Origin of the sequence: Brevibacillus sp. FIR094 (assembly GCF_050477165.1) — a bacterium.
Taxonomy (GTDB): domain Bacteria; phylum Bacillota; class Bacilli; order Brevibacillales; family Brevibacillaceae; genus Brevibacillus.
Genome location: NZ_JBEAES010000034.1, coordinates 1 through 57387, shown reverse-complemented (window position 1 = coordinate 57387; position 57387 = coordinate 1). Strand labels below are relative to the sequence as shown.

Here is a 57387-nt window from a genome sequence, read left to right as displayed (position 1 = left end):
CAAGGCATAAATATAGGCCATCCGTTCGTTAGTCGAAATTACGATTTGGTCAGTAGGGGTGACAGGCTTACTGATTTTGGCTATTTGATAGTCGGTCAATAAGTTGCGCAAGTCAATAGTAGCGGCCTTGCGATCATCCAGAACAGCGCTCTGGCCACTGTCTCCCATGACGATCCACCGCGCTTCTTTGATTGCCTTATCCCACGAGCCAAATGCATTGAGTACGGCTTGAAGCGCTTTATCCGCTTTTTCAATCCCTTCGATCGTAGCGGGTCCTTTCTTATGTACTTCCATATCATTTTCCGGCAAGTAGGTGATGGTAAGAGGGGGGAGCTTCTTGTTGGCGATGAGATAGGCAGCCTCTTGCGCGGAAAACTCATCATTCATCCCGTATTTTCGCCAAATACGCTTTTCACTCTTTTGATTCGGATCCAGCTGGGCAAATGTTGCATACGACATCAGTTTTGGTCCGGTCACATTCAGTTCGCCAGGCAAACGCGTGCCGAAATCAATGAGACGGGGGATTTGTAAGGTGTGTGGCGTTTTACCTCGCCATAGAATAGCATTGATGGAAGCCGTATCCTTGCCTTTTTCCGCCAATTCTTCATGGATGGTTTTCGTATCACGATTGAGCTGGACCAGGTTCAATTGATGAAGGATATCAAGTAGCACTTGTGGCTGATCGATCTTTAGACCTTCTTTGGGACCATACCCGTAATAAATCATCCTCTTTTCCTTGTTGCTGAACCACGATAATCCCGGTACATGATGCTCATTGGCATACGTTCCTGTAAGGAGTGTGCTGTCGATAGTTACCGACATGGTGGGAAAAGAACTCACTATTTGCGGGTAATAGCGCCCGTTTGCAAGCAAATAACCTAGAGCAGGAGCGCGGCCTTGCCGGATCGCTTCTTGTAGTGGTTTGTCCATTAACGAATCAATGAGAATGAACAGGACAGGCTTTTGCGATTCATTTCTCTCAGCTGCGGGTTGAGCCCTAAGGCTATGCTGACGGATTTGGGAAGCTGAGTCTGGCTTGCAGCTGATGACAGTCAGACTCAGCGCCAACAGGAGAAGGATGGCGTATGTGAATCGCGACTTCATGTTTCCATTCCTTTTTTGTGAATTTGGTTTTTCCTATTTTTTGTTTTCGTGGAAAAACTATTCACCGAGCCTGGCTCATTTAACCTTCCGGCAACAGATGAGAGATCTCTACAACCACCCCTTTTTCCAAAAACAAACGAGGGATGCGATTACTGAGAGTGGCAACGACTTCATAGTTGATCGTCCCGAGCATTTCTGCAATTTCATCGACAGTAATCTCGCGGTTTCCTTGCTTGCCGTAAATCACGACCTCATCGCCTTGCTTTCCACTGCCTTCTCCCAAGCTCACCATCATCTGATCCATCGTCACTCGCCCTGCGATCGGCAACCGTCTGCCTTGATACAGAACAAATCCTCGGTTAGAGAGTGCGCGCGAATAACCGTCGGCATAACCGATTGGAATCGTCCCGATGACCTCTCCTCGCTTTGCTATGTATGTCGCACCATAACTAATGGTATACGGTGGCGTTAGCATTGCCTTTACATTGGAGAAGCACGATTTCAAGCTGAGAGCCGGAACGAGCTTGACACGATTGAGTTGTCGGATATAAGCGGATGGATACAGCCCATACATGCCGATTCCGAGGCGGATCATATCGGAGCTGTATTCGGGAAAAGCAATGGTAGCGGCGGTGTTGCACATGTGTACGGTAGGAAGTTTGAAGCCTTTTTCCTTCAGATAACGAAGATATTGAACAAACAACTCGTGTTGGGCTTTGGTCAAGGTGTGATCGGGTTCATCTGCAGTGGAAAAATGAGTGAAGATTCCAGTCCATGCAAGGGAAGAGCTCGACGTTAAGGCCTTCACGACTGAGAGCAACCCAGATTTTGTCCGTACGCCCAAACGTCCCATACCTGTATCTATGTTGATATGGATGTTCAGACGATTGGAGAAAGCTGTTGATTTGACAATTTTATCGGCTTTTTTGATCCAATCAGTCTGGAAGGCAGACAGCTCAATATTCCAGGCGACGGCCTCTTTGACACGTGAAAGAGGAGTGAATCCCAGCACGAGTATAGGGGCTACAATTCCCGCCTTTCGTAAGACGATACCTTCTTCTAGAATGGCGACAGCGAGGGAAGTTGCCCCGTACTCGAGGGCATGGCGGGCTACTCCAACAGAACCATGTCCATAGGCATTCGCTTTTACAACCGCCATGATTTTCGTCTGTTTAGGAATATGCCGACGTATCGCCCGAATGTTTTTCTTGATGGCATCGAGATTTATCTCAATCCAGGTTTCGCGAAACAACTGTTTCATCACGAACACCTCCCTTTTTCTGGAAAACACTTCCCTCTTCCATGCGTATTCACCGCATCTTCTACTTAAGCGTGGCCAATCAGGGAGAGATAACAAAAAGGTTATTCTAGAGAGCATTCTGAAAGTAATCAATGCATTATATATTTGCTGTACTAACTTAGAAAGCCTCATTGAAGCTAAGTTATACGATCAAATTTTCAAACCAGCCAATTTCAATTAAAACAGATGAGAGAGACCAAGAATCCGCTTCGTGTCAAAACATGAAAAAGATCGCCACACTCCTGGCCAGGCTGGCGTAGGTGGTGCGGAGATCTTTATTTATTCTTTATCAGACTAGTTTTCCAGAGATTTATAAAACCTTCTAACTATTTGCGATTACAATCAAACCGTTTACAGCCTCCCTTCGTTTCCTTTGATAGTACCGTTAAAAAACATGTGTGAAATGGAGGAAGAATCATGAAGAAGACCGTGTTCCTCGCAGTTCTACTACTCTTTGCCTTTACGGCTGCCGGAATGTCAGCCTATGCACAAATGGATGGTAAGCTGGCGTCCCAGGCGACACCAAATTCCAGCCAAAGTGATCAGGTCATCCGGGTGTATGGACCAGGTGGACCACTTGGACCGATCAAGGAAGCTGCTGAACAATTTTCAGCTGAGACAGGAATGAAGGTGGAAGTAACAGCTGGACCAGAGGGCAATTGGATCGGCCAAGCAAAGCAAGATGCAGATATTATTTTCGGTGGCTCCGAGTATATGCTACAGGACTTCATCTTTAATCACCCCGAAATGATCGATACGAAATCACGTACGGAGCTTTACCCGCGTGCTGCCGGAATATTGGTGAGGAAAGGAAATCCTAAGAAGATTGAAAGCCTGAAGGATTTAACGAAAAAGGGAGTAAAAATAATCGATGTGCATGGGGCTGGTCAGCTTGGCCTGTGGGAAGACCTGGCAGGCAGAAAAGGGCTGATCGAAGGCATTTCCCAAAATAGTAACCTGTCTGTAAAGTCGAGTGCTGAAGCCATTGAACGATGGAAATCGAATGCTAGCCTGGACGCCTGGATTACCTATGAATCGTGGTATTACCGGCTCCAGGATGTGACTGACCTGGTTGAACTGCCCGAAAATGAAAAGCTCTATCGTGGAACGCCGATCGCACTGACGAAAATCACTGATCAGAAAAAAGAGGCACAGCAATTTATTGATTATTTAAGAACGGAAGAATCTCACCAAATCTTTCAAAAATGGGGCTGGAAGTAAGGACGAGTCATCAATCTAAAAAACTGGGAGGAAACATACATGAAAAAAGCCGTTTTTACCCTTGCGATACTTTTGATTATTTTTGCTTTGGCTGCCTGTGGAAAATCGGAACAAACTAAATCGGAACAAGCCCCGGCTGACAGCCTCCAGCTTTTGAAGAGTGAGAAAGCTGGAGAGTACCTGGCGGATCCCCAGGGTAGGGCCCTGTATTACTTTAAAAAGGACGAAGCAGGAAAAAGCAATTGTAGCGGAGACTGCCTGGCAAACTGGCCGGCATTTACCCAGGAGGATTTCGCCGTCCCGGAAGGTTTTGACAAAAAGGATTTCGATACGATCACAAGAGAAGACAACGGGAAGAAGCAGGTTACGTACAAAGGCTTCCCACTCTATTATTTTGCAAAAGACCAGCAAGAAGGGGATGTAAACGGACAAGGAGTAAAAGAAGTATGGTTTGTCGTAAACAGCGAAACAGCATTTAAATAAGCTGCCCAGGGAACGATCAGTTGCGGTCGTTCTCTTCTTTACTTTGAAAATAGTGTTATGGCAATATATTTTTATCCAAAAGCAGGGAGTGCCACATGAAAGAAAATTACGATGCGGAATTAATGCGATTGGTAAACGAAAAAAATGGTCACGCATTAGAGGAGCTCTATGATCGATATATAAAACTTGTTTACGGCTTTGTTATGAAGTTTTGCAATGGGAATGAGGATAAGACGAAAGAGATTATTCAATTGGTCTTTTTGAGGCTATGGACAACAAACAGTCATTACGATCCTGCTCAAGGCAGCTTTGTAAATTGGCTCCTCACGATTACCCGTAATATATGCATTGACTACCTCCGCAAAGAGAAGAGGCATACGCAACACCATCAAGAGGAACATGAAGAGATCGCCGACCCTGCAAATGCAGTCGAGCAACGAGTCAATACGAATGATATTTCGATGGCGAAAAACAAATTGCCGACGGCGCAAAGAAAATTAATCGATTTGCTTTATTGGAAAGGGTATTCTCTTTCAGAGATCGCCAAGCTGGAACAAGAGCCGCTCGGCACGATTAAAAGCAGGCTTCACCAGGCTCTTAAAGGATTGAGAAAGCATCTGGAACTGGAGGATTTAAAATGAGAAGGGTTTGTGATCATTTAATTCCATATATAGCAAATGAGCTCAAGGAGAGCGACCACATGGCCTTTGCTGAACATGTAAAGAATTGTACGGAGTGTAAGAAAGAATATCAGGAATTATCCCAGGCTTGGTATGCTTTGCCGTTTGATTATACCGAAATCGAGGTGCCTGAATCGCTAAAAGGCGAGGTGCTGGGGTTTGTTTTTGATCACAAAAGGAAAAGCGGTACAAAAACATTCATGGCTAAGATGAGCAAGCTCGCTATGATGTTCAAAAGCCAGTTCAGTCCAGTTTCAACCAGTATCGTGGCCGTCTTGTTGCTCGCGTTTATTGGTCTTGGAATAGCGAATGTACAGGAAAAAAATCGCCATGCCGAAAATATACCCATTGAAATTTTAACGGCGATGCCCTTAAAAGCAGCCAATCAAAGCCACCCGGGAACAAACGGCATCGCCTATATTGTCCAGCAGGGATCAGAGAAAAATTTGGTGGTGCAGGTTCACGAATTGCCCGGCGTCGAAGGTTCACAGGTTTACCAGGTTTGGCTGCTGAAAAACAGCACAAGGGAAAATGGTGGCATATTCAAGCCGGACGAAAACGGATCCGGAATATTGACCTACCAGCTCGCCGAAGGGCAGACTTTTGATCAAATCGGCATCACTGTCGAACCGGACGCCAACAGCAGACAACCAAGAGGAAAAAAAATAGCCGGGTCATAGATGGTTACTTGCGGAAAAACAGCCCTGTCGAATGGGGGAGGTGTGTTACTGGGAGACGATGACATTATCTTTCTTTTCATTCAATTTTCCATAGGTTTTATAAGCAAGAAAAGCGCTAGGTAATGTCACTCCTGATTGCAAGGTAACGTCACCCATATTAAAAATCTCATAATCCATGATCTGTCTTAACAAATTGGACGAAGCTCGCAGCGGCGTTCATGACAATGAAAATCTAAGCGGTACCCTAACGATAAGTGCCAACGAGGTTCTTTGCGCCTATCGGCTTCCAGTTGGCTTTCACCAATCCTATTATCTTTCATAGAAGCAGCAAGGGAGGTTATCGCAATAGAGGAGGAGAAAATATGGAAACATAAAAAGAGCAGACTGCCGAATACTCGGAGTCTGCCCTTTTTGTTGGGTGGGTGCTGATACGAACTTATTTTTTATTCGTTTGCTTACGCGTTTACTGGTTTACCTTCATCCAGCAATTGACGCAGAACCGTTTGCAGGATACCACCATTGCGGTAGTAGTCTACGTCTACCATGGAATCGAGGCGCACGATTGCTTCGAATTCGAAGGTGCTGCCGTCTTTCTTAGTAGCTTCTACTTTTACGCGTTGGCCAGGTTGAACATCATCGGAGAGGCCCACAATGCTGAAGGACTCAGTACCGTCGATGCCGAGGGACTTCCAGCTTTGGTCACCAGCGAATTGCAGAGGCAGAACGCCCATACCAACCAGGTTAGCACGGTGGATACGCTCGAAGCTCTCAGCGATAACCGCTTTGATACCCAAGAGGAATGTACCTTTTGCTGCCCAGTCACGGGAAGAACCAGTACCGTACTCTTTACCTGCCAGTACAACGAGTGGAGTACCGTCTGCTTGATACTTCATGGAAGCATCGTAGATGGACATTACTTCGTCAGTTGGCAAGTATTTGGTTACGCCGCCTTCAGTTCCAGGAGCTACTTGGTTGCGGATACGGATGTTTGCAAATGTACCGCGCATCATTACATCGTGGCTACCACGACGAGCACCGTAGGAGTTGAAGTCTTTGCGCTCTACGCCGTTTGCTTGCAGATACAGACCTGCAGGGCTAGTTGGCGAGATGTTACCCGCTGGGGAGATATGGTCAGTGGTCACAGAATCACCGAACAGTGCGATGGTGTTCGCTGCTTTGATGTCTGCGATTTTCGCGATTTCTCCAGCCAGGTTTTGGAAGAATGGCGGCTCTTGGATGTACGTGGATTTTTCATCCCACTCGTACAGGTCGCCAGTTGGAACGTCGATTTTGTTCCAAGCTTCGTTTTGCGTGAAGACTTGGCCGTACTCAGCGCGGAACAGAGCAGGATTCATAGCTTTGTCCATTGCAGCTGCGATCTCTTGTGGAGAAGGCCAGATGTCTTTCAAGAATACAGGTTGACCGTCTTTGCCAGTACCGATAGGCTCTGTCGTCAGGTCGATATCTACAGTACCTGCCAGTGCATAGGCGATAACCAATGGAGGAGAAGCGAGGTAGTTCGCTTTTACCTGTGCATGGATACGGCCTTCGAAGTTACGGTTACCGGAGAGTACCGCTGCAACTGTCAGATCTTCGTCAGCGATTGCCTTGCTGGTTTCATCTGGCAATGGACCGGAGTTACCGATGCAAGTGGTGCAACCATAACCAACTACGTTGAATCCGATAGCATCCAAGGAGTCGATCAGACCAGCGTCAGTCAGGTATTGTGTAACTACGCGGGAACCTGGAGCCAGGGAGCTTTTTACGAAAGCAGGCTTTTTCAGGCCTTTTTCCACAGCTTTTTTCGCCAGGATACCAGCACCCAGCATTACACTTGGGTTAGATGTATTGGTACAGGAAGTGATCGCTGCGATAACAACTGCACCTGTTTTCAGCGTAGCTGTTTCACCGTTTGCATAAGCAACTGGTGCGCTAGCTGCGATTTTCTCTTCGGAGAGACCAAATCCGCCTTTGTCGATCGGCGTGCGCAAGCTGTTATTGAAGGATTCCTTCATAGCAGTCAGTTCTACGCGGTCTTGAGGACGTTTTGGACCAGCCAAGCTAGGTACGACAGTGGACAGATCCAGTTCCAATGTTTCGGAGAATACTGGGTCAACAGTCTCGTCAGTACGGAAGAGGCCTTGCGCTTTGGTGTAAGTTTCAACCAAGGAGATGAGGTCTTCTTCACGACCGGTTTGACGCATGTAGTTGATTGTCTCAGCATCTACTGGGAAGAAGCCCATTGTAGCGCCGTACTCAGGTGCCATGTTCGCTACGGTAGCGCGGTCAGCCAGCGAGATGTTGGACAGGCCTGGTCCGTAGAACTCCACGAATTTACCTACAACACCTTTTTTACGCAGCATTTGCGTAACAGTCAGAGCGAGGTCAGTTGCAGTTGCACCAGCATTCAGCGTGCCAGTCAGTTTGAAACCAACTACTTCTGGAGTTACGAAATACAGAGGTTGGCCGAGCATTCCTGCTTCTGCCTCGATACCACCAACACCCCATCCAAGAACACCAAGACCGTTGATCATAGTGGTGTGGGAGTCAGTACCTACGAGAGAGTCAGGGAAAGCAACCAATTCGCCATCTACTTCACGAGTAGCGATTACAGTTGCGAGGTACTCCAAGTTTACTTGGTGAACGATACCAGTAGCTGGAGGAACCGCACGGAAGTTGTCAAACGCAGTTTGTGCCCAACGCAGGAAGCGGTAGCGCTCTTGGTTGCGTTCGAATTCCAATTTCATGTTGTTGTCCAGAGCGGACGCGTTACCGAAATCGTCAACCATGACGGAGTGGTCAATAACGAGGTCAACTGGAACCAATGGGTTGATTCGTTTTGGATCTCCACCAGCGCGTTTCATCGCGATACGCATCGCTGCCAAGTCAACTACAGCCGGTACACCGGTGAAGTCTTGCAGAACGATACGAGCTGGCATAAGAGGTACTTCTTGGTTTTCGTCGCGGCCTTTTGTCCAGGTCGCCAGTGATTGTACGTGTTCTTTCGTGATAGCGCGGCCATCGAACTGACGTACAGCAGCCTCGAGCAGAACTTTAATGGAGAACGGCAGTTTGGAAACATCGCCCAATCCTTGTTCTTCCAACCCTTGCAGGCTATAGTAAGCAAAAGACTTGTCGCCTACTTGCAGGGATGACTTTACTTTGTAAGCATCTTTGTTAGCCAATGTATACAACCTCCCTATAATAACATGGAGTTTCATCTGATGAAACCTTGTTTCGTTTCTTCATTACGAACCTATTATATACGATTTGTTTCCCGGCTTCTACCCCAAATTCATCATTTATATACAAAAATCATAGGTAAAGAAAATTGGATCACGAACGTCTTCTTATTATAAAGAAGAAAATTGCACGCACTTCAATTATTATCTCGTTTATATTTCGTTTACATTCATGCAGTATCTTATGTCTTGCAAAGAGAAACGAGCGAGTAAAAGGGGAGAAATCAACATATGGAAACATCCAACCAACAATCGAAATGGGGAAATTGGCGTCCCTTTTTTCGATTAATCAAGGAAACAAAGCCCTCCAAACTGAAGATCGGCGTGGCGTTGTTCATGAGCATTGCTACGACACTGGTTACTTTAGTGATTCCGCTCTTTACAAAAGACTTGGTCGACGGCTTTTCTCTAGCTACGATCACGACAGGACAAATTGTGCTTTTGGTCGTCGCTTTTGTAGCGCAAGCCATTGCGGGAGGGCTGTCCATCTACTTATTAAACCATGTTGGCGAGAGTGTGGTAGCCTCGCTCCGTGAACGACTCTGGAAAAAGCTTCTCGTCTTGCCGATCTCTTATTATGACAACAACCGGACAGGTGAGACGATCAGTCGAATGACCAATGATACGGGCGTCGTGAAAAGCCTGATTAGTGATCAATTGTCCAGCTTTTTCACCGGATTAATCACGATTGTTGGTTCCGTCGTGACGTTGCTATACCTCGATTGGCAAATGACTTTAACCATGCTCATTGCTGTTCCGTTATGCATGGGGATTCTCATGCCGCTTGGCAGCCAAATGTACAAAATTTCAAAAGGGCTGCAAGATGAGACGGCTAGCTTTACGACGATTATGAATCAAGTGCTGCAAGAGATGCGGCTCGTCAAATCTTCCAATGCCGAAACCCACGAATTGGGGATGGGGACAAAGGCAATCGGAAACCTGTTCCGATTCGGGTTGAGAGAAGGAAAAGTCCAAGCCATCATTGGACCGTTAATGTCCTTTATCCTGATGGTGCTGCTCGTGGTTGTAATCGGCTATGGCGGCATGCGGGTGTCCTCGGGAGCATTGACAGCTGGTGAGCTGGTCGCGTTTATTTTGTATCTGGTGCAAATTGTCATACCTATGGGGCAATTCACACAGTTTTTCACCTCCTTGCAAAAAGCCATGGGGGCGACTGAAAGAATCATTACGACGCTGGAAGCTGAGGAAGAAGATCTTTTGACAGGACGGACGCTTGAAAACGCAGGCCAGCCCATTCATGTGAACCATGTGAGCTTCGCGTATGAGAACGGGGAAACGATTCTTGACGATGTCAGCTTTACGATTGGTGCCGGAAAAGTAAATGCGATTGTCGGGCCGAGCGGCAGCGGCAAAACGACGTTGTTTTCAATGGTTGAAAGGTATTACCAGCCACTGAGTGGAGAAATCAGGCTAGGCAATGATCCCATCACGGATTTTTCCTTGAAGTCGTGGAGAAGTCAAATCGGTTACGTGTCTCAGGAAAGCCCTTTGATCGCCGGAACCATCCGAGAAAATATTTGCTACGGGATTTCACGGACGATTAGCGAAGAGGAACTCAAGGAGGCGGCAAAGATGGCCTATGCCGATCAATTTATTGAGGAATTGCCGAATGGCTATGAGACAGAAGTAGGGGAGCGAGGCATGAAGTTATCGGGCGGACAGCGCCAACGAATCGGCATTGCTCGTGCACTGCTTCGGGACCCGCAAATCTTGATGCTGGATGAAGCGACCTCTAGCTTGGACAGCAATTCCGAGATGATCGTACAGAAGGCGCTGCAAAATTTGATGAAGGGACGTACCACGCTCGTGATAGCCCATCGCTTGTCGACTGTGGTAGAAGCAGATCAAATCATCTTTTTGGAAAAGGGAAAAATCACAGGTATGGGTACACATGAAGAGCTTTTTCAAACCCATGCGATGTACCGCGATTTGGCTAGTCAGCAATTGCTCGTAAAAGAGAGGGTGTAGAACGTGACCACAATTATGGTAGTCGACGACGATCCGCATATTCGCGAGCTCGTCAGCGTCTTCTTGCGCAATGAAGGCTTTGATATAGTGGAAGCCGCTGACGGTCAGGCGGCCCTGGACAAATTGGAGTCGGTTCAGGTACAACTGGTGATTCTTGACATCATGATGCCGAACATGGATGGCTGGGAGCTGTGTCGAAAGCTTCGCAAGCATTATGATTTTCCCTTGCTCATGCTGACTGCGAAGGGAGAGACATCGCAAAAAATCAAAGGCTTCGAGCTAGGGACAGATGATTATTTGGTGAAGCCATTTGATCCGCAGGAGCTGGTCGTCCGGGTAAAAGCGCTGCTCAAGCGCTACCGGATTGCCGCTTCGCATCAGGTTCAAGCAGGAAAACTGCTTCTTGATCGTAAAACGTTTGCAGTCGCCAGTGGCACGAAAACATGGAGCATTCCACTTAAGGAGTTTGAGCTGCTGTTCAAATTGGCCAGCTATCCCGGGCAGACCATCTCCCGCGAGCAGCTGATCGAACAAATATGGGGCTATGATTTTGAAGGCAATGAGCGTACGGTAGACGTGCACATCAATCGATTGCGGGAGCGTTTTCCGGAAGCGATGTACGGCTTTTTGATCCGGACAGTCCGGGGACTTGGTTATCGATTGGAGATCGTCGTATGAAAAAAATGCGACAAGAACATTCTCATGCTTTGCTGAAACTCGCAGGCGTGGTGGGCTTATGTCTTGTGTTTGCCTTGTGCGGGCTAGGTGCATATGGGATTACCACTCTCTTTTATGGCTATATGGGCTATCATCCCAATGATCTTGTAAAAGTGTTGGTCCATTCCGTTTTGAACTGCATTTTGTTCATCGGGGTAGGTATGATCATTTCTTTCTTCACTATGCCAAGGCATAAGGGCAGGTTTCAACCATTGATTGATGCACTCAGACGGATTGCCATGGGGGATTTTCGGGTCAATCTCGACATCAAGCTGGCGCACGAATGGGGGGAGCTAGTGGAAGGCATTAACCATGTGGCGGAACAGTTAAATGAAATGGAGAAGCTACGACAGGAGTTCATCTCCAATGTTTCCCACGAAATTCAATCGCCCTTGACGTCGATCAGCGGGTTTGCACGCGCCCTGCATAATGAAAGACTTCGCCCAGAAGAGCGTATTCGTTACTTGGAGATTATCGAGTCGGAAAGCAAGCGACTGTCCAAGATCAGTGACAACCTGCTTAAGCTGACTGCGTTAGAGGGCATCCAGCATGATTTAGAGCGGAAGCGGTATCGGTTGGACACGCAACTACGCGCAATCATTCTCGCAGGCGAGCCGCAATGGATGGCGAAAGAGATTGAAATGGACATAGACTTGGAAAAAGTCGAAATCGTCGCCGACGAAGATATGCTAAACCAAGTCTGGACCAACTTACTTGGCAACAGCATCAAATTCACGGAGGCAGGCGGGAAAATTAGCGTAAAACTGGAGAAGGTAAACGGAGAAGTGCTCGTGAAAATAATCGACTCGGGAATCGGAATATCCAAGGAAAATCAGGAGCGCATTTTCGAAAGGTTTTTCAAGGCGGACCCATCGCGGAACCGAGCTAATTCAGGCAGTGGCCTGGGACTGGCAATCGTGAAAAAAATAATTGATTTGCATCATGCCGCGATCGTCGTTGAGAGTGAAGTAGGGAAAGGTACCACGTTTACGATTACACTTGTTCAAACTGCATAAAAAAGCTGCCCCTTCGTCCGGATGACGGTCTGGGACAGCTTTTTTTCATTATGGGTAAACCAGTTACGCTCCAATATACTTGGCATGGAGCGAACGCGCTAGGCTGATGTCATCTGTGCCTTGCACGAGGACACGACCATCCGGGAAAATGACGAGCGTGTACGTATCGATACGGAAACGCAGCAAAAACTTGTTTTGCTCGATTTGTCCCAAAGGGGAGAGTCTATCAGCCAATGAGTTCAGATCAAGTGTGATTGCAGCGGCGGGCGAGATTTGTACGGTGTCTCGACCGCAAAGCGAAACGGCCTGTCCATCCTGGGTATCCGGCTGCAAAAACGAAAATTGCTTGTGCCCACATGTTGGACAGTCGTCTCGGCGGGCGTTGACCACCTTGATTTGCTGATGGCGGTTATGCCAAATCTCAAAGTGCTCCAAATTCGGATTGAGCTCATCCGTTGCATCCACTAACAGCTTGAATGCTTCTGTTGCCTGATAGGAGGCGACGATGTGAATGATTGGTCCGATGACGCCAGCCGTGTCACAGGTAGGCATCTCACCCGGGTTTGGCGCTTCAGGGAAAAGACAGCGCAAGCAAGGCGTGATCCCCGGACGAATCGCGGTAAATGTTCCGGTCGCACTCACAGCGCCACCGTACACCCACGGGATACTATGCTTAACGCAAACATCATTCACGAGATATCTCACCTGAAAATTATCCGTCGCATCTAGAACGAGATCGACATCTGCCAGCAATTCCTCCGCATTGTAAGCGGTGAGGTCTGCGACAATCGGTTCGATCGTGACAGCTGAATTAATCTTTGTCAGCTTGGCGTGAGCGGCGATTGCTTTTGGCAAATGCTCGGCTGCATCGGATTCGTCGTAGAGCATTTGACGTTGGAGGTTGCTCGGCTCGACGAAGTCGCGGTCAATGATGCGGACAAATCCTACTCCAGCACGAACCATATGATTGGAGAGAACAGTTCCGAGCGCTCCCATGCCGACGATCGCTACACGGCTTTGTCTGAGTTTGTCCTGTCCACTGCGTCCGATCGGATGAAACAATATCTGACGGGAATAGCGAGTATCCAAGGCGTTACTCCACCTTTCCTTCTGGCATCGCAAGCGGATTCCATGGTCCTTGCTGATGTCCCTTCCATTCGCTTCCATCTTCCCACATTTCTTTTTTCCAAATGGGAACGATCTCTTTGAGCCGCTCGATAGCATAGCGGCCTGCTTCAAACGATTCGTTGCGATGCGCTGTTGCAACGGCACAAACAACCGCAATCTCTTCCACAGCCAAATTACCGATACGATGGTGCATCGCCACTTGAGCTCCCGGCCAGCGTTCTTCGATCTCTGCTGCGACCTGCTTCATTTTTTCAACAGCCATAGGGGCATATGCTTCATAGGACAAATACACCGTGCGCTGACCATGGGTAAATTCCCGAACAGTTCCGACAAAAGTAAGGATTGCGCCTGCATGCGGGTTACTTACCAGACGAACCAGCTTGTCCGCAGAAATGGGCTCCTCAGTAATAGCGAAGCGCGGTTCTTCTTCTCCTCCGCTTACAGGAGGTAGGAGGGCAATCTCGTCGTCGGCTGAAATGACCTGATTTTTCGCCGCATATTCATGATTGATGGAGACAAAGCAACTGCCTAAAAGCGCAGAGAGCGCAGGATATTCTTTTTCCACTGCTTGCAGAAGATCGCTAACGGTCGCGCCTTCAGATAGGGTCAACTGTACTTCCCGGGCATTCGCACGTTCAGCGAGTCCGGCAAATAACAAGATCGTAATGGTCAAGACAATTCCTCATTTCCCTGGATGATACTACACTCTAGGCTAGACGATATCATAAACCGATCAAAGTTGCCAATGAATGGGGTGTTACAATCAACGGTTGATTCTAAGGGGCGAAGCCTTCCTGACTCAAATAAATCTGGTCCGGGGGAAAAACACGTAATAGCCGATCATTGACGGTCCGATAAGCGGACGGCTCATACCATTGTTCCAGTCCAAGCTGTTCATAGAGAGCAGGAATGCCGTTTCTTTTCGTTCGTTTACCGCCGCTGCCATCTCCCATATAAAAGTCGTCGACACAGACACGTGTGACTAAGGGGCGCAAAATCTCCGGGAATGACTCACTGCTAGGCAAAACAGGGGCAATGGTTGCTTGCGTAGGGATGCCTGCTTCCGCCAAACGCTGGAGTGTTTTTAGCCGCGCTTGAATGGGGGGAGCTTGTGGGGTAAAGTGTCTGCGAATTTCTTCTAAATCGGTCTCGACGGTCATGCTGACGCGGACGCGCTCGCCCAGCAGAAGCAACAAATCGGCATCCCGCCAAACCAAGGGACTTCTCGTCTGCACCAGCAAAAAATCGGGTGGATTCTCTACCATGACTTCGAGTAAAGACCTCGTTACCTTTTCCGTTTGTTCGATGGGCTGGTACGGGTCTGTACTCGAAGACATGAAGATGGTCACCTTTCCTTTTTTCTTTGCCCGCAAAAACTCCTTGCGCAATAAATCGGCAGCTTGCTGCTTAATGTCAACCCACGTGCCCCATTGCTCGCTGCGAAACAAAGAGACAGGCATTTGCCGAACATAGCAATAAGAGCAGGCGAAAGAACAGCCCGTATACGGATTGAGCGAGTGGGTGTAATCCGCAAGAAATCCGCTTCCTTTATTGAGGAGGGTTTTCGGCATTTTATAGGAAAGGATGCTTTTCATATTGGGCGTTCCTCACTTTGCATCATGAAAAATAATTCCGAGGCTGTAGCGCTTTCCGGAGGTAATCGTGCTGACACCGTGGCGCAGCGTGTTTTTATAATAGCCTCGCGTTCCCTGCACGGGACGGTAGGATGTCGGGAAAATCAGTCCAGCGCCTTGGTCCAAGGTTATCACATGTCCCCGGCTCTGTGCGCGCGGCCGTTGCTCCATCAGCAGAAATTCTCCACCAGTGTAGTCCTTCTCCTTCTGATTCAAGGCAAAAACGACTTGAAACGGGAAGAACACCTCGCCGTACATATCCTGATGTAAACAATTGTAGCCACCCGTTTCGTATTTCAAAATCAATGGAGTAGAGCGCAGCTGCCCCTGGTCGTGACATCGCGCCAAAAATTCAGGGAGGGTAGCAGGATAAATAGCTTCGCGCCCGAGCATTTCCAGCCACCGATTCGCAGTCTGCGCAAGCATCGGATAAAAGCCTTCGCGAAGCTCCTGCAAAAGCGAGGGAAGGGGAGCCTGATAATAACGATACTCCCCTTCACCGAAACGGTATCGAGCCATCTGGATCGTATTGCGAAAAAGGTCATCTTCTCCATACGTAGCGATTAATTCTTCGCACGCATCCGCGCTTATTAAGGAAGGAAAAGAAGCATACCCTTGTTCGTCCAACTCCTGTTGCAGGGAATGCCAGTCAAGTGAATCGATCCTTTCTGTCAGTGAACTAGCCATGCTTCACACCCCTATTCGTCTTTTTCTCCAGATCAAGCAGAGCTGTCTTCATGGGCAGTCCTCCACGATAGCCAGTCAGTGAACCGTTTTTACCGACAACGCGGTGGCAGGGGACTGTAATGAGAACCGGATTGGCACCGATTGCGGCACCGACTGCACGAACAGCAGCAGGCTTTTCAATGATGTTCGCAATGTCGGTATACGATGCCGTTTGACCGTACGGGATTTGGCGCAGTGCCTCCCAGACTGCGAGCTGAAAAGGCGTTCCAGATAGGTCGCAATCCATGGAAAAATGCTCGCGCGTTCCCTGCAAATATTCCATCAGTTCTGTGGCAAAAGGCTGTAACCATTGGTCGTCTTGCACCAGTGAACTTTGTGGGCGATGCTTTTTAACCCAAGCTTCCAATTCAGCAAAAGGCTGGTTGACCGAGCCGACATAACAAAGTCCGGCAGTTGTTGCAGCCAAATAAATGGTCCAATCATTATGCGCAAGCATTGTCCAACGTACCATTTGATCCTTCCTTGTTTCCATTTCCATACGCCTCCTTCGAGCTGTGTACGCACAGTATACCTCCAGCACCTATTCTTCGTACGTTTTTGGGAGTGGATGCGCAAGATAACGAAACGATGCCCTCTACATTCCCATTGCTTTTATCCAGCGGCGGGAGTAAGGTAGGAGAAGATAGAGGAGGAAAGATACTAGTATGACTGATCAATTAACACATTTTAATGAACAAAATCGAGCACGGATGGTGGACGTATCTGAGAAGGACGTCACAAAACGGGTGGCTGTAGCCGAGAGCCAAATCAGTATGAAACCCGAAACACTCGCCCGAATCCGCGAAGGTCGAATCGAAAAGGGCGATGTACTCGCAGTAGCGCAGGTAGCAGGTGTCATGGCTGCCAAAAAGACGTGGGAAATCATCCCAATGTGTCATCCGCTGCCATTGACTGGCATCGACATACAATTTGCTTTTGTAGATGAAACGACGCTTGCGATTACAGGAGCCGTGAAGACGACAGGGAAAACAGGCGTCGAGATGGAGGCGTTGACCGCTGTTAGCGTAGCGGCTTTGACGGTGTATGACATGTGCAAAGCCATGGATAAAGAAATGATAATCGGTCCGACCAGTCTGCAATCCAAAACAGGCGGAAAAAGCGGCGATTTCCATCGGGGTGAGAAGTAAGCCATGAGGCAAAAGTGGGAATCCTATCCGAGCAGCATTCGTTTATTGACGATTGCTGCCGTCATTTTTTCTACCGGAATGGCGTGTATTTGGCCGCTAGTTACGATCTATATTCACAACCATCTCGGAAAGCCGCTGACTGTAGCCGGCTTCTTGTTGCTTTTAAATCAAGGCGCATTCCTGATCGGGAGTATTGTCGGCGGGATGATGTTTGACCGCTGGGGTAAAATGCGCACCATTGTTGTCGGCTCCATCGGCGGAATACTTATTTCGGTTTGTTTAGGAGTTACACAAGATTTTACCGTATATGTCGTACTGTTATTATTGAATGGACTTTTTTATGGATCCCTTTCTCCCGTTATGAATGCGCTGGCAGTGGTTTTATGGCCAGAGGGCGGCCGTAAAGGAATCAATCTGATTTACGTTTCCCTCAATGTGGGTGTAGCTGCCGGTTCTGCTTTAGGCGGCTTCTTAGCAAGTGTTTCGTTTGCGTGGACGTTTTTCGGAAATGCGATCTCACAAGTAATTGTACTGACGATGTTCATGCTCATTTTGCCTCGTCAGTTAAAACTTGCAGAGCAAAAACGTCAATTGCAGACGACTACTCCCGAACAAGCAGAGGGAGAGCTTCTACGAGAACCACAGAAAGAGACCAAGGTCGTATGGGGAGCATTGCTGCTATTATGCGGGGGGCTATTAATTAGCTGGATTGTCTATGTACAATGGACAACGGTGCTGTCGGCCTACATGCAATCCCTTGGCATTTCACTACGTCAATACAGTCTGTTGTGGACGCTGAACGGCGGTTTGATCCTGTTTGGTCAGCCATTGATTGCGTGGGTCATTCGAAGCTTTGCCCGTACGTTAAAAGCACAAATGCTCTTGGGCGCTTATATCTTTGCCTTGTCGATGTTGATTCTGTCGCAATCAACGGTTTATGCAGGCTTTGTGGCAGGCATGTTCATCATGACGCTGGGAGAAATGCTCGTGTGGCCAGCGGTGCCGGCAGTAGCTGCACAGTTTACGCCAGAGGGACGAGAAGGCTTCATTCAAGGTCTGATAGCAGGGACTGGATCAGCAGGGCGGATGCTCGGACCACTGCTCGGCGCCTTCATTTTCCAATCGTTTCATGCGCAGGGATTATTGTTCGTAATGGCAGGCTTGTGTCTGTTGTCTGTCGCATTCTTTGCCTTCCACACATCTTTTCAAAAAAGAAGGCATCAGGTACCCGTACAGAATCAAGTATCTTGACACGGTTTACGTGCTCAAGTAGTATGATATAGACGAAAAAACAGTATATTCCGTGTGTTTGACTTATTCAGAGAGGTGGAGGGACTGGCCCTATGAAGCCCGGCAGCGGATCTGTTCCATGTGATGGACAGATGCTGTGCCAATTCCAGCAGGATTTTTTCCTGACAGATAAGGACGTGACCAAGCTGATCTCCCCCTTTTTCTGTATGGAAAAAGGGGGTTTTATTGTATTGGGCCCAAGAAAGGAATGGAAGAAAGATGCGCATTCAACCCTCCGACATGATTGATCGACTCCCTACCCAGTTTTTTGCGACCCTGGTGGCAAAAGTAAACAAGGTCATTGCGCAAGGCCATGACGTCATTAACCTGGGGCAGGGCAATCCTGATTTGCCGACACCGCCACACATTATTGAAGAATTACAGGCGCAAGCGGCACAACCACTCCATCACAAATATCCGCCTTTTCAGGGACGCGTGGAACTGAAGCAGGCAGTGAAACATTGGTATAAGCAAGAATTTGATGTGGACCTCGATCCGGAGGAAGAAGTAGCGATATTGTTCGGCAGCAAAACCGGACTCGTAGAGATTTGCCAAGTCCTGATGAACGCAGGCGATGTTGCACTGGTTCCAGACCCAGGTTATCCGGATTATTGGTCGGGGGTTGCAGTCGTAAATGGACGGATGGTCATGATGCCATTGAAGGCGGAAAATGACTTTTTGCCAGACTACAGCCAGCTCTCCCAAGCTGATTTGGATCGAGCGAAACTGATGTTTCTCAACTATCCGAACAATCCGACAGCAGTCAACGCACCACTCGAGTTTTATGAGGAAACCATTCGTTTTGCTCGAAAACATGAAATCGTCGTCTGCCACGACTTCGCCTACGGGGCGATCAGCTATGACGGGAAAAAGCCAGTCAGCTTCATGCAGGTTCCGGGTGCAAAAGAAGTGGGTGTAGAATTTTATACCTTGTCCAAAACGTACAACATGGCAGGCTGGCGTGTCGGTGCTATGGTAGGAAATCGCGAGCTGGTTCGTCTGATTAACCTCATTCAGGACCATTATTTCGTCAGTCTGTTCGGAGCGGTACAGATGGCGGCAGCCAAAGCGATGACGGAGTCACAGCAGTGCGTTCGCGATCTCGTCGCTGTCTACGAAAGCCGCCGCAATGCCTTGTACTCCAATCTGCATCGGATTGGCTGGCAGGCACCACCATCTCAAGGTTCGTTTTTTGCTTGGCTTCCTGTTCCAAGTGGCTTCACATCCGTGGAGTTCTCTGACCTGCTTTTGGAAAAAGCGCATGTCGTTGTAGCGCCAGGAAATGGCTTTGGTCCGACAGGTGAGGGCTATGTGCGAGCGGCTTTGCTATCAAATGAAGATCGTCTCGCGGAAGCGGTTCAGCGAATTGAGCGGTTGGGGTTATTTACGAAAACAAAATAAAGGCGAGGTAATTTGGCCACACTACCATAGAAATGGAGTGTGGCTTTTTTATTCTAGAATAAAAATCATTCTCATTATTGACAGATAATGATTTTCATTATACGATGACATTGTTAATGATAATTAGTCTCAGCGAGAGCGGGAGGGTACCATGCGCTATCAGATTAACGGTTACACGGATATGTATACGGTGATCGCCAACGAGCGGAAAATCGGCGGAGCCATTGAAGCAGGCCAGATTCGTCTGCGGACGGGAGAAGTTTACGCCAATGCTGTTCTCACTCGTTTGGAAATGTCAGGTGCGCATTTTTGCTCGATCGGATTTGTTACGGAAGAAGGCAAAAGACTGATTGTCCATGTGAATGATATCAGCATGATCGCTGATGCTCGTCACGTCAACGTTTGTGAGCTTACGAATGAATGCATGAGAGTAGAGAAATCCGCAGAGAGACTGAAGCGATTGAAGCGTCTCTGTGAACTGAATGAAGGTAGCTGTACGCCGACCTTCCAAGAAGAGGCATTGCTGTTGGCAAGTGATATTGGCATGGAAGAAGCGTCCACGCATGTAGACCTCTCTTTCCTCCCACACACAGAGAAACCGCGTGTGTTCCGCATCGCCTAGGAAAATATAGCCCATACATATGGACTCCTTTTCGTTTGAGACGAAGAGGGGTTTTTTGCATGCAGTGTGTCAAGACTAACGATTGAACAACCGCTCGACATAGTCAAAACCTATCCGCTCATAGCTAGCAAGGATTGGACTTACGCTGTGGACAGTGATAAAACAAGGATAAGCAAAATCAAGGGGGAACGGAACATGGAGTACTCATTTTCAAAATCTGTCGAAGCACTATCCTCCTCGGCTGTCCGGGAAATCTTGAAGCTGACCCAAGGCAATCAAGTGCTCTCGCTCGCAGGTGGACTGCCAGCAGAGGATTCTTTTCCAATAGCAGAGATGCGTGAAGCATTCAATCGCGCATTCGAACAAGGAGCAAAAGCTCTGCAGTACGGATTAACTGATGGATACTTGCCGCTTCGTGAGTGGATTGCATCCCGCATGAAGCAAAAGCATATGAACGTCGGTGTAGATAATATGATCATCACAACGGGCTCTCAGCAAGCAGTAGACTTGTTGTGTCGTGTATATTTAGACGAAGGCGATGTTGTTCTTGTTGAAAACCCTACTTATTTGGCGGCCGTTCAGTTATTTCAATTCCGGGGAATCAAAGCGATCCCTGTAGACGGTGATGCTGATGGGATGGATTTGGACGATCTGGCGAAAAAAATTGCCCAGTATCGCCCGAAAATGGTGTACGTTATTCCTACCTTTGCGAACCCGACAGGAAAGGTATGGAGTCTCGAGCGCCGTCTCGGCTTGCTTCGTCAATGTAAGGCGCAAAACATTCTCATCTTGGAAGACGATCCATATGGAGAGATCCAATTCGATGGGGAGGCACCGTACCGCTCGATCTTCTCACTGGATGAGCATCCGACCGATTCCTGTGTAGTGTACACCAGTACTTTTTCCAAAATTGTCGCGCCAGGTTTGCGTACCGGATGGGCCATTGGAGATACACGTGTGATTCAAATGATGGTGAAGGCGAAGCAAGCAATTGATCTGCAATCGAGCACAATCGACCAGTACGCTCTGTATGAGCTTTTGTCCCGCTTTGATCTGGAGCGCCACATTGAGAAAATCCGCGAGTCCTACAAGGCACGCATGGAATGGATGCATGAGCTCTTGGTTGCGCAAAACTGGGAGGGTGTACAGTGGGAAAAACCAAGAGGCGGGATGTTCCTCTGGGTGAATCTTCCTGAGCACGTCGATGCTGAGAAGCTGCTGTCCCGTTCCGTAAAGGAAGGCGTGGCATTCGTACCAGGGAAGCCGTTTTATGCAGCAGAGCCGCAAGTTAATACGATGCGCTTGAACTATACACTCTTGAACCGAGAAGACACAGAGCTTGCGATTTCACGACTGGGCAAAGCATTCCACGCTTATAGTGAATCGCTGGTGACAAATGTTTAATAGAAGCAAAAAGACAACCATTGCCATTGAGCTGGTTGTCTTTTTTGATGCATGTTTACAGGGAAAGCTCTCTTTGCGCCCGATCCAGCCATTCATTCACAAGCTCTGTAAACAGAAGCGGCTGCTCAATCTGCAAGTTGTGCCCAGCACAATCGAGTGCGGCAAAAGAAGAGCGAGGATAGCCTTCGATGATATCTCAAATATCGCGATAGCCGACAGAATGATCTTGTTTGCCCACAACAAAAAGACTCGGGTGGGGAAAGGGGGCCGTATCCAATGGGAAGGACACACCATATGACTGTCTGATTTTACTGAGGAAAGAAGGGTCAGATAGCATGTAGCCGTCGACAATCTCTTTTTTATAGCGGTTCCACGTATATTCAGTAGCTACTACCGCCATCGGCTCAAACTCCGCTCGCTCCGTCTCACTCAACTTCTCCCAGAGAGAAGGCTCCTCTATTAAGACGGGTTTATCCGGCAGTGTGCGCTTTTCTTTATCAGGAATGACGTTCGGGCAGATGAACAGGGCGCCCTTCACTTGATCCCGGCGCTTCTCGATAACTGCTCGTGTAAGATATCCGCCGTATGATTCACCCGCAATGAAAAAGGGTTCACCTGGAATGAGCTGATCGATGAAAGCGAGGACAACCTCCACAATATCGTCCGTGGTGTGGATATGTTCGTAGTTTTCCGTTTGTCCCATTCCGGGCAGGTCTATGTAAAGTCGTCGGTATCCTGAGCGTTTCTCAAAAATTGGTTCCAGACAACCAGTCATGCAGCGGTGATCAAGTGAAAAACCGTGAATCATCACGACAGGAAAACCGCTTCCGATCTCCTCATAATAAAGGTTAACGCCATTGACTTCGCATCTCATAAAAAGCCCCCCAACGACATTTACGTCAGATTGTTTCGAAAGTTCGGAACGTACGTTCTTATTATAAGTGATTTGTTACATATTTCAAGGATGAAAAAACACACCCACAACGAAAAACGTCAATGGGTGTGCCAAAGGGCTTCCTATTCTTCTGTTTCTTCCAAGGTGCAAATTGCGCTTGGGCGCTTGATCCGCAATACAACGCACTCATATACACGGAACAGACTGTTCATTTGCTCGTCTCCGAGGAATGCGGAGTCGAAGTCTTCTGCAATCGCCAGGTCGAGATTGTGGCGGCCAGTCGCTACCAATACGCCGGAACGGCCTTTAATGGTAGGAGATTGGAAGACACCATCTGTAACGAGATTGCGAACATGCTCGATCTCAAGCACGTTGGTGCCTTTGTGCACGCGATGCAAGAGGGAGTAGAGCTCAGGAGAAACAACAAGTGCATACGGACCGCTGTGGCCCATTTTCAACAGCTTGTTGCGCGCTTCCACGATATCGGCAAACGCATTGCCAGATTCCATCCAATCACTCTTCAGATGAGTGAGGCGGCCTTTTACGTTCATCAGACCAGGGAGATCGAATTCAGCAGCACCGTTGAAGATCAGATCGTCTTCCATCAGTGCACCACCAGCAGCTGCGTTGGCAGCCGCGCTCATGTCCAAAGGCATGCCCAGTGTGCGTGCTTGGGCAACATCGCGCCAGTAGAGCATGAAATCCTTATAGAGGATTGGGATCGTCATGCTGACACGGCGGCTAGGCTGTGTCATTTCCAGGGATTCTCCGCGCAGGGAGAGACCGCCAAAACGCGATTCCTCATATACATCGTTGGTAATGGTTTGGATGCCTTCACCCAATGGTCCATAAATATCGATAAAACGACGTCCTACCAGCTGGCGGCGAGCCATGTCAACGACAGTTGCGTCCAGTTGGTTCCATTCTTCAGTCGTCAAGGGAGAGTCTGGGTATTTGCGAAGCTTGTCCATAGTGTAACCTCCATGTCATTTCAGGATTTCCGATTCGCTACATTCCTTTCAAGCTGCCAACTGTCAGTCCTTTTTTGCCAGAAACTGCAGGGGCGGAATGCTTGATCACGGAAGCAACACCGTGAGGAGCGGAAGCCGAAGCTTTCAAATGATCTACCTGATGAATGTCGTGCCCCTCATCGTGATCAGTGAGATCAGGATGAGCCGCATCAGAGAATCGTTGGCTCATGCTCGCCATGATCTCTTTGACTGTCAAATAGTCTGTATGCGTCTTTTCACGCATGCCATCCAGGAGCTGACGTGTTTCGTCATCCTTGAATTCATACAGAGAGAGCTCCAGATGCTCGCGGAAATTGTGCAGTCCAAAACGTTCCAGATTCACATCGGACAACATTTGCGAGAGGTCGCGATCACTTAGCTGATCCAGGCTTTTTCCTGAGGATAGTTTCTCCAGGTAGGGAACCAATTCCTGCAAGCGACCCATGCGCTGTTCTTCTTCTTCCAAAATATGATGGTAGTAGAGACGAGTATGCTCGTCCGTTGCCGCGTCGATAATCGGCTGGATAACACCCATGAAGCTGTTGATATAACCTTTGGTGCGATCAAAAATGGCGTGCAGCTGTGTAATTTCTTGCACCCTACGCCACCTCCTCATTCACAATCTATTTTTTCATTATAACGTTGGAAAAAACACCCGGGCAACACCTATGTACAATTTCCTATGATTACGAAGAATATGGTGCGGTGTAATTTGGAAAAGAGGGCGGGAGTGCTAGAGCGCCGTGGCTTTGCTTAGGGGCTTCGTTTCTAGTTTTGTTTTTTGACAAAAAAGTTATCATGGAGAGTATTGTCAAAGGCAATTGGGAATGATAATATTTATCAATAAGAGTGATATTCATTATCAATTAACATTCTGAGAAGAAAACATAAATCCTACATTACCTAAATTTAAGGAGGTAACAAGTTATGTCATCCATTTTAGTAATAGGCGGAGATCGCCTGGGTAATATTATCGAACTTCTGCAAGGGCAAGGCTTCAAGGACATTCACCACGTAACTGGACGGAAAAGCTCGCAAACCGGGGTGAAAATTCCGGCTGGCATCCACATGATTTTGGTGTTGACTGATTTCGTCAATCACAACTTGGCCAAAACAGTGAAAAACCAAGCCAAAGATCGCGAGCTGCCCATCGTTTTCTGCAAGCGTTCGTGTTCTGCGATTGCCAAAGCTTTTGATCTCACTGCGTAAATACATACTCTCCAGATCGGGCAGACTACCTTCGTGAGTCTGACAAACGGAGGAATGACGCATGGAACAGAATCGTTTGGGTGAACTGCCTATCGCACAGCTTACGGCCGCTCAGCTGCAACAATTAAAACAGGCAGAAGAACAAATCAACACAGAAGGTCCAAATATATATCTTATTGCATTAGAGAAGCAATCCCCGTCCTCCTAGACGGGGTTTTTTTGTTGAATCGTTTGCTTCTCACTTGAATACGTATTGCTCCAGTTGCACTTTGAGGGCGTCAATCCCGATGGCGAAGCCCAAGCATTGGCTGGATTGAATGATGAATGCATTGAGGCCAACGACTTCCCCATTCAAATTAATGAGTGGACCTCCGCTATTACCTGGGTTAATGGCAGCATCCGTCTGAAAAATTTCTTCGTACATTCGCTTCGCAACCTGTAAGCGGCGGTTTTTGGCACTGATGATTCCCGCTGTCACAGAATTTTCCAAACCAAGTGGGGAACCACCTGTCGCCATACAGACAAAATCAGGGGCAATTTTCATTTTAGTGAAAAGACAATAGATGCAGGCAAACCTCTCGATTTTTCTGACTAGAGGCAGTGTCTGTTGCTTCCGCGTCAACACGTTGGATAAGTGTGCATACGAGCAATCGCCGTTCTTTTTCATTAGCGTGCATCCAAATGAGATTCCAATTGGAAAGCGCATCTAGATCTAGCGGTTGTCCTTTTTTCTGTTCTTTTACAGCCATCTCCAATGCACTGATTTTCTCTCGTAAGGCAGGGAGAGTAAGGAATCCCTCTTCATAAGCTTGTTCCCAGCGCTGCCTCCGAATTTGCAGCTGTTCCTCGGTTTCTTTCGCGGGAGCGCGGGAATTCGTCTGTAACACAGTCTGATACACTTCCTTCAACGTAGCGATTGACTCTGGCGAATGCTGCATCAGCTCGTGTACAATGGCTTTTTCTAAGCGATCCTCACGTATGGCAGGAGCATCACACGTACCGGTAAGCTTGTTTTTACATAAATAGTAGCGGTGCGTGTAACGTTTTTCCCCTTTTCCCGTGATTGTGGTTGTTTTCCCGCGCATAGAGGAGCCGCAACGCGAGCAGTACAGTAATCCGGAAAAGAGGTAGCGGGAACTGAGAATACGGGGATGGCTTGTTCCGCGAGCACTCATCCGCTCCTGTACACGCGAGAAACATGGATTATCGATGATGGCTGGGTGAGTCGCCTCTTCGATAATCCATTCCTCCGGGTCATTCCGTTGTTGATCGGCGTCGGTGTAATTCCAACGCAACGCACCATGATAGACCGGATTTTTTAACAGTCGAAGTACGGCACTTGCACTCCATGAAGCGCCATTTTTCCCGCGCAATCCGGAATAATTCGCCCATTCAGCGATTTCGCGTGGGGATTCGCCTCGATCATAGCGCTCGAACATGCTGCGTACGTCAGCTGCTTCCTTTTGATTCACGACCAGCGTTCCTCGTACCAGATTGTATCCATACGGTGCAGGTCCTCCTGGTCGTTTTCGTTCTCTTGCCATCTGGCTCATCCCCAGCTTGACCCGTTCCGCCAGGTTTTCCCGTTCCCATTGTGCGAGGGCAGCTACTAAGGTAATAAACAGTCGCCCGATTGCCGTAGTCGTATCATATACCTCGGTGCAGCTTTTAAAGTGTACCGCATGTCGATCGAACTCCTGTAGGAGCTGATACAGATCAAGGACAGAGCGAGTAAGTCGATCGAGTCGATAGACGAGAACAACATCGATTTCACCCGTTCGGACATCCTGCAGGAGCTGACCAAGTGCGGGGCGATTCGTATCTTTGGCACTCACGCCTTCATCTGAGTAGACTGCATGGACTTCCCAACCTTGGGAGTGAACATACGAGAGCAGCTTTTCCCTTTGAGCGGGAATCGAAAATCCTTCACGTGCCTGATCCTCCGTACTGACACGAATGTAGACGGCCGTTCGCATCGCCCGCCCTCCCTTCACCTTGGGTTGCTAGAGTGTACAGCAAAAGGGAGGAGCTTATGCCTGACCGCAAATAAAAAACCCCGCTTATCCGTCTTGGACAAGTGGGGTTATGCTACATCCATTTTTGACCCCATTCGTGAATGGAATCAATGACAGGACGCAGATCTTTTCCTTTTTCGGTCAATTCGTATTCAATGCGAACCGGGATCTCTGGGTACACTTTGCGCTCCAAAATCTCTAGCTCCTCCAGCTCTTTCAGCCTTTCAGAGAGCATTTTATCGCTCATATGCGGAACCATTTCGCGGATATCTTTGAAACGTACAGTCCCACGTAGCAACACATGAATAATCAGGCCGGTCCAGCGCTTTCCGAGGACGTTTATTGCACATTCATATTTTGGACACATGTGTTCGCCAGAAAAATCTTGACTCATATCGGCGTCACCTCTATCTAGCAGCATTATTGTTGCCCTTTATTCTAACAGATAAGCTTGAAAAAAGTAAGTAACGAAAAGTTGGAATGACACTTTGTCAGTGGCTGAGAAGTCAAGCCCGTTTTCATGGACAAATGTTTCCCTATAAGGTGTCCACACATACACTAATCGCGAAATAAGAAGCGAAGAGGGTGTTACGATGCTTTCAAAACGGGTAATCGGCATTTTAACCTGGCGGGAGGGTGTACGCTTTGAGGAACCAGATTATTTGCGAAAGCTGGTTCAAACAGGGCAAAAGCTAGGCGCAGAAATCTACCTGTTTTCGCATCAGGACGTCAATGTTCCTGCCAGAAAGATCAAGGGCTTCATCCCAAAACCGAACGGGGGCTGGATAAGTAAATCTTTCCCTTGGCCAGAAGTTGTAATCGATCGGTACCGACGTAGGGTAAAGGAGTATATCCGGCTGCGGAATAGCGATCTGTTTTTCTTTGCAAACAGTCCGTTCAGTAAGAAATGGAGAGTGACGAATCTGCTCGCTTCCGATGAACGCGTCAAACGCTGGATTCCGGAGACGCATATTTACGAAAAAGGGATGGTCCGAAACATGCTCGCACGCCATGGACTCGTCTATGTCAAGCCAGGCAATGGCACAGGGGGAAGAAGCATCCTCAGAGTGAAGAGCAGCGGCAAGGACTATAGCCTCTCCGGACGTGACAAAAAGCATAACCATCATGTAACTCGGATTGATACGGTGGAGGGCGTGGAAAAATGGGTCAAAACGTGGGTGGAGGAGCAACGCATTCGCGATGGCAATTTCCTGGTGCAGCAAGGTTTGGATCTGGGACTGCTACGCAAGCATGTCGCCGATGTACGGCTATTGATTCAAAAGGACGAGCGTGGGGAATGGGTGGTGACAGGCTGCGCAGTACGTATGGGGGACAACGGCAGTGCTACTTCCAATTTGCATGGGGGAGGCAGAGCGATTCCCTTTGAATGGTTTATGTCCAGGCGATTTGGAGAGGAGCGGGGAGAACTGATCAAACAGGAATGTTATCAGCTTGCTCTCGATGTAGCAAACACGCTCGAGGATTATTTCGGTCGCATGATGGAATTCGGTCTGGATATTGGGGTGGATGTGGACGGACGTGCGTGGTTAATCGAAGTGAACCCCAAGCCGGGGAGAGAGGTTTTTCGCCAGATGGGTAACATGGAGCTATACAAAAAGGCGATCGCTCGTCCCGTTCAATTTGCGCTGTATTTGGCCCGGGGCTAGGCTCGTTTTTTGTCTCTTTGAATACAGATGGAGAACCGACGCTGATGACCCATTCTCCTACTTTTGTATGAGAAGAGTTGCCTAGTGGCAGCGGATATAGCTTGCAGTCTGCATCAATTTTGATGACGGCGTAATCCCGGACTCGATCGGCTATAATGCGTTTGGCTTCAAACACCCTACCGTTATATAGCTTCACGAAAATGTTTTTGGATTTGCCGATGACATGCTCGCTCGTCAAGATATACCCTTTCGGATGAAAAAGAAATCCGGAGCCAAAGCTTCGTTCCGTGGGTGGTGAATTATCCTCTTGATCAATGAGGCTGCGAATTAACGAATCCACGTCTTTGGAATGGGGAGCATCCTCGGTCACGATGGAGACTACTCCTTCTTGAACTCGCTCGACAATGGGAACGAAGAAATTGAATGGGTGCAGACTGCTGCTGCTCACAGGGTACTTTACCCGCGTATATTGGGACCATTTTTTACTTTTCACCGATCTCTCCCCCTACAGCAGATAGGTATGTATCATCTTATGGGGAGTGGAGAGGGAAGGGACGCCCAATTTCTAGTCACATGAAGGATATATCATTAATTTTGATTGATATAATAAAGAAATAGCATTGGTATAATTATTTAAATGCATTTATAATAACATGTAGTTAAAGAATATTTTGAACATAAAGGCTAAGTCCTAGCCGCTAGAGAGAGAAAAAGAACGGTAACGGAGGATGCGAAGAGATGGATGTTAAAACGATCATACTGGGTTTCTTGAGCTATGGGGAAATGAGTGGCTACGATATTAAGCAAGCGTTTACAAACAGCATTGGATTCTTTTATGACGCTAGCTTTGGTGCTATTTATCCAGCATTGCGCAAACTGGAGGAAGAAGGCTTCGTAACGAAGCAAGAAATCATTCAGTCTGGCAAGCCGAACAAGATTTTGTACCGTATTACAGAAGCCGGAAAACAATCTTTCCGTCAAGAAATCCAGACGCCTATCTTGCCGCCAGTATTGCGTTCAGATATGCTGGTTAAGATTTTCTTCGGCAAGAGCCGCACGATCGACGAACAAAAGGATTTGTTAGAGGGCTGTTTAGATACGCAACGTCAATTGCTCCAACAAAGTAAGGCCTCTTATAAAAAGCTGGAAGTGAATTTTGACGAATATCAACGTTTTTGCTGGGAGTATACCATTCATCATCTGGAGTCAACGATTTCCTTTATGGAACAAAAAATGACTTCCTTGTTGAAACAACCAGCTTATTCTGTTTAGCCACATAAAGCGAAGGGCTCATGTCTTGTGAACAATGAGCCCTTCGCTTATTTTTATTTATTTAAGGTTTTCTGGATTGAGGCATTCGAGCTCTGGTACAACGAAACGTCCGTCTTTGCGGATCAGGCGATCGTCAAACCAAATTTCTCCACCGCCCCACTCAGGGCGTTGAATCATAACCAAGTCCCAATGCACGGAGGATTTGTTTCCGTTAAACGCTTCGTCGTATGCCTGTCCTGGTGTAAAGTGGAAGCTTCCATCGATTTTTTCGTCGAAGAGGATGTCTTTCATCGGGTTTTGGATGTACGGATTCACACCAATCGCAAATTCCCCAACGAATCTGGCACCTTCATCAGTATCAAAGACTTCATTGATCTTCTCTGTATCGTTGGCAGTTGCTTCGACAATTTTGCCATCCTTAAAGGTCAGCTTGATATTGTCGTAAGTAAAGCCTTGGTAAGGAGATGGCGTGTTGTACGCAATCGTACCGTTGACGGAATCACGGACAGGAGCAGTGAATACTTCTCCATCAGGGATGTTGGCTTCACCTGCACATTTGATTGCCGGGATATCTTTGATGGAGAAGGTCAGGTCGGTGCCTGGCCCTACGATACGTACCTTGTCGGTTTTCTCCATCAGCTCGACCAGGCTGTCCATGGCTTTATCCATTTTGCCGTAATCAAGGGTACACACTTTGAAATAGAAATCTTCGAAAGCGGCGGTGCTCATATTAGCCAATTGAGCCATAGATGCATTTGGATAGCGAAGCACAACCCATCTGGTATGCGGTACGCGAATATCCAGTACAGGACGCGCTAACAGCTTGGAGTGCAGTTGCATTTTGTCTCCAGGCACATCAGAGAGCTCACTGATGTTGTCTCCGCCGCGGATGCCAATGTAGCAATCCATTTGCTTCATGAAAGCCACATCTGCTTCACGCATGATACCCAATTGTGTTTCGTTGGCACCCATCAAAAGTTCGCGCTGAACGGATTGGTCGATCAGTTGAACAAACGGATTTCCCCCAGCTTCGTATACCTTGGCAATTACGGCTTTTGTCAGATCGGTAACGTCGCCAATGGAGTAAATTAAAACGTTTTCACCAGGCTTGACAGTCACTGAATAATTGACGAGGACGTCAGCCAGTTTTTCAATTCGTGGATCTTTCATAGGAAGGGGATCCCTCACTTTCCATATCATTCTTATCCATTGTACACAACTCAAACAGAAAAAAGCTACCCACTGGCGAGGGTAGCTTACGGAGGAAACGCGCTTGAAGGATTCGGTATTTCATGTATATGCAAGGACCTGCTGAATATGGCTATATCTTCGGGGAAGAAAGATTAGTCGCAGCTGCACCCGATAATAACCAGCAGGATGAAAAGAATCAAAACCAGAGTGAAGCCGTCGAATTCTCCATTAAAGATGCCGCTCATCGAATAAACATCCTCCTCATATGTGTGTTAAGCCTCTTGTGCTTACATCTACAACATATGGGTGATCGCATAGGACCGAACCGGGCATCCGCCCATTTTTGAGAAAATTGTTTTGGGAATCTCTCGTTTTTCCTACTCTTGCCATTCTCGATGTTTATTATTCTGAAAAGCAGGAAAAGCTAGAGGATACCAAAAGACTTTGCAAGTATGAAAGGATGTTTATGTGATGCAAAGATCATTATCGAGCCTGCAGCATGATTTGGTCCAAATTACGATTAATGTTGGAGAAGACTTTAAATCCATTGTGTGGAAAGCGCAGTACGATATGGACTTCAATACAGAATGTCTGTTTTGTTTTTCCGAGCAAATTACTGGCTACCGTGTAGAAGATGAAGACGGAAAAGCAGGGAAAGTCGCTGTTTGTCCGCATTGTGAAAAAGTAAACGCCATCTACGCTTGAGATTGAAGTTTGATCGCAAAGGAAAGACGATGCTACTTGTTGGCATCGTCTTTTTCGTATGTTTAAGTTGTTGCAAGTTTTAAAAGGTACCGATGAATACATAAAGCTGGTGAGAAGAAAAAGCACAGGGCAGGTGGCTCTGGCTCGACGGTCCCCTTTTTGAAGTGGAGACGGACAGTGAATCCCCCATGCTGGCGTGTCAGAGTCAAAGAGAACTGTGCTTTTTCTTCTCCTGCACTATGTTGACTCTAAGTCTATATCTGACTCTATATCCACCAAGTACCACCTACTCTTTAGCAGGATTGAAAGGAGGATTCTCGAATAGTATGAGAGGCATACATAAGTAGATATAGGGGTGAACACCGTGCAAAAGAAATGCAGCCGCTGCGGGAACGAAATGGAGATCGAGCTGCGCAACGTCGTGTACCGGAAACGGGTTAAAATCATGAATGTACCTGTACACGTCTGCGTGGACGAAGACTGCGACCATTCCCAAGTGGTAGATGTGATTAAGGATGATTTAAAGTCACTCATGGAGGAACTGGGCCAACATCCGCAGCGCCAGGCAGTCGAATTCGAAGAGATGTCAGAGTTATCCAACTTATTGGTATTGATTGCTAATGAGAAGGTGAATTCGACCGTAAGAGAATTACTTGGTGAAAAAGTCAACGAGCTATTGGATCTGTTTTTGTTGGCGCAGTCCCTTGGCGATGAAAAATGGATGCTGGAGCTACGCGAACGTCTCACGAAAATTATGGTATAAGGATAAAGAGATGCCTGTAAGAAGGTATCTCTTTTTTCATTTCACCACTGCACCGCAAATGTAGACTTTGCTGCTTGGACTTATGTATACTGATAGGCACATAAGATAAGGAGAGATGAATCATGTCACAAAAACAGCTTCACTCCATTGAAGAGCTGGATGAGTTCGTAGCGAAAAATGGGAAAAAGCTATTGTTTAAGCATAGCACAATTTGCCCAATCAGTACGTCCGCTTATGAAGAGTTTCAGGCGTACTTGCTGGACAATCAAGTGGAATCTGCGGTCATTCTGGTTCGAGAGGATCGCCCTGTCTCCAACGCCGTAGCGGATCGTTTTTCCATCAAGCACGAATCCCCGCAAATCTTTTTGCTGGAAAACGGTGAAGTAAAATGGCACACGTCTCACTGGAAAATTACAAAGGACGCGATTGGCCAGGCGCTCAACGCGTAATCAAAAAGCCGGGACACCTTATAAGCGAGGTGAATCCGGCTTTTTGCATGGAGAAAAAGAGGGCTGGAGAGACTATTCCCAGAATAGCTCCAACTTGTCTCCACTTTTCAATTCTGTCTGGAAGTTGGCTTGTTCGCCGTTGACGAGCATGACGAATCCGGAGATGCTCTCACGGTCGGGCTTTTCCAAGGAAACATCGACAAAACGGAAGACGTCGCTAAACACAGGTGTAGACGCAGGTGAGGATTTTACCGTGATGTCGGAACCTTCACTCACGGGATCAGAGGCATTCGCCGCTTTTCCGTCTACGGTTATCGTTACCTGTGCGACAGGCAAAACAACCCGTTCACCGTTGAAGTGTACGATCATAGTCTCCTGTACCCATTCTTCCAAGGGGATGACATCTTGTATGGAAGGGGCAGGGACTTCATTCAGCCGATATACGAGGACATCACCTTGTCGGACGATATCTGTCAAAGCTGCTGGTCTTCCGTTCAGCTCGATCACCTCAATACGGGACGGGATCGAATAATCTTGTCCATTCACAGAAAATCGCAAGCCTGATTCCGCTGACGTTTTTAGTTCTGCGAGTTCCAGTACTTCATAGACGGTGCGTGGAAGGTGGATGTCCACTTCGGCACGATCAGAGATCAATGTATCGAGAGTAGCAACCGCTCCGTTAACATGTACGACTGGACCGAGCGAGTAGGGACGGTCATTGCAGATCAATTCAAGCGTGTCCAGCTCATCGAATAAATCTTTGGCAAACACGCGTGCATCATCGCCATTTGTACCTGCCACTACGGTGATTTGGTCCCCGTCATTGATTGGCGTGTCGAGACTGACGCTCTCTCCGTTGCGCTCAATCACCGGCGCCGTCCCATGACCACCCGGAATCATTTTCATCCGTCCGTTTACGGTGACTGTCATCGCCAATCCGGGGCGACCATACAGACGGCGGATATCCAATCCAGATGCAATGAGCGCATCACCCAAAGTCATTTTTCGCAAATCGAAAATGCGCACAGGAGCATCATTGACCGTAACAGTTACATAACGCAATGGATGACGGCGCGCAGCAACAGCGATACCGACTGGCGTTACGAACTCAGGTCCACTGAGCGCAGGATTGTCTCCGACGTACTGCTTGATCGCATCGCCGCCTCTGACAGCAACACGGGCGGCAGGAATATTCAAGACCTGAGCGACTTTTCCAGTAAGCCCAGGGGTGAGGCTGCCGCCGCCGATCAGCATGACCGCTTGCGGAGCTTTTCCATTGAGCTCCAATATTTTAAAAGCAATTTTATCGGCGAGTTGCTGGATGTCTGCTTCAATCGCACTCGTTACCTCGGCAGCGCTCATCGTATGCTCCATGCCGAGAATGTCGGTGAAGGTGACAGACTCCTCGGTGGATAAGAGACGCTTCACTTCTTCTGCCATCGGAAAATCCATGAGAAAGGCGTTCATGAGCGCATCCGTGATTTCATCGCCTGCAACAGGTACCATGCCGTAAGCGGTAATCGCCCCGTCCTCAGTCAGCGCTACGTCAGAAGTACCTGCCCCGATGTCCACCAATGCGATATTCAGGCGGCGCATGGTCACAGGAATCAGGACATTAATCGCCGCAATAGGCTCAAGTGTCAATGCCTGCATTTCCAAATCGCATCGTTTCAGAGCAGCAATCAACGAGTCGACAACCACGCGTGGAAGGAACGTTGCGATCACATCTGCGCTGGCTATGTCACCCCGCTGGTCAATTAGACTCCCAATCAACTCTCCATCCAGATGGTAATTGACGACGCTGTAACCGACGCAGTAATAGCGGGTAACGTCTTGATCTTTTAGCTCTTGAGCTAATGCGGCTTGGGCTTCCTGTACAGCGGAAAACTCCAAAGCGACAACATCTTCACGCGAGATGAAGGCATGTCTAGCTAACGGCATGTCCACACGAACGCGGCGGGTGCGCAATGACCGACCGGCAGCAGCGACCGCTACCTGATGCAGTTTTCCATATTTTCCCTCCAGTTCATTTTTTATTTGTTGAATCACCTTAGCTACGGCGACAATATCGTGAATTTGCCCATCGAGCATGGAGCGTTCATCGTGCTCTCGAATTGCGCAGTCCAATACTCGGTACTGCTCGCCGGTCGTTTCCACAATCAGGCCGACGACGCTGCGCGTTCCAATATCTAATGAAAAAATAAGCTCAGGGGCTGTGATGTCAGACAAAAGTAGGTCACTCCTTGTAAGAGGTTGTTCAAAAAGTCTTTACAATACTTATCGGTGATTTTGGACTGTATCGGAAAGGAACAATCACTTTTAGCTAGAACATATATCCAAAACTATTCGATTCAAAAGGGAAAGAATCCTGTCGAATCAAGGAATCTTCTTCTGTTTGACGAATAATTGGAAAAGATAAAAAAACAGAAAAAATTTACTTTCGCGCTTTTTGGCGCTAAACTGCTGACAAGGGTGTTTGAATCGATTATAATTACCCTAATTTATCGATAAATCCCTATATAAAAAGAGGAGAGTGGAGAGAGATGGCACACGATCAAATCGAAACCATGCGCAAGCAGATAGACGAGATCAACCTGCAAATTCTTGAATTGATCAACAAACGAGCAACCTTGGTTCAAGAGCTCGGCAAAGAAAAAGAAAAACAGGGCAGCAACCGTTTTGACCCAGAGCGTGAGCGCCAAATGCTCAATCTGCTCGTTGAAAATAATAAAGGTCCTTTCAATGACAATGCGATTCGTCATTTGTTCAAGCAAATTTTCCAAGCTTCATTAGTTCTGCAAGACGACGATAAGAAAAAAGTACTCCTCGTTAGCCGTAAGAAACAGGCAGAGGATACAGTTATCACTGTAAAAGGTGTTGAATTCGGAGGGAAAAATCCGATTCTCATCTCAGGTCCATGCTCCGTGGAAAGCTACGAGCAAGTAAGAGCAGTAGCAGAAAACCACGCAAAACGCGGACTGCGCACACTGCGCGGTGGTGCGTACAAGCCTCGTACTTCGCCATACGACTTCCAAGGTCTGGGTGAAGAGGGCTTGCAAATCCTCAAGCGTATCGGGGATGAATTCAACCTCGTAACGATCAGTGAAATCGTGACGCCAGCAGATCTTGAGATGGCGACGAAATACATCGATGTTATCCAAATCGGTGCTCGCAATATGCAAAACTTCGAACTGCTGAAGGCGGCAGGTCGTGTGAACAAGCCGATCCTCTTGAAGCGTGGCCTCTCTGCTACGATTGAAGAGTTCATCTACGCGGCAGAGTACATCCTGTCCGAAGGTAACACACAAGTCATGCTGTGCGAGCGTGGAATCCGCACATATGAAAAAGCGACACGCAATACGCTCGATATTTCTGCAGTACCGCTCCTCAAGCAAGAGACGCACTTGCCAGTGTTTGTAGACGTGACGCACTCTACAGGTCGTCGTGATCTGCTCTTGCCTTGCGCGAAAGCAGGCTTCGCAGTCGGTTCTGATGGAATCATGGTAGAGGTTCACCCAGATCCAGATGTGGCACTGTCTGATGCGAAGCAACAGCTGAACATTCCACAGTTCAACGAGTTCGTTGATGAACTGCTCGCTTCTGGCCTGTACAAAGGCGAGAGTGTAGCAACGAGAGCATAAAAATACCTTTCTGGTACGTTTTGAGGGTCCTTCCTGCGCGCGGGAGGACCTTTCTTATTTGACGAACCACTGACGACCAAGTAAGCTAGAATTACGTGCTGATATTGGTGAAGGAGGATAGACCATATGGAAGACAACCATCAATGCTGCTCGACTGATCGGTCCACCGAAAGGCCGGATAAAATCAAGTCTAATCTCATCTCCCGACTGAATCGGGTAGAGGGACAAGTTCGCGGAATTCGCGGAATGGTAGAGAAGGATGTCTACTGCGACGACATTCTCAATCAAATTGCGGCCGTGCAATCTGCACTGAATGCGGTTGGGAAAATGCTCCTAGAAGGACATATGAAAAGCTGTGTGATGGATCGCATTCAGCAAGGCGATCATGAAGTAATTGATGAGCTTTTGAAAACGATGAACAAACTAATGAAGTAACGGGTGCGCAAGCCGTCAAAAACGATTGCAACGGCATACGGCATGTCGTATCATAGGTGCATATATTTATGAAAACGCTTATGAAAACCAAAAAATAGGGAAAGTGAGGGTGCATGATGCCGGTTACTATATACGACGTAGCAAGAGAAGCGGGGGTGTCGATGGCGACAGTTTCCCGCGTAGTCAACGGGAATCCCAACGTAAAGCCTTTGACCCGAAAAAAGGTATTGGCTGCGATTGAGCGCTTGGGATATCGACCAAATGCGGTTGCTCGTGGACTCGCTAGCAAAAAAACAACAACAGTTGGTGTCATCATCCCCGATATCTCCAGTTTGTTTTTCTCCGAATTGGCGCGAGGGATTGAAGATATCGCTACCATGTACAAATACAACATCATCCTGTGTAACTCTGACCAACGGATGGAAAAGGAATTGCAGCTCATTAATACCTTGCTCGAAAAGCAGGTGGACGGGCTTCTGTTCCTGGGCGCAGAAATCAAAGAAGATCATTTGCAGGCATTAACAAGTACGACTGTACCGACTGTACTCGCCGCGACTCGCGATGCGGACAACGTACTGCCATCGGTTAGCATTGACCATTTCCAAGCCGCATACGATGCGACGGAAGCATTGGTGGCACGTGGGCACAAGCGCATTGCGATGATCGCGGGTCCTGCAAACGATCCATTGGCAGGGTTGATGCGCTATGAAGGCTATAAAAAGGCGTTGAAAGATGCTGGTATCGAGCTGGATGAAGAGCTGATTGCGACAGGCAACTACTTTTATGAATCTGGCTTGTCCACTACAAAAGCTTTTCTTGCTCTTAAAAATCCGCCAACGGCGATTTTCGCAGCGAATGATGAGATGGCCATTGGCGCGATTCACGCCATTCAAGATTCTGGCCTAAACGTACCAGGTGACATCGAAGTCATTGGTCACGATAATATTCGTCTGGTTGAAATGGTACGCCCACGACTGACTTCTGTCGTACAGCCAATGTATGATATTGGTGCGGTGGCGATGCGACTGTTGACCAAGTACATGAATAACGAGAATGTCGAAGAGCATGTCGTGCTGCTGCCGCATCGAATTGAGTATCGGGAGAGCACTAAGCCCGAGCAAGCTTGATTACAAAGGGATGTAGGCAATTGACAGCAAGAGGGGGATGGGAAATGCGTTACGGAATTATCGGCGCGATGGATGAAGAAATCGCGCTTTACTTGGAAGCGATGCAAGAGACGACTACTGCCACGAAAGCAGGTATTACCTATTACACAGGTAAAATGGAAGGCAAGGATGTCGTGCTCTGCAAATCAGGTGTCGGCAAAGTGAATGCTGCCGTGACGACACAAATCCTCATCGATTCATTCCAAGTAGAACGTGTCATTTTCACAGGTGTGGCAGGAGCCGTGCACCCTGAATTAAATATTGGTGACATAGTAGTTTCGACGGATTGCATCCAACATGACATTGATGTGACACCGCTTGGCTTTGAACCAGGACAGATTCCGTTTACAGAGCAATGGACTTGGCAAGCGGATGCTGGGCTGATGCAGCAAGCGATCGATGCGGGCAAGGAGCTGGAAGCGGGAGTTCAAGTAGTGAGCGGGCGTATCTTGTCCGGTGACCAGTTCGTTGCCAGTCGGGAAAAGGTGCAATGGCTTTATGAGCAATTTGCAGCACATTGTACCGAAATGGAAGGGGCATCTGTAGGACAAGTATGTGCGATGAATGGCGTGCCGTTTGTCGTTGTTCGTTCAATGTCGGATAAAGCAGACGGCTCCGCGCATGTAAACTTCGTGGAATTTACCAAGCTGGCTTCCCAACGTTCCTACGCGATTGTCCGTAACATGTTGACAGCTTCTCAAGCATCGACAGCTGCGGGAGCGATCGTCTACTCAACGAAAAACTGTGTAGATTGCGACATGGTTAAAAATTGGCTGACAGCAAAAGGTGTTTCCTTTGAAGTGCGCGATGTCATGACGAGTCGTGCCTATCAAGAGGAAGTGGAGCGCTTTGGCTTCATGGGTGTGCCTGTAACAGTCGTAGGTGATAAAGCGGTAAAAGGCTTTGCACCTTCAGAGCTGGAAGAGCTAGTGAAATAATGTTTGGAATAGAAAAAGCGTGCTGACCAGTACCCAAAGGTACGAGGGCAGCACGTTTTTTTTTACTTCTCTGATCCAATAGGTGCGTTCAGCATCGCACGTTCTAACGTAAGTCGATTTTTTTCCGTGATCTCTGCTCGTCGTGGGATTGTTGGGAATGGTTCGTCAAAAAGCCGAGGTGGCAAGGGCAAATCCGTCTCTGGTTGCCAACGCTTGAGCCAAGCTTCGGGAAGATCACTGTCTGTCAGAGGCTGATCACTCATCTCACTCCATACCAGTGTCCACGCCCGCGGCACCACCCGCCAAATATCATAGCCCCCGCCGCCTACAGCAATCCAACGACCCTCGCAATATTCATGAGCGAGACGGTGGGCAAGACGAGGAATCGCTTGATAAATCTTCATTGAGCAAGACAAATGGGTAAGGGGATCGTACGCATGAGCGTCACAACCATTTTGGGTCAGGATGACATCAGGCTTGAAACCAGCTGCTAGCTTTGACACCAGATCTTCATATACTTCCAGAAAAGAATCGTCTTCCGTAAAGGCATCGAGCGGAACGTTGACAGAATAACCGTAACCGCTTCCATCTCCACGTTCAGACAAATTCCCTGTTCCTGGGAAGAGATACTTTCCTGTTTCGTGAATGGATACAGTCAGTACATGAGGGTCATCGTAAAAAGCCCACTGTACCCCATCTCCATGATGGGCATCTGTGTCGATATACAGCACACGCGCATTCCAGTTTTTTCGCAAATAAGCGATCGCGACGGAGCAATCGTTGTAGATACAAAACCCAGAGGCGCGTCCACGAAAGGCATGATGCAGTCCACCAGCAGGATTGAAGGCGTGTTCTGCCTGTCCACTCATAACTACGTCCACTGCGTTTAACGTACCTCCGACGATCAGCGAGGACGCTTCATGCATGTTCGAAAAACAGGGAACATCCTCTGTTCCCAAGCCATAACTGGCTGCTTGTGGAAGCTCGTGTTCACTATGGCCCTGATCGTGAACAAATTGGATATAACGTGGGTCATGCACCAGGGCGAGTTCTTCGTCTGTCGCCGGTCGGGGAGCCAGGATGTCTGAGTCTTTGAGTATTCCGTAACTGCTCATCAGATCGTGTGTGAGGAGCAGACGACGCTGGTTAAACGGATGATCATCATGAAAATAATATTGCGTGTAGTCTGGAGAGTAGATCAGACGAGCATTTCGGCTCACTGGGGTATCCCTCCTTCCGTAGGAGCGATGACGGAAAAGCCTTTTTCAAGGAGTAATTGCGTCACGATACGCGGATCAATTGTCTGTACCCGAAAAACAAGGTTCTTTTTTGCGGGCTGTTTCCCAGGAAAGACCACAATGCTCGTGACATTTACTTGTGCATCGCGAAAGACTTGACTGACTTCTGCCAGCATGCCGACGCGGTCATCTACTTCGACTTCGATATGGGAGCTAGGTTTGTTAACGCCGAAAAGTTCGATCAAGCTAGAGAAAAGATCCGATTCCGTGATCAATCCTACGAGCCGTTTCCCTTCGACGATAGGTAGTGAGCCGATTTTGTGCTCGTATAGTTGGAGGGCTGCGTCTTCGATGAAATCCAGTGGGTGGGCAGTGATGACTTGTTGATTCATGATAGTGGCTACAGGCTTGTGCAGGACGGTGTCGTCATCGTCATGCGTCAGCAGGCGAGAGGGGAGAGCGTCTCGCAGGTCACGGTCCGAGACAATGCCTACGAGTGATTCGTTTTCAATGACAGGCAAATGCCTGATTCTGTTTGCGCGGAGGAGAAGAAGCGCTTCTCCGATGGTAGTGGATGGCTGGATCGTGACTATTTTTTTTCGCATAATCTCTTCAATACGCATAAGAGTGACCTCCTGTAATCAAAAGGCATCCAAACTAGTAAAGAAAACGATTTTGAAACCGCATAGCATCAAAGGCAACGACTGTTTCTGGCGGTACACGCTTGCCGATTTTTGCCATGAGACAGTTGGCGGGATGTGAGCATATTTCCGGATCGTCTGTCGCCATCCAGCTCAGGCCTGCGCTGCCCATGACCTTTTCCATGACCTTTCTGTATTGCCATACATCGAGTCCTGTTCCTTTCAGATCCCAATGCCAGTAATACTCCGTTGTAATAATGACGTAGTCTTCCATGGCGTCGTCCGAGAAGGCGACTTCGAGCAGCTTTTTGCCTACGCCACCCGCCCTCACTTTATGACTGATTTCAATCGCCCCCAGCTCCAGTAAATCGGGCAGTTGGGCTTGTGACCATCGCTCCAGTGGATCAGGGTGCAGAAAGGTTACGTAGCCGAGGACGAGGTCTCCTTCGCGTGCAATAATAATGCGTCCTTCAGGCAAATCTGCGATTTCGATGAGAGCTTCATGCTGCTGTTCAGGGATACGAAAAGCTTTTAGTCCCTCATCAAAGCGTAATGAGGCCAGATGACGTCCTGTAATCGGTCCTTCGACGAGCAGCTCCTTGTTGTTCACCATAAGGCTCAATGAATGATAGCGTTTGACGTGCTCCATCAGTTCCCCCCCTTACGTTTGTAGAAAAACAGAGATGGCGTCTAACCATCTCTGTCAGTTGTTATTCCAGTTTATTCTTTGGTGTTGGCAGTTACGATGTTAGAATGTGGCGATTCTCCGTAACTGTTGACTGCGGTAATGTAATAGTTGCTGCCATTCGGTACTTCTGCTGCGTGAGTAAAGTTTGTGCTAGAGACTGTACCGAGTAGCAAATAGCCGCTTGCTGAGTCTGGACTAAAATATACGTTGTACATCTGCTCAGACGAGCTGCTTCCTTTCCACTGTAGATGCCAACCGTTTGGCGTATTCTTAATGGACAAGGATTTCGGTGCAGCAGGTGGTGAAGCGGGATCTGTGGTTGTATTCGGGCCTCCTGATCCATCTGGTGGGTTCGTCACAGTTCCACCTGAATCTGATTGACCATTCCCGTTATTGTCCGTCGGATTCGGGATGCCTGTTTCCGTACCTTGATTTGGATCAGGCAACTGCCATGTCTGCGAAGATCCGACAGAAGCGATTGCGGAAGGCTGCGATTCATTGCCAGCGATATCCACAGAAGTGACATAATAGCCTAAGTCTCTATGGGTTGCAGTCGTATCGGCAAAAGTCAATTCGGATGGATCTTTCACAGTCGCTACTTTGACAAAGCTGTTCTGCACATCAGCGCGGTAGATGCGATAACCGACCAAGTCAGCTTCTTTGGCTGATTGCCAGGTAAGCGTAATTTGCTTGCCTGAGCCTGTTGCTGTTACACCGCTTGGCGAAGATGGTGTTCCACCTTCCTCTGTACGAGGGTCTTCCTTGTCAGGTAGGCGTTGCTCCCAATCTGGTGGTTGGGTGGCGACCCGATTGTTTTTCGCTTGAATTTGCTCCTTGGTAGGAAGCGGATCTGGTGAGCGGTAGAAGACGCCTTCGGTAACAAAATCTTCAGGTGTTCCTTCCTTCGCCAAATACCGTTCGCCATTATACGTAATGAGTCGTGCTTTTTGGTGGGAGTCGTCCACCTTCGTCGGAACGAATTTGCTGTTGAAAATATCAGTGATCAAATGGCCAGCTTCCTTTGAAAGCTCACTTGGCAAAAGACCTGATTTCGAGTCAACAGTCGCGCTGACAATTCCTGCCGGCTTTTTAAAGGTGGAGTCAGGTGGCGAAAGGTTCGGATGCTTCGCAATGACATCCTTCATGACCTTACCCCATACGACCATCGGAACATATTTGTCCGCGTCTGGCATTGGATATGGCTCGTCAAAGCCAACCCATACCCCCATGGACAGCTCTGGCGTGTAACCGACGAAATAGAGGTCGTTACTGTTGTTCGTTGTTCCGGTTTTACCTGCCACATCGACTTTGCGCGGCACGTATTTGCGGATGTGTGTACCTGTACCGTTATTGACAACGGAACGCATCATATCAGTAATCAAGTATGCTGTTTGCTCGCTGTACACTTGTACAGGGCTGGTTTCATGACGATAAATGACTTTTCCGGTGTTATCTTCAATTCGGTCAATCAGATAGGCATCCACGAAAGAACCGTGATTTGCGAATGTCCCATAGGCGTTTGTAATTTCCTCGACAGTTGTTCCGTAGGTAAGACCGCCAATTACGCCAGTGGCTGCATAGTTGTCAGCATCCACCAATGTTGTGATTCCCATTTTCTTCACGTATTCAAGAGCCGTTGGAATGCCAACTTTCAAATACGTCTTGATCGCCGGAATGTTCCAGGACATCCGCAGTGCTTCGCGGGTACTCATCATCCCTTGCCATTTGTTGTTCCAGTTCTTAGGTAAATGGGAACCGTTCTGGCCGTCAGCGAGTAGCACCGGAGAATCGTCGATTGGGGATGCTGGCTGGAGCAATCCCAGTTCAAAAGCAGGAGCATAGGCTGCAAGTGGCTTCATAGCCGAACCAGGCTGACGTGGTACGGTGGCGTGGTTCGTCTGTTCCACCTTGAAGTCACGTCCCCCGATCATGCCGAGGATGGCTCCTGTTTTGTTGTGAATCAGCATTGCGCCGACTTCTTCCAGAGCATTTTCGATTTTTTCTGTTTTGCCGTTCGAGCGCCGAATCGTATAGGTACGATTCTTACCGAAGTTTTTCGGATCGGCTGCAACAGCCTGCATGATGTCATATACGCTCTTGTCGATTGTGGTATGTATTTTGTACCCTTTTCGCAGTATGTCGCGACGTTTCTCTTCAACCAGCTGTCGGTATTCGTTGCGGCTGATGGTTGATTTGTCTCGACCTTTTTCCAAGAGGTCTGCATCCACTAGCTGACGTGCGGCACGATCTTCGATTTCCATCATCAAGAAGGGTACTTCTCGATAAGCTTGCTGCGTCGGTTTTGCTAGCTGTGCCTTCAAATCACTGGCGAGAGCTCCATCGTATTGGGTTTGTGTGATGTAGCCATTTTCCAGCATGCGATCCAACACCATTTTTTGACGTTCCTTCCCGCGCTGATAGCTTTCTGCACGAAATGGAGAGTAGGCACCTGGGTTTTGAATCATGCCCGCAAGATAGGAACCCTCAGCGAGCACGAGCTCTTTTACATCTTTGCCAAAAATCCCTTTTGCGGCAGCCTGAACGCCATATACGTTTGATCCGTTGGCGTTTTTTCCGAAGTAAATTTCGTTCATGTAGGCTTCCAGAATCTGATCTTTGGAAAACATGCGCTCGATCCGAATCGCGGTAAAGATTTCACGGGCCTTACGGGTGTGGCTAACTTCAGCAGAAAGGATTGTATTTTTTACAAGCTGCTGTGTAATCGTACTACCACCTGTTACGACAGGCTGGTTGGTAATTTCCTGAATCGCTCCACGCATGGTAGATTGAAGCGAAACTCCAGAGTGGTGGTAGTAGGTTTTGTCTTCAGTTGCGATGATGGCATTAATTAAATAGGGAGAAACGTCTGCTTTCTTCACCAAACGTCGATCGCCTTCTTCGGCCCGCAATTGGCCGATCAGAGAGCCGTCGTTGTAGTAGGCGAATCCAGTTAGATAGTTGGTGAAGATTTTATTCTCCAGTTCCTCCTTGCTGCGCACAGGCTCGTCCTTCACGAGTGCGGCAACATAACCTGTCACGATTCCTCCCGCAACTGCAGCTCCCATTAGCCCTAGTACGAAGACGATTTGGAAGATGATCCAGAACGTTCTACTTCGGCTTCTGCGTCGCTTTTTCTTCGTCGGTTCAGAGGAAGATGTGTGGTTATTCGACATAATCTACGACCCCCTAGCATACCACCTGATTATACCATACGAGGAACCTTGAGGATAGAAGCTGCGTAGGAGATAGCAAAATGTGTCAAAAACCGTTGAAAGTTGTCAACTGCTGTGATTGATTGTGTTTCAGAGACTTCGTTATGCTTATCGTGTGGAATGGAAAATAGGGTTCAGGAGGAGGCAAATGAAGATAGACGAGCCGATTCATCTCGAAGGCTTTACAGGAAATTTCAGGATTGTGGCTATGAATTCCTGGGGGAGGCGGGGATTACGGGAAGGTATTCGAAAAAGAGGCAAGAGCTCCTTTAATGCTCATGTCGTCAGCGGGCAAAAGCGTGGCATACAAGAAATGCATAAAAAAAGAGCAGGCCGACAAGCGGCACTACTCTTTTTCTTTTTATCCTCAGACGATTAACGGCTGTAGAACTCAACGATCAGAACTTCGTTGATTTCAGCTGGCATTTCTTCACGGTCTGGCAGACGAGTGAAGGTACCTTCAGCAGCAGCATCGTTGAATGTAACGTAGTTCGGCAGGAAAGTACGGCTTTCCAGAGCGTCCTTGATCAGTTGCAGACCACGGGACTTTTCACGAATGGAGATTACATCACCCGGTTGTACGCGGTAGGATGGGATGTTTACTTTTTTGCCGTTTACCAGGAAGTGACCATGGTTTACCAACTGACGAGCAGCTGGGCGAGTTGGAGCAAAGCCCATGCGGTATACCACGTTATCCAAACGGGATTCCAGCAATTTCATGAAGTTTTCGCCCACTACGCCAGCCATTTTGCTAGCATTGTCGAAAGTGCGGCGGAATTGTTTTTCGTTAAGGCCAAACATGTGGCGCAGTTTTTGCTTTTCTTGCAACTGGATTCCGTATTCGCTCAGTTTACGACGGTTGTTGTGACCGTGTTGACCTGGAGGGAAGTTGCGTTTGATGTCTTTTCCTGTACCATCGAGGGAGATACCCAGACGACGAGCCAGTTTGTGACGAGGTCCTGTGTAACGTGACATATATTCATTCTCCTTTAATATGGATTCGCAGGTGTTTACTTCCGGCAGGTTAGTTCCTACTTTATCTACACGAACTTCGGACGGTAGCGTTTCCGCATCGTGCTCCTCACAGATGATCAGCCGCCGTCTGTAAAGGGAGGGAACTAAGAGGGTACATCCTTCCGTTTTTACCTACAATCAATGCTACCCTGTACACATACGTTCAATAATACTAGGCGCGATATAGTAAAGTCAAGGGAAAAGAAGCGCGCCATCCGCCGCAAGAAGTGGGATGGATGGCGCTTTTTGGGTTTTATTTTCGCAACAAAGTAACCGAACCGTCTGGAGTATCCCGTTTTTCGAGGAAACGGGTAAAGGTAATGGCTGCATCGGCACGAGGGACGATGCTTTGCGGCTGGAACTTCTGTTTGTCAGTTGGCACGATACCGAGTGTAGTCGCGATAATGATCGAACCGCGGTACTTCGAATTGGCAATGTCTGAGAACTCGGTTTGGAACATGCCAGGGAAGTCTGTTAGTTTTTTGTAACCGAGTGCACGAACAATCATATCTGCGAGCTCTTCACGTGTAATCGTCTCATTTGGGTTCAGCTTGGAAGCATTTTTATCGAGAAGTCCGCGATCAACAGCACCTTCTACGGCTGAGAAGAAGCGCGAGCCATTTGCCACATCGCTATAGGTGGCCTTGCGTTCCAGAGAGTACTGTGGATAGTGTCTGCCTTGGTTGAGGCTGATCATGAGCATTTCAATCATTTCACCACGTGTGATCGGTTTTTGCGGCATGATATTGCCGTTTTCAAGCGTTAATGCGTCGTATTCATACATCAACAAGAGTTCCTTCTCCGCTGGATGACCCTTCAAATCGGCAGGAGCCGGGCGATGCAGCGCAATCGTTTTGCCTGTAGAGGTGGAGCTCCACTCGCCTGTTATAGCGTCAAGGTAATACGGCTGCTCAAACGGCGTCATTGTCGCGCGATAGACGATCTTGGCCGTTCGCTTCGGTGTGTAGGAAGGCTGCTCTTTTGCACGTTTGGCATCCTCAGGAGTAAGAGGAACGAGGGCGTATACTTCCTCTGCTTTTGTCTCGGTCCACCATTTCTCGCTCGCTTCGGCAGCAGGCAGATGCTTGGGAGCTTGTGTCGGGTATGTTTCGCTACCCAATTCAGTACTGTAACTTAGCAGATCGCCCGTTTCTGTGTCAAACGTGAAGTAGGCAGAGCCGCTAGCTGCAGCAATTCCATTGATAAAACGCTCAAATCGGATCTGCGTCCGCTCGGAATCAACGGGTTGGTTTTTGATTTCCTCTTCAAAACGCTCTGTCCAGTAAAGCTGGTGGGCCATGGTTGGCACCAAATCACGAATCGTTTGCATCGCTTTTGCCTTGAATTTTTCCATGTCTGGTTTTTTAGAAGCGGTTGTTTTTTCTTTATGGCTACGGAAGTCCTTGTTCAATCGGTAGATGTCCCCGGTTACAGCATCCACGGAGACATACGCAAATCCGTCTTCGCTATTGCCTTTTTCGCCGAATTCGAGATCCCAGACAGGACGATTGCCACGGTAGTCTCTTTCATTGTAATTGGCAGAACGAAGCTCGAAGTTGGACAAATTCAATGCTTTCGATGCCCATTGTACAGCTTCTTCTTGAGAGAGCGGTTGTCCGCTGCGGTGTGCAGGTAGGACTTTGCTGCTTACAGGCTCAGGATCTTTCGTTAGTTGATACGGGGTCAACGATTGTGTCAATGGTTTGCCAGTCTCCGCATCAATGTAGAATGTGAAGGGATTCATATACCCTAAAGATGGCTTGTTATTTTGAGTCTCCACTCGATCCCACGGCAGCAGGTAAACTGGTTTTGGAGTTGCTTGTTCTTTAAACAGTTGCTCGGCTTCTTCTTCTGAGATTTTCGTATCCGTGTCCTCGAAAGTCACGTCGTTCCAGGACAGAGAATAGTTGGTCACTTTGCCGGAAGCATCTACTGTGATATCTGCGCCGTTGTCAGGAAAGAGAACACCGTCCACGTCACGAACAAAGCGGAAATTATAGTAGACTTCCGAGTTCAGCGGAGTTTTTGGCTCTGGCATATCGCGCGTATACAGTCTTGTTTCCGCTGCTTTTCCTGCATTGTTTTTCTCGAAAAAGCGCTTTGCCTGCTCTTGCGCCTCTGTATAGGAAATTCGTTTTGCATAGGGAAGCGAGGATGCTTCCTGCTCTTGACGCGAATAGGAAGTCAGCTCGCCTGTATTGGCGTGGATACTGACGCTATAGGATAGAAGGACTTTGCCGTTTTCTGGATCTTTTTTCACCCAACTAAACGACCATTCTGGAAATGGGCGCCAGCTATCCGCTGAACGAAAAGACACATTTTCCACCGTCATCCCGGAGGTAGGTACTATTTTTGTAGCGAGAGCCAAGGCTGCTTCCTTGGACAACTTTGCTTTGGCTTGTGCCACAGAGTCTGCTAGTGCCACAGTAGTCGCCATTTTATTGGTACTCACATGAGGTGATTGTGCATGCGCTTGAGCTACAGGCAGCAACAGACTGGCAGATAGAACAAATGAGCTAGACCGAATGATCCACGGTTTCATAGGAACCCCTCCAACGATGTCATATTCTTCTTATCACCTCTGACGAGAGGAAGTGAAAGTTCGTTTCAGTTCAAATGCATGAAAAAATGCACTCGGTATTTGCAGAAAGGAATGAAATATAGGAATTTTGTACCAAATGTTTTTTTATCAATCTAGAATTGTGAACATGCATCTTATATAATAAGAAATACTATCCATAGAATACAGAACGGTAAGGAGAAAAACGTTTTGGAAACCATCATGTATCTCATTCGTCATGGAGAGACGGAGTGGAATCAGATTCGTCGTATACAAGGCCACAGTGACATCGCATTGAACGAGCTCGGGGAACGTCAGGCCGAGCAAGTAGCAGACAGGTTCCAAGGCGAGAAGATTCACGCTTTTTATTCGAGTGATCTCAGTCGGGCACACGATACGGCTGCCAAGATTGCTGGTAACTTCCAATCCTCTGTTTCTACGCGGACAACCTTGCGGGAGCGCTGCTATGGGGAGTGGGAGGGGCTCACCTATGAAGAGATACGTGAGCGATTTGAGAATCAGGATGAAGCCTCCTGTGGAATTGAGACATTCGAAGACATGCAGCGTCGAGCTGTAGCTGCCATGACAGAAATAGCAGGGAGCCACCCAGGTGAGGCGATTGTCGTTGTCTCGCATGGCGGTCTCATTAATAGCTTCTTGCATTATGTGACGGTAGGAGAACAAGGAACGGGTATCACACGTATCGATAATACCAGTATTACCATGTTTCGGTATGTAGATCGCAGGTGGGAAGTTCTATCCGTTAATGATACAGACCATTTGAAAGCTTGAGAAAATGCTGAGAGAGGGAGTTTCTCGTGTCAAGTAAAATGTTGGGGAAGTTAGAGACGGTCTTTTCCTACACGGCCCATTTTATCTTACAATCTTGGCCGGAAAAGCGCCCAGGCATCCTTTTCTTGACAGATTCCGGGGGCCGCGTAATCAACTTCATGGAAATGCAGGTTGGTCCATCTCGGAATTCTCAAGGGCTTACCCTGCAACACGATGTATCGATTGGCAAAGTCTTTGATTTTATTTTAGAGGCACTTTCCTCCAAAGAGATCGTAGTCAAAACGAGAAGTGAAACGAACAACGTGTGTGGAGCCTTTCCTTTGTGTGAAGAAGATGGAAGGGTTCGAGCTGTCATTGGCATGATAGCGCCCGAAGACCAGATCCATTTCGATTTGCCATCCTACATGCGCGGGCTAGAGCCGTTGATTCGCATGGGATATGATGCTTATATTCAACACGTCACAAGCCAGATTGTCATGGATTTGACGTTGCATGATACGACCAAAGAGCTGTTGCAGAGCTTGACGGGTCAGATCAGTGACATTATCCAAAAAGGCTATTGTTCGGCCGTTAAGCTCGCGGACAATGCCACGTTGATTCCGCAGGAGAGCGTGACCACGCAAGAGGCCGAAGTTGGACAAACCCACATTGCCCAACTGGTTTCGAGATTCGGTACGACGCAGATCATGCCTTCCATTTTAGATGACCACCGGCTTGTCGTCGTTCCAGTCTCCTTGAACCAAACGCCGCTCTACGCACTGTTTTTGCATCTGCCACCCGAAGAGACAGATTGCGTGTACGATGAACGGGATGTTGCTTTTTTGCAGGAAGTAGGCGCGAAGGCAAGCTGTGCGCTTTGGCGTTCGATCATGTCGGACGACCTGCGCCGTGAAGCGAGCAAAAAAGATTTGTTGTATCAATTGATGTCAAAGATTCAGGCATCGATTGATGTGAATGATGTTTTGCATGAAATCGTGACAAGCATTCCCAGCCTTTATCCATACCTGTCGGCAGAGCTTTTCCTGACGGTGGAACCCAATGCAACCACTCCGGTCAAACAGCTTTCTTTTCAAGAAGTAGAGCCGTCTACCAGTACAAAGGCCTATTTGGAAGGACGTCTCATTGCCGAAGAAGTGGGAGAAGGGGAGCAACAGGTGACGGTGATCGCAGCGCCGCTCTTGGGCAAGCAGGGAATCTACGGAGTTTTGCAAGTGACGTCTGATCAGCGAATCACCTTGAATCAGCATGAAAAGGACTACATCTCGATCTTGGCCGATACTGCTGGCACTGCGTTTGAAAACGCACAGCTCTATCAGCAATCGCGCAATTTGATTCGAGAATTGCGTTTGATTAATGAGATGGCGCGTCAGTTGAACAGAAGTCTTGATTTAAAGGAAATTCTCGATTTTGTTACGACGATGATGCGGGCTACCTTTGATGCGGAGTTTTGTGCCATTTTGCGAAAAACGCCTGGAGAGGATTGCTTCGATGTGCTCTCTTCCTCCATTCCAGCGTTCAATGGCATGGCTATTGATTCTACAGAAAAGCCATTTCAGCAAATCTTGCAAAACAAGCAGGCATTGTTGCTGGCTCAACCAGGGGCAGGGCCGCTTCCTTTTTCGCTCTTTTCGTGCTGTTCCTTTATGGGGGTTCCGCTCGTTGTTGAGGGTGAGATTAGTGGAGTCCTATTAGTCGCAGATTCCCGTTATCATTTTTTTAGTTTTGACGACTACAAACTCCTCGAAATATTTGGACAACACGCGAGCCTGGCAATGACCAACGCCGTCCTGCATAATGAAATGGAACGAATGGTCATTACGGATAATTTGACAGGTCTGTACACGAGAAGACATTTGAATGAACGAGTAAGAGGATCATTACAAAAAGACAACTATGGCTCGTTGATCTTGATCGATATTGATTATTTTAAAACCGTGAATGATACATTTGGCCATCAGGTAGGGGATGAGGTACTGATTCAGGTCTCCAATCTGATTCGACATAGCATCCGTGACAGTGATATCGCGGCAAGATGGGGTGGAGAGGAACTCGCTGTTTATTTGCCGCGTGTGGACAAAGACACCGCGCACTCCGTGGCCGAGCGCATACGAGAATGCGTCGAGCAGGAGACGTCTCCACAGGTCACGATCTCGTGTGGACTAGCGAAATGGAGCAGGGAGATGGATGTTAACCTGAGTGTAGAAGCGCTGTTCCATCAAGCAGATATTGCTTTGTACGAAGCCAAAAATTCAGGTAGAAATCAAGTTGTTCTCGCCTAGAGCCAAAACAATGGCTCTTTTCTCTTTTCGGAAAAAAAGGCAAAAAACTTGAGAGGTAGATAAAAAATGACAACGAACGATGACAAGCAAAGGATCGCGACGCAAGTATCACCTGATATTTTTTGCCTGGAGATACCTACGCCTTTTGATGTGGGGGCAGTAAACGTCTACTTGCTAAAAGGGGAGCGCTTGACTTTAGTTGATGTGGGGCCATTGACCGACGATGCGTGGGCGGCCTTAACAGAAGGCTTAGAATCGATTGGGGTAAGCGTGCAAGATATCGAGCAAGTCATACTGACGCATCATCATGTGGATCATTGCGGGCAGTTAGAAAAAGTACGGGAAAAATCGGGAGCAAAGACGTTTGCCCATCCGCAGGCAACACCTTATGTACAACAGGATGAGCAGTTTATGACTTTTCATGATCAGTTTTTCGAAGAGCTGTACATCCAGAGCGGTGTACCAGAAAAAATGATGGTCATTATCTCGAAATTTCACAAGCTGATGAAGACATTTTCTGCGCCAAGCCAGATTGACTTTCATCTGAAGCATGAGCAAAAGGTACCGTATTTGGAAGACTGGCAGGTACTGTATACGCCAGGACACAGCCAAAGTCATCTTTCGTTGTATCGGGCAAAGGATCAAGTCATGATTGGTGGAGACCATATCATCAAGCGAATTTCATCCAATGCCTTCATTGAACCACCCCGGAATCGTTCGAGTACAAGACCACTGACCTTGATTCAATACCGGACTGCGTTGCAAATGTGTGCGGACATGGAGATCAAACAAGTTCTCAGTGGACACGGTCAACCGGTCTACAATCATCGAGAGCTCATACTCGCTCGTCTGCAAAAGAACTGGGAGAGAACAGACACGCTCCGCAGGCTTCTTGCAGATGGAGAAAAGACAGCTTTTGAACTGAATGCTCTCTTATTTCCAGGCTTGTACAAAAAAGAATTGCCATTGACGCTATCTGAAACGTTGGGGCACATTGATTTATTGATGATTCTCCACCAGATTGAAGTGAGAGAGCAGGATCGCATCTTGTATTACCACCTGTAAAACCTGAACGTACAAGAGAGGCTTGCAAGTAGAATAAGCCTATTCCTCCCCGGAAACGCTAAAAGGGACTATTACCCTGGGACCCCACAAGAGGCTGACCCAGGGTAGCCGAGGGAGGGTAGCATCTATGCAGAAGTACTGGCCCATTTGCGTGATGGCTCTTGTGTGTACAGTTGTTGTAGGTGGCTGTAATCAAATGCGTGTGAAGAAGGATGCGAATACAACGTTTGAGCAGGTACGTGACAAGTTCGATGCGCAGAAGTCATATGCGTTCTACGGGCAAACCAAGCTGTTGACGGCGAATAGTGCCAATGCGAACATGGTTAACTTTTCGGGCAGAAAAGACGGAGAAGCTGTTTACATGAACGTAAAGCTCTCTGTCCCAGAAGAAAACAGAGTGGACAATTTATCCTTGCTCAGCCAAGGGGACAAGCTGTATACCAAGCATGGTCAAAACGAAAGCTGGAAGCATGTCGCAGGGGATAGTTCGGCCCTGCATCAAGAAATGAATAACTGGAACCCTATCGCTTCCTTTCAGCAAATCGACAACATGAAAAGAAACGTTCGGATGCTGCCTGATGAGAATCCAAAAGACGATTTTGAGGCATTCGGAGTTGTATTGGATTCTGCCAAACTAAAGAGCTGGATTGGTTCCCAAATGGAAGAGCAAACGAAGTCGGGAGCAAAAGTCCAATCGATAGCAGGGCGAGAGAAACCCTACATACCGAAGCTAAAGCTAGCGATGTCACTTTCGGAAGGCAATTGGAGAGGGACGCCTGCACAACATTCTGGACCCACGATTCAGTCCAAGAAAAAGGTGGACGTAAACGAACTCGTGAACCAGATGGAAGTGGAGGCAGAGTACACGATTCACTACAACAAAAAAACGATGCTCCCCACGAATATGACGATGTCCATTCGATCTGCGTATGATTTGAACGATCAGCGTGTAAAAGAGCATACGCAAGTAGAAACGTATTTGCAGCAATATGGAGCAGTAGCTCCTATTACAGCTCCATCGGAAAAAAGCAAATAGGGAGTAAGAGTAATCAAGTGAGACGTTCCTCTTGCAAAACAGACAGGGGCGTCTTTTTTCTGTCAGGGAAAATTGAAAAGTTGAAGTAACGTGCAGGAGGCTTTTTACGTACTTCTTATGTGAAAGAAAATCTATGCGATAGCGGTTTTTTTCAATGAAATCAACATTTCTAGAAGGAATACTGGAAAACATTGTCGAACATACAACAAGACTATCTTTTTTCGTCGAATAATCTATACAATGGGAAAGATGCCTGATGGATCAGACGAAAATGCGTATTTTATCCGCAGCAGCGAAGCTTTTTGATGTTCATGGCTACAAAGGGACCTCCGTAAGACAAATTGCCTCTGTTGCTCAAGTAAATTCCGCGCTGATTTCCTATCACTTTGAAGGGAAGCAAGGAGTCCTGGAGACGTTGATTGCTTCTTACTTTGAGACGTTGTTTCGCCTTTTGGATGAACTGGAAAACGAGCAGGATAACATCCCTGCCTATCGACGATTGGAACAAGTTGTGCAGCTGTATTTGCAATTTCAATGTGAGCATGCGCCTATCACGCGTTTGATTCATCGTGAGCTGAGCGTAGAATCCATGCTTGCACGTGAAGTGATGACGCTATATATGAGCCGCTGGAAGCACGGTCTTTCGCGTGTGATCGAGGGCGGTGTCGTCTCGGGTGAGTTTTTGCCCGTCTCTATTGATCGTACAGTGCTGGCTATGACGAGCCAGATGATATATCCATTTTTGCAACCACAAATGGTTCGTCAGGTCTATGATCTGGAACCATCTTCCGAGGAGTTCGTCCAATGGCTGCAAACCTCGATTATGTGTTATCTGCGAGGTTCTTTGCTGCCCGCTTAGGCGTGGCCTCTCCCAATGAATGATTCTAGTAAGGGGATGTATGACAAGTGAAACGAAAACTATTCATGCTCTGTTTGGCAGGCATGTTGTTATATACGAATCCGGCTTATGCGACGCCGTTTCCAGATAAAAAAGACGAAGTTGTTCAGGACGCTGACAACTATTTGAAAAAAGAAGACAGGACGACCTTTGCAAATTCATTGAGCGGCATACCGGGCAGCTACAAAGTCGTGATAGTGGAAAGCACTGCACCGGAAGCCGAATCTCCGGATATCTACGCGCAAAAGCTGTTTGACAATTACAATTTAGCCGACGATGCACTCATGATCGTACTCGACATGAACACCGAACAGCTGGGGATTTATGCTGGTCCTAGCTTGCAGGCAAAAGGTGCCACGATGGCATTGATGCATGACAAGATCGCGTCATTCTATGAACCATTCCGTACACAAAAGCAGTACTTGACCGGGATTCAGACGTTAATTGCGGAAGTAAACCAAGAGCTTAGCCGCATTGAAAGCAAGCAAGCTACAGCAAAACCGGGTGCGACCGACGCGAGTAAAGCGGGCGAGGGCGAAAGCAGTAGCGCTCTCGGAGGCATTCCATGGTGGATTTATCTGGTGGGGGCCGTATTTGCTGGCCTATCGATCGGCTTGATTTACGCGATGATCAGACGCCGTGCTATTTTTGCTCAAGTAGACGATGTAGAGGATTGGAAGGAAGAGCTCGTTGAGAAGATCAATGTCATCGAGGTGGAAAAACCGCTTCGCCGTTCCAGCGGCATGACAGAAGTACGTTACCACCACTTGGCTGACAAAAAAGAAAATCTGTTGCGCATTCGCATCCCTGATGTGGAAATGATGATTCTCGATGCGGAAGAGGCATGCGATCGTTTCCGTTTTACGTTGGCACTTGGCATGCTGAATGAGGCGCGAGAGGCCATTTCAAAACTTGAGGAAGAGCTGAATGAGCTAAAAACAGACACTTCCAAAGTGGCAGTTACCAAGCAAGAGAACAAGGTTGTTGTTCCTGAGATCGGAAAGCAAGTGGAGCAGATGGAACGACGCTTGTCCGATTTGCGTCTGGAGTACGGATTGTCTTTCCATGAGCTGAAAGCATCGCTCGATGAAGTAGACACAATGCGAAAACTCGTGAAAACTGCGCGGGCGGCAGGGGACGACGTTGCTGCGTACGAAACCACACAAAAAGCTCAGCAAGTACTAGAGCAGGTGGGACAAGCGATGGAGCTCATTCCAAAGCTTGTGCAACGTGTGAAAAAAGAATTGCCGGAAGAATTCAAGCATCTGGAAGAAGGAATTGAGCAGGCCTTTCGTGACGGCTTTGATTTAAAACAGGATTCCTTGGACAATGCCCTCCTGCAGGCGAAGCAATTGGTCATGTCCGCAAAAAGCGCTTTGGAAGAGGGTAGCCTGGAAATGGTGTTGACCCATGTCAAAGCGTTCGAAGTACTCATTGATGCAACGTATCAAGCGATAGAAGATGGCGTTCTTGCCCGTGATGAAGCAGCAGCGACGGTATATACAGAAGTGGAACCGCAAGCAGAAGTGAATCAAGGCAATGATGAAACACAATCTGTGCAGGTAGAAAAGAGAGCAGAAGTAGAAGAGGTGGAACAGGATGATTCGCATTCGCTACAGCAAGTAGCTGTAACATCCGCGCCTGTGGAGCCGGAGATTCGTATACCTGAGCCGACTCCAGCTAGCGAGACCGAGCATTCTACCAGCGAAACAGGTCCTGAAAAGCTGACTCATTTCCAGCAGTCGAAAGTGGAAGAAGAGCGACCGGTGCGAGGAAAATCCTCAGAGCTGAGTGAAGCTGAACGTTCCGTATTGTTGCAAGCCATACCTCAGCTTTTCAATAAAAAAGCACAAAAGCCTGCACCAGCAGTGAAAGCTGAGGAGCCTGCGTACGAAGAAGAAGAGTATGAACTGGTCATGCCGAAGAGTCAGCCTGAACAGGAAGAGATGATTCCGGAAGAAGAAGAGCAAACGTATTTGGTCATCGAAACGGAAGACGATGCGCTGGATGAACTGGAGCGAATTTCTAACACATTAGTCCGCGTCCGTCAGCAAATCAAGCGCAGCTACTTGCCGGGGATTCCGGATCAATTGAAATTCATGTTTGAAGAAGTCGTGCAAACGTTGGGCCGCGTGCAAACGATCATGGAGCAATACCGCTATGATCTGGAAGAGGTTGCAATGCTGGTTCAGGACGCAAGTGATTTGGTCGGCGAAACAGAGCGGATGGCAGAACGCATTATTACAACTTGTCAGATGGCAGAAGGTGCTATTCAGTATACCAACCGTTATCGCCGCCAAAATCGCCAGGTCAATGAGTTGTTGACGAAGGCAGAGATATCATTTCGACAACTAGCTTTCGCAGAAGCCTATCAGCTTGCCGAGGAGGCCCGTCTCGTAATCGAAGGTGCCCCAGCCGAAGAGGAAAACCGTTGGCTTCTACGTCGTAAGAAAAAGGGATGAGTCCGATGATGGTCTTTCCTCTCTTCTTACTGGCAGCTGGCATTCTCGTCATGGTACAGCCGCGGACAAAACGCTGGCAATCGCGGATGAACGCTCATTTTCAAGGAGACGAACGGCGCATTAAGCAGCGTGCCAACACGTTTTTTCTGTTGGGCTTAGCCTTTTTTTTCGCTGGATTTGCGTATTTGTTCCGCCTTGTAGGATAAGCCAATAACTACGAATAAAGCACCTGCTATGAAAAGATGGACTAGCCTTTGAAGTGACCCAATAAATTGAGACAAGGAAAAAGCACCTCCTGAATCGTATGGGACTGACCCCCGTCCGTAGGACAGGTATCAAAACACCATTGCGAATTAAGCAA

At 47.9% G+C, this 57387-nt stretch carries 53 protein-coding genes, 4 pseudogenes and 1 riboswitch (1 of these 58 only partly in view); of the genes and pseudogenes, 32 read left to right on the top strand and 25 right to left on the bottom strand.

Features of this window, described 5'->3' with window-relative positions; genetic code table 11:
• On the bottom strand, positions 1–1104 hold the 5' portion of the coding sequence (locus tag ACQ5DJ_RS24180; RefSeq protein WP_429844642.1) for an alkaline phosphatase family protein. It extends 489 nt beyond the left edge of the window; only the first 1104 of its 1593 coding nucleotides appear in the window; it begins with the start codon at positions 1102–1104; the stop codon falls past the left edge of the window.
• A 79-nt stretch (positions 1105–1183) separates the two neighbouring features.
• On the bottom strand, positions 1184–2365 hold the full coding sequence (gene alr, locus ACQ5DJ_RS24175; protein ID WP_429844640.1) for an alanine racemase: 1182 nt from the start codon (positions 2363–2365) through the stop codon (positions 1184–1186).
• A 456-nt stretch (positions 2366–2821) separates the two neighbouring features.
• Between alr and ACQ5DJ_RS24170 the strand changes: the two genes are divergently transcribed.
• From ACQ5DJ_RS24170 to ACQ5DJ_RS24155, 4 genes are all read left to right on the top strand, one after another.
• Positions 2822–3625, top strand: a complete 804-nt coding sequence (locus ACQ5DJ_RS24170) for an extracellular solute-binding protein (RefSeq protein ID WP_429844639.1) — start codon at positions 2822–2824, stop codon at positions 3623–3625.
• A gap of 39 nt (positions 3626–3664) precedes the next feature.
• Complete coding sequence (locus ACQ5DJ_RS24165) at positions 3665–4108, top strand: hypothetical protein (protein ID WP_429844638.1); 444 nt, start codon at positions 3665–3667, stop codon at positions 4106–4108.
• A gap of 95 nt (positions 4109–4203) precedes the next feature.
• Positions 4204–4749 carry an RNA polymerase sigma factor gene (locus tag ACQ5DJ_RS24160; protein WP_429844637.1) on the top strand — a complete coding sequence of 182 codons (546 nt, stop codon included), beginning with the start codon at positions 4204–4206 and terminating at the stop codon, positions 4747–4749.
• A 59-nt stretch (positions 4750–4808) separates the two neighbouring features.
• A complete protein-coding gene (locus ACQ5DJ_RS24155) occupies positions 4809–5468 on the top strand; it encodes an anti-sigma factor (protein ID WP_429844636.1) in 660 nt (219 codons plus the stop codon).
• Here ACQ5DJ_RS24155 and ACQ5DJ_RS24150 read toward each other — a convergent pair.
• A pseudogene (locus ACQ5DJ_RS24150) lies at positions 5462–5645 on the bottom strand (hypothetical protein); the annotation flags it as partial. The gene ACQ5DJ_RS24155 and the pseudogene ACQ5DJ_RS24150 sit on opposite strands and share 7 nt — an antisense overlap.
• Here ACQ5DJ_RS24150 and ACQ5DJ_RS24145 point away from each other — a divergent pair.
• Positions 5644–5766, top strand: a pseudogene (locus tag ACQ5DJ_RS24145) (LysR family transcriptional regulator); the annotation flags it as partial. The pseudogenes ACQ5DJ_RS24150 and ACQ5DJ_RS24145 overlap by 2 nt on opposite strands.
• A 157-nt stretch (positions 5767–5923) precedes the next feature.
• Here the strand turns inward: ACQ5DJ_RS24145 and acnA are convergent.
• Complete coding sequence (acnA, locus tag ACQ5DJ_RS24140; protein ID WP_429844635.1) at positions 5924–8653, bottom strand: aconitate hydratase AcnA; 2730 nt, start codon at positions 8651–8653, stop codon at positions 5924–5926.
• A gap of 288 nt (positions 8654–8941) precedes the next feature.
• Here acnA and ACQ5DJ_RS24135 point away from each other — a divergent pair, with 288 nt between their 5' ends.
• The 3 genes from ACQ5DJ_RS24135 to ACQ5DJ_RS24125 are packed head-to-tail and all read left to right on the top strand — an operon-like array spanning position 8942 to position 12432.
• On the top strand, positions 8942–10699 hold the full coding sequence (locus ACQ5DJ_RS24135; RefSeq protein WP_429844634.1) for an ABC transporter ATP-binding protein: 1758 nt from the start codon (positions 8942–8944) through the stop codon (positions 10697–10699).
• A gap of 3 nt (positions 10700–10702) precedes the next feature.
• Positions 10703–11377 (top strand): response regulator transcription factor, encoded by a 675-nt coding sequence (locus tag ACQ5DJ_RS24130; protein ID WP_429844633.1) that lies wholly within the window; start codon positions 10703–10705, stop codon positions 11375–11377.
• Positions 11374–12432, top strand: coding sequence for a sensor histidine kinase (locus tag ACQ5DJ_RS24125; protein ID WP_429844632.1), 1059 nt, complete (start codon positions 11374–11376; stop codon positions 12430–12432). Before ACQ5DJ_RS24130 ends, ACQ5DJ_RS24125 begins: the two co-directional genes overlap by 4 nt.
• A 63-nt stretch (positions 12433–12495) precedes the next feature.
• On the opposite strand, the gene ACQ5DJ_RS24120 is transcribed toward ACQ5DJ_RS24125, so the two are convergent.
• The 5 genes from ACQ5DJ_RS24120 to ACQ5DJ_RS24100 all read right to left on the bottom strand — a co-directional run bounded on the left by ACQ5DJ_RS24120 (position 12496) and on the right by ACQ5DJ_RS24100 (position 16413).
• Entirely contained in the window at positions 12496–13521 is a 1026-nt protein-coding gene (locus tag ACQ5DJ_RS24120; RefSeq protein WP_429844631.1) for a ThiF family adenylyltransferase, read from the bottom strand.
• Positions 13522–13525: 4 nt separating this feature from the next.
• Complete coding sequence (locus ACQ5DJ_RS24115) at positions 13526–14233, bottom strand: molybdenum cofactor biosynthesis protein (protein ID WP_429844630.1); 708 nt, start codon at positions 14231–14233, stop codon at positions 13526–13528.
• 103 nt (positions 14234–14336) lie between these two features.
• Complete coding sequence (locus tag ACQ5DJ_RS24110) at positions 14337–15155, bottom strand: SPL family radical SAM protein (protein WP_429844629.1); 819 nt, start codon at positions 15153–15155, stop codon at positions 14337–14339.
• A 12-nt stretch (positions 15156–15167) separates the two neighbouring features.
• Positions 15168–15881 (bottom strand): 2OG-Fe(II) oxygenase, encoded by a 714-nt coding sequence (locus ACQ5DJ_RS24105; protein ID WP_429844628.1) that lies wholly within the window; start codon positions 15879–15881, stop codon positions 15168–15170.
• Positions 15874–16413: a methylated-DNA--[protein]-cysteine S-methyltransferase gene (locus ACQ5DJ_RS24100; protein WP_429844627.1), complete on the bottom strand. Its 540-nt coding sequence runs from the start codon at positions 16411–16413 to the stop codon at positions 15874–15876. The genes ACQ5DJ_RS24105 and ACQ5DJ_RS24100 overlap by 8 nt, the downstream gene beginning before the upstream one ends.
• 172 nt (positions 16414–16585) lie before the next feature.
• Between ACQ5DJ_RS24100 and moaC the strand changes: the two genes are divergently transcribed.
• The 5 genes from moaC (at position 16586) to ACQ5DJ_RS24075 (ending at position 21785) form a co-directional block, all read left to right on the top strand.
• Positions 16586–17068, top strand: a complete 483-nt coding sequence (moaC, locus tag ACQ5DJ_RS24095) for a cyclic pyranopterin monophosphate synthase MoaC (RefSeq protein ID WP_429844626.1) — start codon at positions 16586–16588, stop codon at positions 17066–17068.
• Between the two features lie 3 nt (positions 17069–17071).
• Positions 17072–18319, top strand: coding sequence for an MFS transporter (locus ACQ5DJ_RS24090; protein WP_429844624.1), 1248 nt, complete (start codon positions 17072–17074; stop codon positions 18317–18319).
• Between the two features lie 60 nt (positions 18320–18379).
• A riboswitch (SAM riboswitch) is annotated at positions 18380–18494 on the top strand.
• An 83-nt stretch (positions 18495–18577) separates the two neighbouring features.
• Entirely contained in the window at positions 18578–19759 is a 1182-nt protein-coding gene (locus tag ACQ5DJ_RS24085) for a pyridoxal phosphate-dependent aminotransferase (protein WP_429844623.1), read from the top strand.
• A 151-nt stretch (positions 19760–19910) separates the two neighbouring features.
• Complete coding sequence (locus ACQ5DJ_RS24080) at positions 19911–20381, top strand: hypothetical protein (protein ID WP_088908737.1); 471 nt, start codon at positions 19911–19913, stop codon at positions 20379–20381.
• Positions 20382–20576: 195 nt separating this feature from the next.
• Positions 20577–21785: a PLP-dependent aminotransferase family protein gene (locus ACQ5DJ_RS24075; protein WP_429844622.1), complete on the top strand. Its 1209-nt coding sequence runs from the start codon at positions 20577–20579 to the stop codon at positions 21783–21785.
• 55 nt (positions 21786–21840) lie between these two features.
• Here ACQ5DJ_RS24075 and ACQ5DJ_RS24070 read toward each other — a convergent pair.
• The 3 genes and pseudogenes from ACQ5DJ_RS24070 to ACQ5DJ_RS24060 form a co-directional block, all read right to left on the bottom strand.
• A pseudogene (locus ACQ5DJ_RS24070) lies at positions 21841–22659 on the bottom strand (alpha/beta fold hydrolase).
• 143 nt (positions 22660–22802) lie between these two features.
• A complete protein-coding gene (locus tag ACQ5DJ_RS24065; RefSeq protein WP_007721249.1) occupies positions 22803–23651 on the bottom strand; it encodes a family 1 encapsulin nanocompartment shell protein in 849 nt (282 codons plus the stop codon).
• A gap of 37 nt (positions 23652–23688) precedes the next feature.
• A complete protein-coding gene (locus ACQ5DJ_RS24060; protein WP_429844621.1) occupies positions 23689–24288 on the bottom strand; it encodes an IMEF encapsulin system ferritin-like cargo protein in 600 nt (199 codons plus the stop codon).
• 329 nt (positions 24289–24617) lie between these two features.
• On the opposite strand from ACQ5DJ_RS24060, the gene ACQ5DJ_RS24055 reads away from it, so the two are divergent.
• On the top strand, positions 24618–24899 hold the full coding sequence (locus ACQ5DJ_RS24055) for a DUF2325 domain-containing protein (protein WP_016742090.1): 282 nt from the start codon (positions 24618–24620) through the stop codon (positions 24897–24899).
• Between the two features lie 61 nt (positions 24900–24960).
• Positions 24961–25107, top strand: a complete 147-nt coding sequence (locus tag ACQ5DJ_RS24050) for a hypothetical protein (protein ID WP_429844620.1) — start codon at positions 24961–24963, stop codon at positions 25105–25107.
• A gap of 30 nt (positions 25108–25137) precedes the next feature.
• Here ACQ5DJ_RS24050 and ACQ5DJ_RS24045 read toward each other — a convergent pair whose 3' ends face one another.
• The 3 genes from ACQ5DJ_RS24045 to ACQ5DJ_RS24035 all read right to left on the bottom strand — a co-directional run bounded on the left by ACQ5DJ_RS24045 (position 25138) and on the right by ACQ5DJ_RS24035 (position 27308).
• Positions 25138–25416 (bottom strand): S1C family serine protease, encoded by a 279-nt coding sequence (locus tag ACQ5DJ_RS24045; RefSeq protein ID WP_429844619.1) that lies wholly within the window; start codon positions 25414–25416, stop codon positions 25138–25140.
• Positions 25417–25444: 28 nt separating this feature from the next.
• Positions 25445–26875, bottom strand: a complete 1431-nt coding sequence (locus tag ACQ5DJ_RS24040) for a recombinase family protein (RefSeq protein ID WP_429844618.1) — start codon at positions 26873–26875, stop codon at positions 25445–25447.
• Positions 26876–26987: 112 nt separating this feature from the next.
• Complete coding sequence (locus tag ACQ5DJ_RS24035; RefSeq protein ID WP_017250460.1) at positions 26988–27308, bottom strand: winged helix-turn-helix transcriptional regulator; 321 nt, start codon at positions 27306–27308, stop codon at positions 26988–26990.
• Positions 27309–27507: 199 nt separating this feature from the next.
• On the opposite strand from ACQ5DJ_RS24035, the gene ACQ5DJ_RS24030 reads away from it, so the two are divergent.
• Positions 27508–28581 carry a YheC/YheD family protein gene (locus tag ACQ5DJ_RS24030; RefSeq protein WP_429844617.1) on the top strand — a complete coding sequence of 358 codons (1074 nt, stop codon included), beginning with the start codon at positions 27508–27510 and terminating at the stop codon, positions 28579–28581.
• A gap of 37 nt (positions 28582–28618) precedes the next feature.
• Here ACQ5DJ_RS24030 and ACQ5DJ_RS24025 read toward each other — a convergent pair.
• Positions 28619–28921: pseudogene (locus ACQ5DJ_RS24025) on the bottom strand (S1C family serine protease); the annotation flags it as partial.
• 398 nt (positions 28922–29319) lie between these two features.
• On the opposite strand from ACQ5DJ_RS24025, the gene ACQ5DJ_RS24020 reads away from it, so the two are divergent.
• Positions 29320–29853, top strand: a complete 534-nt coding sequence (locus ACQ5DJ_RS24020; RefSeq protein WP_047071910.1) for a PadR family transcriptional regulator — start codon at positions 29320–29322, stop codon at positions 29851–29853.
• A gap of 57 nt (positions 29854–29910) precedes the next feature.
• Here the strand turns inward: ACQ5DJ_RS24020 and ACQ5DJ_RS24015 are convergent, their stop codons facing one another.
• Positions 29911–31023 carry an aminopeptidase gene (locus ACQ5DJ_RS24015; RefSeq protein WP_429844616.1) on the bottom strand — a complete coding sequence of 371 codons (1113 nt, stop codon included), beginning with the start codon at positions 31021–31023 and terminating at the stop codon, positions 29911–29913.
• A 173-nt stretch (positions 31024–31196) separates the two neighbouring features.
• The gene (locus ACQ5DJ_RS24010) at positions 31197–31289 is read right to left on the bottom strand and encodes a YjcZ family sporulation protein (RefSeq protein ID WP_017250455.1); all 93 of its coding nucleotides are present in this window, start codon (positions 31287–31289) and stop codon (positions 31197–31199) included.
• 226 nt (positions 31290–31515) lie between these two features.
• Here ACQ5DJ_RS24010 and ACQ5DJ_RS24005 point away from each other — a divergent pair, with 226 nt between their 5' ends.
• The 3 genes from ACQ5DJ_RS24005 (at position 31516) to ytxJ (ending at position 32961) form a co-directional block, all read left to right on the top strand.
• A complete protein-coding gene (locus tag ACQ5DJ_RS24005; protein ID WP_015892416.1) occupies positions 31516–31749 on the top strand; it encodes a hypothetical protein in 234 nt (77 codons plus the stop codon).
• Between the two features lie 364 nt (positions 31750–32113).
• Positions 32114–32512, top strand: coding sequence for a hypothetical protein (locus ACQ5DJ_RS24000; RefSeq protein ID WP_429844615.1), 399 nt, complete (start codon positions 32114–32116; stop codon positions 32510–32512).
• 122 nt (positions 32513–32634) lie between these two features.
• Positions 32635–32961, top strand: coding sequence for a bacillithiol system redox-active protein YtxJ (ytxJ, locus tag ACQ5DJ_RS23995; RefSeq protein WP_144613536.1), 327 nt, complete (start codon positions 32635–32637; stop codon positions 32959–32961).
• Between the two features lie 72 nt (positions 32962–33033).
• Here ytxJ and ACQ5DJ_RS23990 read toward each other — a convergent pair whose 3' ends face one another.
• Positions 33034–35190 carry a cell division protein FtsA gene (locus ACQ5DJ_RS23990; RefSeq protein WP_429844614.1) on the bottom strand — a complete coding sequence of 719 codons (2157 nt, stop codon included), beginning with the start codon at positions 35188–35190 and terminating at the stop codon, positions 33034–33036.
• 314 nt (positions 35191–35504) lie between these two features.
• Between ACQ5DJ_RS23990 and ACQ5DJ_RS23985 the strand changes: the two genes are divergently transcribed.
• From ACQ5DJ_RS23985 to ACQ5DJ_RS23970, 4 genes are all read left to right on the top strand, one after another.
• Positions 35505–36602, top strand: coding sequence for a bifunctional 3-deoxy-7-phosphoheptulonate synthase/chorismate mutase (locus ACQ5DJ_RS23985; RefSeq protein WP_429844613.1), 1098 nt, complete (start codon positions 35505–35507; stop codon positions 36600–36602).
• Positions 36603–36728: 126 nt separating this feature from the next.
• Entirely contained in the window at positions 36729–37037 is a 309-nt protein-coding gene (locus ACQ5DJ_RS23980) for a metal-sensitive transcriptional regulator (protein ID WP_007720961.1), read from the top strand.
• A gap of 116 nt (positions 37038–37153) precedes the next feature.
• On the top strand, positions 37154–38164 hold the full coding sequence (gene ccpA / locus ACQ5DJ_RS23975) for a catabolite control protein A (RefSeq protein WP_429844649.1): 1011 nt from the start codon (positions 37154–37156) through the stop codon (positions 38162–38164).
• 44 nt (positions 38165–38208) lie between these two features.
• Positions 38209–39141 (top strand): 5'-methylthioadenosine/adenosylhomocysteine nucleosidase, encoded by a 933-nt coding sequence (locus ACQ5DJ_RS23970; RefSeq protein WP_429844612.1) that lies wholly within the window; start codon positions 38209–38211, stop codon positions 39139–39141.
• 62 nt (positions 39142–39203) lie between these two features.
• Here ACQ5DJ_RS23970 and ACQ5DJ_RS23965 read toward each other — a convergent pair whose 3' ends face one another.
• The 4 genes from ACQ5DJ_RS23965 to ACQ5DJ_RS23950 form a co-directional block, all read right to left on the bottom strand.
• Positions 39204–40361: an acetoin utilization protein AcuC gene (locus ACQ5DJ_RS23965; protein WP_429844611.1), complete on the bottom strand. Its 1158-nt coding sequence runs from the start codon at positions 40359–40361 to the stop codon at positions 39204–39206.
• Positions 40358–41002: a CBS and ACT domain-containing protein gene (locus ACQ5DJ_RS23960; protein ID WP_429844610.1), complete on the bottom strand. Its 645-nt coding sequence runs from the start codon at positions 41000–41002 to the stop codon at positions 40358–40360. The genes ACQ5DJ_RS23965 and ACQ5DJ_RS23960 overlap by 4 nt, the downstream gene beginning before the upstream one ends.
• Positions 41003–41036: 34 nt before the next feature.
• On the bottom strand, positions 41037–41669 hold the full coding sequence (locus tag ACQ5DJ_RS23955) for an N-acetyltransferase (protein ID WP_429844609.1): 633 nt from the start codon (positions 41667–41669) through the stop codon (positions 41037–41039).
• Between the two features lie 71 nt (positions 41670–41740).
• On the bottom strand, positions 41741–44881 hold the full coding sequence (locus tag ACQ5DJ_RS23950) for a transglycosylase domain-containing protein (protein ID WP_429844608.1): 3141 nt from the start codon (positions 44879–44881) through the stop codon (positions 41741–41743).
• 187 nt (positions 44882–45068) lie between these two features.
• On the opposite strand from ACQ5DJ_RS23950, the gene ACQ5DJ_RS23945 reads away from it, so the two are divergent.
• Positions 45069–45299 carry a hypothetical protein gene (locus tag ACQ5DJ_RS23945; protein WP_429844607.1) on the top strand — a complete coding sequence of 77 codons (231 nt, stop codon included), beginning with the start codon at positions 45069–45071 and terminating at the stop codon, positions 45297–45299.
• On the opposite strand, the gene rpsD is transcribed toward ACQ5DJ_RS23945, so the two are convergent.
• Positions 45296–45895 carry a 30S ribosomal protein S4 gene (gene rpsD, locus ACQ5DJ_RS23940; protein ID WP_106838216.1) on the bottom strand — a complete coding sequence of 200 codons (600 nt, stop codon included), beginning with the start codon at positions 45893–45895 and terminating at the stop codon, positions 45296–45298. The two genes, ACQ5DJ_RS23945 and rpsD, sit on opposite strands and share 4 nt — an antisense overlap.
• 292 nt (positions 45896–46187) lie before the next feature.
• A complete protein-coding gene (locus ACQ5DJ_RS23935; protein ID WP_429844606.1) occupies positions 46188–48476 on the bottom strand; it encodes a YcdB/YcdC domain-containing protein in 2289 nt (762 codons plus the stop codon).
• Between the two features lie 228 nt (positions 48477–48704).
• Between ACQ5DJ_RS23935 and ACQ5DJ_RS23930 the strand changes: the two genes are divergently transcribed.
• The 7 genes from ACQ5DJ_RS23930 (at position 48705) to ACQ5DJ_RS23900 (ending at position 57232) form a co-directional block, all read left to right on the top strand.
• Positions 48705–49286: a histidine phosphatase family protein gene (locus tag ACQ5DJ_RS23930; RefSeq protein ID WP_429844605.1), complete on the top strand. Its 582-nt coding sequence runs from the start codon at positions 48705–48707 to the stop codon at positions 49284–49286.
• Positions 49287–49324: 38 nt separating this feature from the next.
• Positions 49325–51565 (top strand): sensor domain-containing diguanylate cyclase, encoded by a 2241-nt coding sequence (locus ACQ5DJ_RS23925; protein WP_429844648.1) that lies wholly within the window; start codon positions 49325–49327, stop codon positions 51563–51565.
• A 66-nt stretch (positions 51566–51631) separates the two neighbouring features.
• A complete protein-coding gene (locus ACQ5DJ_RS23920) occupies positions 51632–52630 on the top strand; it encodes an MBL fold metallo-hydrolase (RefSeq protein ID WP_429844604.1) in 999 nt (332 codons plus the stop codon).
• 127 nt (positions 52631–52757) lie between these two features.
• Entirely contained in the window at positions 52758–53666 is a 909-nt protein-coding gene (locus ACQ5DJ_RS23915; protein WP_429844603.1) for a DUF6612 family protein, read from the top strand.
• Between the two features lie 256 nt (positions 53667–53922).
• On the top strand, positions 53923–54525 hold the full coding sequence (gene refZ / locus ACQ5DJ_RS23910) for a forespore capture DNA-binding protein RefZ (protein WP_429844601.1): 603 nt from the start codon (positions 53923–53925) through the stop codon (positions 54523–54525).
• Positions 54526–54572: 47 nt separating this feature from the next.
• Complete coding sequence (locus tag ACQ5DJ_RS23905) at positions 54573–57026, top strand: septation ring formation regulator EzrA (protein ID WP_429844600.1); 2454 nt, start codon at positions 54573–54575, stop codon at positions 57024–57026.
• Complete coding sequence (locus tag ACQ5DJ_RS23900) at positions 57023–57232, top strand: hypothetical protein (RefSeq protein ID WP_429844599.1); 210 nt, start codon at positions 57023–57025, stop codon at positions 57230–57232. Before ACQ5DJ_RS23905 ends, ACQ5DJ_RS23900 begins: the two co-directional genes overlap by 4 nt.
• Positions 57233–57387: the final 155 nt, after the last annotated feature.

Coding starts and splice junctions, on each gene's coding strand:
- alr (WP_429844640.1), bottom strand. CDS start 2,365: ATGAAACAGTTGTTTCGCGAAACCTGGATTGAGATAAATCTCGATGCC.
- ACQ5DJ_RS24170 (WP_429844639.1), top strand. CDS start 2,822: ATGAAGAAGACCGTGTTCCTCGCAGTTCTACTACTCTTTGCCTTTACG.
- ACQ5DJ_RS24165 (WP_429844638.1), top strand. CDS start 3,665: ATGAAAAAAGCCGTTTTTACCCTTGCGATACTTTTGATTATTTTTGCT.
- ACQ5DJ_RS24160 (WP_429844637.1), top strand. CDS start 4,204: ATGAAAGAAAATTACGATGCGGAATTAATGCGATTGGTAAACGAAAAA.
- ACQ5DJ_RS24155 (WP_429844636.1), top strand. CDS start 4,809: ATGGCCTTTGCTGAACATGTAAAGAATTGTACGGAGTGTAAGAAAGAA.
- ACQ5DJ_RS24135 (WP_429844634.1), top strand. CDS start 8,942: ATGGAAACATCCAACCAACAATCGAAATGGGGAAATTGGCGTCCCTTT.
- ACQ5DJ_RS24125 (WP_429844632.1), top strand. CDS start 11,374: ATGAAAAAAATGCGACAAGAACATTCTCATGCTTTGCTGAAACTCGCA.
- ACQ5DJ_RS24110 (WP_429844629.1), bottom strand. CDS start 15,155: ATGAAAAGCATCCTTTCCTATAAAATGCCGAAAACCCTCCTCAATAAA.
- ACQ5DJ_RS24105 (WP_429844628.1), bottom strand. CDS start 15,881: ATGGCTAGTTCACTGACAGAAAGGATCGATTCACTTGACTGGCATTCC.
- ACQ5DJ_RS24100 (WP_429844627.1), bottom strand. CDS start 16,413: ATGGAAACAAGGAAGGATCAAATGGTACGTTGGACAATGCTTGCGCAT.
- moaC (WP_429844626.1), top strand. CDS start 16,586: ATGACTGATCAATTAACACATTTTAATGAACAAAATCGAGCACGGATG.
- ACQ5DJ_RS24090 (WP_429844624.1), top strand. CDS start 17,072: ATGAGGCAAAAGTGGGAATCCTATCCGAGCAGCATTCGTTTATTGACG.
- ACQ5DJ_RS24085 (WP_429844623.1), top strand. CDS start 18,578: ATGCGCATTCAACCCTCCGACATGATTGATCGACTCCCTACCCAGTTT.
- ACQ5DJ_RS24080 (WP_088908737.1), top strand. CDS start 19,911: ATGCGCTATCAGATTAACGGTTACACGGATATGTATACGGTGATCGCC.
- ACQ5DJ_RS24075 (WP_429844622.1), top strand. CDS start 20,577: ATGGAGTACTCATTTTCAAAATCTGTCGAAGCACTATCCTCCTCGGCT.
- ACQ5DJ_RS24065 (WP_007721249.1), bottom strand. CDS start 23,651: ATGGACAAGCTTCGCAAATACCCAGACTCTCCCTTGACGACTGAAGAA.
- ACQ5DJ_RS24055 (WP_016742090.1), top strand. CDS start 24,618: ATGTCATCCATTTTAGTAATAGGCGGAGATCGCCTGGGTAATATTATC.
- ACQ5DJ_RS24050 (WP_429844620.1), top strand. CDS start 24,961: ATGGAACAGAATCGTTTGGGTGAACTGCCTATCGCACAGCTTACGGCC.
- ACQ5DJ_RS24045 (WP_429844619.1), bottom strand. CDS start 25,416: ATGGCGACAGGTGGTTCCCCACTTGGTTTGGAAAATTCTGTGACAGCG.
- ACQ5DJ_RS24040 (WP_429844618.1), bottom strand. CDS start 26,875: ATGCGAACGGCCGTCTACATTCGTGTCAGTACGGAGGATCAGGCACGT.
- ACQ5DJ_RS24035 (WP_017250460.1), bottom strand. CDS start 27,308: ATGAGTCAAGATTTTTCTGGCGAACACATGTGTCCAAAATATGAATGT.
- ACQ5DJ_RS24030 (WP_429844617.1), top strand. CDS start 27,508: ATGCTTTCAAAACGGGTAATCGGCATTTTAACCTGGCGGGAGGGTGTA.
- ACQ5DJ_RS24020 (WP_047071910.1), top strand. CDS start 29,320: ATGGATGTTAAAACGATCATACTGGGTTTCTTGAGCTATGGGGAAATG.
- ACQ5DJ_RS24015 (WP_429844616.1), bottom strand. CDS start 31,023: ATGAAAGATCCACGAATTGAAAAACTGGCTGACGTCCTCGTCAATTAT.
- ACQ5DJ_RS24010 (WP_017250455.1), bottom strand. CDS start 31,289: ATGAGCGGCATCTTTAATGGAGAATTCGACGGCTTCACTCTGGTTTTG.
- ACQ5DJ_RS24005 (WP_015892416.1), top strand. CDS start 31,516: ATGCAAAGATCATTATCGAGCCTGCAGCATGATTTGGTCCAAATTACG.
- ytxJ (WP_144613536.1), top strand. CDS start 32,635: ATGTCACAAAAACAGCTTCACTCCATTGAAGAGCTGGATGAGTTCGTA.
- ACQ5DJ_RS23985 (WP_429844613.1), top strand. CDS start 35,505: ATGGCACACGATCAAATCGAAACCATGCGCAAGCAGATAGACGAGATC.
- ACQ5DJ_RS23980 (WP_007720961.1), top strand. CDS start 36,729: ATGGAAGACAACCATCAATGCTGCTCGACTGATCGGTCCACCGAAAGG.
- ccpA (WP_429844649.1), top strand. CDS start 37,154: ATGCCGGTTACTATATACGACGTAGCAAGAGAAGCGGGGGTGTCGATG.
- ACQ5DJ_RS23970 (WP_429844612.1), top strand. CDS start 38,209: ATGCGTTACGGAATTATCGGCGCGATGGATGAAGAAATCGCGCTTTAC.
- ACQ5DJ_RS23960 (WP_429844610.1), bottom strand. CDS start 41,002: ATGCGTATTGAAGAGATTATGCGAAAAAAAATAGTCACGATCCAGCCA.
- ACQ5DJ_RS23955 (WP_429844609.1), bottom strand. CDS start 41,669: ATGGAGCACGTCAAACGCTATCATTCATTGAGCCTTATGGTGAACAAC.
- ACQ5DJ_RS23950 (WP_429844608.1), bottom strand. CDS start 44,881: ATGTCGAATAACCACACATCTTCCTCTGAACCGACGAAGAAAAAGCGA.
- ACQ5DJ_RS23945 (WP_429844607.1), top strand. CDS start 45,069: ATGAAGATAGACGAGCCGATTCATCTCGAAGGCTTTACAGGAAATTTC.
- rpsD (WP_106838216.1), bottom strand. CDS start 45,895: ATGTCACGTTACACAGGACCTCGTCACAAACTGGCTCGTCGTCTGGGT.
- ACQ5DJ_RS23935 (WP_429844606.1), bottom strand. CDS start 48,476: ATGAAACCGTGGATCATTCGGTCTAGCTCATTTGTTCTATCTGCCAGT.
- ACQ5DJ_RS23925 (WP_429844648.1), top strand. CDS start 49,325: ATGTTGGGGAAGTTAGAGACGGTCTTTTCCTACACGGCCCATTTTATC.
- ACQ5DJ_RS23920 (WP_429844604.1), top strand. CDS start 51,632: ATGACAACGAACGATGACAAGCAAAGGATCGCGACGCAAGTATCACCT.
- ACQ5DJ_RS23915 (WP_429844603.1), top strand. CDS start 52,758: ATGCAGAAGTACTGGCCCATTTGCGTGATGGCTCTTGTGTGTACAGTT.
- refZ (WP_429844601.1), top strand. CDS start 53,923: ATGGATCAGACGAAAATGCGTATTTTATCCGCAGCAGCGAAGCTTTTT.
- ACQ5DJ_RS23900 (WP_429844599.1), top strand. CDS start 57,023: ATGAGTCCGATGATGGTCTTTCCTCTCTTCTTACTGGCAGCTGGCATT.